Below are 57,671 nucleotides of genomic sequence, written 5' to 3'. Positions count from 1 at the left end.
CCTTTTATGAAAATAAAACTTCAAATATTATTGATATAGAAAACGAGTCATTAAAAGCAAAAGCAATTGAATTAAATGCAATCTTAAAGCAGATTAATAAAAATTATCAAAAAGAAATCATAATTAATAAATTTGAAACAAATGTTTTAACTAAAAGCATGTCTGATTATTTGAAAGCTAATAAAACAAGAGATTTCACTTCTAATTATATAGAAATTAATGACATAGAAATGCTTTCAAATTTAAAAATGAATGTGATTACTTTTAATAATCGTAAAAGTGTGACTAATAAATCATCTGAGGGTATTTTGAATACTACTATAATTGACATTGAAGATGACAACGAATTTAAAATTATGGTTGAAATAATCACAGAAAAGGATGTAAATTCTGACGCTTGGACTATAATAGAAACAAATGTTATAGAAAATGATTATAATAGAGGTAATAATTGTCATGGATCATACACTGTTGCTTGTGCAGACGCAAATGGAGATGGAGAAGTAAGTTATGGTGAGTGTTTTGGCGCTTGTGTTGGCTATGCATTAGATACTAATGAATTTAGTGGAAAAGTAATAGTTTATGCAGGAGTTGCTGGTGGAGTAGGCTGTGTTGGTTGTGGGATTGCAGCAGGAGCTCTTTTAGGCATAATTTCTATTGGTTGTGCTGGAGGTTGCGCATAAAATTTATTCGTATTTTTAGTATTTATGAAATTTTCAAACTATATTATTACTATTGTATTGTTGACTTTAGTATATTTTAATACACAAGGCAAAGTTTTTTTTGTAGTCTGTTTAATTACCGCCTTAATCGGTATAGGGTATGATATTTATTTTAAAAAAAGACTATGAAACCCTTTAAATTTAAGAGGTTGTGATTTTCGAACTAGATATTTGATATATTCTATTAAGTTTTATTTCATATTTTAAAGAAAAACCCAATTTTGCATATTTTTATATGTTAAGCTTTTTAATAAACGAAAACTCAACAAAAACAATACCTTTGCAAAAAAAATCTTTAACCTTAAAACATTAGTATAGCATGCAACTGTACAATAAACTAAGCGCCAAAGAAAGAGCAGAACTCATTGAAAACGCAGGAAAAGAGCGTTTAACTCTTTCATTTTACCAATATGCGAAAATTGGCAATCCGCAAATTCTTAGAGATCATTTATTTTTAAATTGGGACGCTATGGACGTTTTAGGACGTATCTATGTAGCTACCGAAGGGATAAATGCACAACTCTCCTTACCAGCAGATCGTTTTGAAGAATTTAAAACACATTTAGATACTATTGATTTTCTTAAAGACATAAGATTAAATATTGCTGTTGAGCAAGACAACATGTCGTTTTTAAAACTTAAAGTTAAAGTGCGTAACAAAATTGTTGCGGATGGCTTAGAGGATAATACTTTTGATGTCACCAATAAAGGCATACACGTAGCAGCTAAAAAATTTAATGAGCTTATTGAAGACGACAATACTGTTTTGGTGGATATGCGTAACCATTACGAAAGCGAAATAGGCCATTTTAAAAATGCTGTAACTCCAGATGTTGATACATTTAGAGAATCTTTAGATATTATTGAAGACGATTTAAAAGAACATAAAGAAGACAAAAACCTAGTAATGTACTGTACTGGTGGAATACGTTGCGAAAAAGCAAGTGCTTATTTTAAACATAAAGGGTTTAAAAATGTTTATCAATTAGAAGGCGGAATCATTGAATACACAAGACAAGTAAACGAAAACAACCTCGAAAATAAGTTTTTAGGTAAAAACTTTGTTTTTGACGATCGAAGAGCCGAAAAAATTAGTGAAGATATTATAGCGCAATGCCACCAATGCGGCAATCCTTTTGATGTCCATACAAATTGTGCAAATGAGGCTTGCCATTTATTATTTATTCAATGTGAAAGCTGTAAAACAGAAATGGATAATTGTTGCTCTACAAACTGTAAAGACATTATTGCTTTGCCATACGAAGAGCAAAAGGCTTTAAGGAAAGGACAAGGCAATAGTAACGATATATTTAAAAAGGGGAGAGCAGACCACTTGCCATACAAAAAAGACTTGCGAAATATATTTGAAACCTTTAAAAAATAAAAGACAATAAAACCGAAGCTCAAAACTTCGGTTTTTTTAATTATTCTTTTAAAATTTTAATAGTTTTCTTTTTGTTTTTAGCATCTGATAACGTTAAAAAATACAAGCCATTAGAAAGGCTTTCAGTATTTATAGTTTCAATATTTGGTGATTTAATGTTTATAATAGTTTTTCCTAAAACATCTGTAATTGTAATATGAGTAATAGTTGTTTCAGAAATAATAAAAAGCGCATTGTTAACAGGATTAGGATACACACTTGTGTGTTCAATACTAAATTCTTCAGTACTTAATGCGCCAACAGTAAAATCTTGTGTAACTGTTTCGCCTTCGTAAGTGGCTTGCCATTTCCAAGTTCCAGATTCTGTAACAGGAAAATTCCAATACCACCAAGACGCTTGGTAATTAGCAGTTAAATTAAAATTCCAATTGTATAAATCTGTGTTATCTGGTTTTATTACTCTTAAATTAACCGATGAGCCAGCATATTGATCCCTTAAGTAAATACTAAAATAGATAACTTCATTGTCTGCAAAAGCTGTGCTTTCGTTTGTAATTTCAGTGGTTGGACACGAACCAAAATCAGGAGTTGCTGTTCCTGTTAATACAGCATTTATTCCAGGATTAGTGTATGGTTTTTGTGTTTGCCACCACGATTGCGTATTCCAATTATTACATGGTCCAGCATAAGGATCTATTAAATTAGTATAAGAGTCATTTTCCCATATTTCGAAGTGTAAATGTGGTCCTGTAGAATTTCCAGAACTTCCTACAACGCCTAAATATTCGCCTTGAGTTACAAAATCACCAACATTTTTAGTGGTAACCGAACCATTTTTTAAATGTCCATACCAAGCCACACTACCATCATTATGCCTAACATAAACAGCATTCCATTGGTTGTTATTAAAATTACAACTTCTATCAAATTCTCCATCGCCTTTTGCAATAATTTGGCCACCAGATGCAGCGATAACCTCAACCGCATCATCGTCTAACATTTTCCAACTAAAAGGCCATGTAAAAATATCGAGACCTTGGTGGTTGTAACTTGGTGTATCGTAAGTTCTAGTACCACAATTGTAATCTTGCAGCTGTCCGTTAAATCCAATATTGTGATCTACGTATCCTGAAATTGACCAAACATCGTTGTAAGGGTTTCCAGCAGATTTTTGTATTGGCCAAATAAATAGCGGATTAGGAATATTTTTATTTACACTAGCTAGTTTGTTTTGTGCCATTAACAGGTCTTTATTGGCTTTAAGTTCACTAATTATGGCATGCCTTTGCAAATCTGTTAAACAAGGAGAATTTGTTGGGTTAAATTCAAATTCTCCACCATTTGGAATTAAATTTGGGTGTTGACCATGTACTAAAATTAAACCAAAGAGGAAAAATGAAGCTGAAATGAATTTTTTAATAGAAGATGTCATGAGAGTATAGCTTTATTATTTATACAATATATAAATAAATGATTAAAATTAAATGCGCTACTAATTCTTTAAAGGGAAATTAAAGATACAAAAAAAGATCATCTGTTTTACTTAATAAATAATATTATCTTTACGTTTTATTAATCCTCTTTTTGGAGTTTACACCTTCAAAAATCAATATATATCATAAATATGGCTTGTGCAAGCTGCTCAACAAAAGATGGCCAACCAAAAGGCTGCAAAAATAACGGAACCTGCGGAACAGATAGTTGTAACAAACTAACCGTTTTTGATTGGTTATCCAATATGTCTATACCAAATGGACAAGAACCTTTTAATTTTGTTGAAGTTCGTTTTAAAAACGGAAGAAAAGACTATTATAAAAACACCGAAAAACTATCCCTAAGTATTGGAGATGTGGTTGCAACACAAGCACAATCTGGTCATGATATAGGTATGGTTACACTTACAGGAGAACTTGTTCGTGTTCAAATGAAGCGCAAAAAGGTAAACCCAAAACCAGATGAGGTTTTAAAAATATATAGAAAAGCCAGTCAAAAAGATATTGATATTTGGTCTGAAGCTCGCGATAGAGAGGAGCCTATGAAGGTTAAAGCAAGACAATTTGCTATAGATCTTAAGCTTCAAATGAAGATTTCTGATATCGAATTTCAAGGAGATGCTAGTAAAGCAACGTTTTATTACACAGCAGAAGAGCGCGTGGATTTTAGAGAGCTAATTAAAGTTTTTGCTAGAGAATTTAGAACTAGAATCGAAATGAAACAAGTTGGTTTTAGGCAAGAAGCAGCCAGACTTGGTGGTATTGGATCTTGCGGTAGAGAACTCTGTTGCTCTACTTGGTTAACAGATTTTAGATCTGTAAGCACCTCTGCGGCACGATACCAACAACTATCTTTAAACCCACAAAAATTAGCAGGACAATGTGGTAAACTTAAATGCTGTTTAAATTACGAATTAGACACGTATTTAGATGCACTTAAGGCATTCCCAAAAAACGATACTAAACTCTACACAGAAAAAGGGACTGCAGTTTGCCAAAAAACAGATATTTTTAGAGGTCATTTATGGTATGCTTATGAAGGCGAATGGATGAATTGGCACAAAATAACTACAGACCAAGTACAAGAAATTATTGCAATAAACAAAGACCGAAAAAAAATAGCTAGTCTAGAAGAATACGCTTCTGAGTTAATAGAAGATACTAAAGTGGCTTTCGAAAACGTTGTTGGTCAAGATAGTTTAACGCGTTTTGATAGTCCAAAAGGCAATAAAAAACGTAGAAATAATAGAAACCGAAACAAAAACAAGAAAAAACCTCAAAATCAAAACAAGAATGCGAAGTAATGTAGTATTTCTTTTTATTCTCTTTTTAGGTGTAGTGTCTTGCGACTCAAAACGTGTTTTTGATGAGTATAAATCGGTTTCCAATGCTTGGAATAAAAACGATAAAGTAAGCTTTACTATACCACAACCAGATTCTACAAACACTTATAATTTGTTTGTAAATTTAAGAACCACAAATGCCTACAAATACAGTAATTTATTCTTAATTGTATCTATGGAATTTCCTCACGGAAAAACCATAACAGATACCTTAGAGTATAAAATGGCAGAGCCTAATGGACAGATGCTTGGAGAAGGAATTTCCGATGTAAAAGAACACAAATTGTGGTACAAAGAAGGGGTTGATTTTAATGAAGATGGAGCGTATAAAGTACATATACAACAAGCCATGCGAGAAAACGGAAGCGTAAATGGTATTACAAATTTAGAAGGCGTTACAGACGTAGGCTTTAGAATAGAAAAAACAAATTAAACTGTCAGTCTTTACATAGATAAAGGCACTAAATACAATAGATATTAAATGGCAAAAACAAAACAAAAAGCAGAGCAACAAGACTTCTCAAAATACGTACGTTGGTTTTGGAAGCTTTTTTTAGGAGCAATAGCAGCAGTTATACTCTTATTTTTATTAGCATCTTGGGGCGCTTTAGGTAAGTTACCCGATTATACACAATTAGAAAACCCAGAAACTAATTTAGCAACAGAAATAATATCTAACGATGGTAAAACGCTAGGTAAATTTTACTTTAACGATAACAGAACACCTGTAAAATACGACGATCTATCGCAGCATTTAATAGATGCCTTAATAGCAACCGAAGATGCTCGTTACCACGAACATTCTGGTATAGATGCTAGAGGAACACTAAGAGCCTTTGCTTTTTTAGGATCTAAAGGAGGAGCAAGTACAATTTCTCAACAATTATCCAGACAATTATTTGTTGGAGTAGCTTCAAATAATATTGTAGAGCGTGTTTTACAAAAAGTAAAAGAGTGGGTAATTGCTACTAAATTAGAACGTCAATACACAAAAGAAGAAATTATAGCGCAATACTTTAATATTTACGATTTTGGTAATAATGGAGATGGAATTCGTTCAGCCTCTAACATCTATTTTGATAAAGAGCCTAAAGATTTATCTATAAAAGAATCTGCAATGTTAGTTGGTATGTTTAAAAACTCTTCGTTTTATAATCCAATACCTTCAAGAAATCCAGTAGGAGTTAAAAACAGACGCAATGTGGTTTTGGCTCAAATGTATAAATATGGTTATATAGATGAAACTTTAAAAGATTCACTTCAAAAAACAGAACTAGATTTAAAATTTACTCCTCAATCACACAGAGAAGGTTCTGCCACTTATTTTAGAGAATACTTACGTGCTTTTATGAAAGATTGGACTAAGGACGAAAAAAACCGTAAACCAGACGGTTCAAAATATAATATTAACAGTGATGGGTTAAAGGTGTTTGTTACTATTGATTCGCGAATGCAAAAACATGCAGAGGATGCCGTAGCAAAACACATGCCTAGATTACAAGCAGAGTTTTTTAATCAAAACACACCAAAGCGTAATAAAACAGCTCCTTTTTTAGATTTAACCGAAGAAGAAATAGACGATTTAATGCGTAAGTCCATTTACAGATCAGAGCGATGGAGACACATGAAATATGATTTAAAGAAAAAGGATAAAGATATTATTGCCTCTTTTGATAAGCCAACAAAAATGAGAATTTTTGCATGGAAAGATGGACAACCTTCAGAAATAGATACCATTATGAAACCAATGGATTCTATGCGTTATTATAAGCACTTCTTACAACCAGGTATGATGAGTATGGACCCTCAAACAGGTCATATTAAAGCTTGGGTTGGAGGTATGAATTATAGACACTTCCAATACGATCATGTTAAAGGAGCACGACAAGTAGGTTCTACATTTAAACCACTAGTTTATGCTTCTGCAATAAACCAATTGCACATGTCGCCTTGCGATAAACTACCACGCTCGCAAATTACCATAGAAGCTAATAAATTTGGAAACCCAGAACCTTGGTCTCCTAGAAATGCCGATGGAGAATATGGTGGAGATTTAACATTAAAAGCGGCACTTGCTGGTTCTGTAAATACAATTACTGCGCGTTTAATGGATAAAATTGGACCACAACCAGTTGTAGATTTAGCAAGAGATTTAGGAATTAAATCCGATATTCCTCCAGTACCATCAATTGGCTTAGGGACACCAACATTAAGTGTTTACGAAATGGTTGGTGCCTATTCTGCATTCGCAAATAAAGGCGTATATACAGAACCTGTAATGATTGAGCGTATTGAAGATAAAAACGGAACGGTTTTATATCAATTTACACCAAAAACTAAAGACGTATTAAGTGAAGAAACTGCATACGTAACTATAAAATTAATGGAAGGTGTTACGCAAAGTGGCTCTGGAGCACGATTACGCAGATCTTGGATGCCTAAAAAAGGCGTGTATCCAGAAATAATAACAGGTTATCCTTACGAATTTAAAAATCCTATTGCAGGTAAAACAGGAACAACACAAAACCAAAGTGATGGTTGGTTTATGGGTATGGTCCCAAATTTAGTAACAGGGGTTTGGGTTGGAGCAGACGATAGAGCAGCTCACTTTTCGACGACCACTTATGGACAAGGAGCTTCAATGGCACTACCAATTTGGGCATTATATATGAAGAGTTGTTATGCAGATGAAAATTTAGACGTTTCAACAAGCAATTTTCCTAAGCCAAGTAACCTCACAATTGAGGTCGATTGTGATAAATATGAAGAAGACCAACAAAACAATCCAGACAATCCTGATAATCCAGATCAGGACATTCCAGATGAATTAGATTTTTAAATTTAAAATCCTATAAAACTTAAGCCATTCTTTTTTAGAATGGCTTTTTTATTTTGTATTTTTAAGTTCAGAAAAAACAGTAAAATGATTAATAAAAAAGTAGATTCCGTTAATGATGCTGTAAAAGGTATTAAAGATAATATGACCTTTATGTTAGGAGGTTTTGGCTTAAGTGGTATTCCAGAAAATGCAATAGCAGCACTTGTAAAAAGCAATGTAAAGGGATTAACCTGTATCTCTAATAATGCAGGTGTAGATGACTTTGGATTAGGATTATTGCTTCACAAAAAGCAAATAAAAAAAATGGTGTCATCTTACGTTGGAGAAAATGCCGAGTTTGAACGCCAAATGCTATCTGGAGAACTAGATGTAGAGTTAATTCCGCAAGGGACTTTAGCAGAGCGCTGCAGAGCAGCACAAGCTGGTTTTCCTGCCATATATACACCAGCAGGTTATGGAACTGAAGTTGCAGAAGGAAAAGAAACTAGAGAGTTTAATGGCAAAATGTATGTATTAGAGCATGCTTTTAAAGCCGATTTTGCTTTTGTTAAAGCGTGGAAAGGTGATGCAGCTGGTAACTTAATATTTAAAGGCACAGCAAGAAACTTTAATCCTAATATGTGTGGAGCAGCAAAAATAACCGTTGCTGAGGTTGAAGAATTGGTGCCTGTAGGCGAATTAGACCCTAATCAAATTCATATTCCAGGAATTTTTGTGCAACGTATTTTTCAAGGTGAGACATATGAAAAACGAATTGAACAACGTACAGTAAGAACACGAGAATAAAATTAATTAATCAATTTGAGGATTCAATAATTTGAAAATGAGGCATGAGAATGATAATTTAATAGTTAGATTAACATTTTAGCTTGTTGTTGAAGTTGTAAAATTTTAGAAGAAATAAGAAGTATTAATTATCAAATTAAAACAGTATCAAATTAAATTATGTTAGATAAAACAGGAATAGCAAAGCGCATTGCAAAAGAAGTACAAGATGGTTACTATGTGAACCTTGGAATAGGAATTCCAACACTGGTAGCAAACTATGTGCGAGACGATATAGAAGTAGAATTTCAGAGTGAAAATGGTGTTTTAGGAATGGGACCATTTCCTTTTGAAGGTGAAGAAGATGCCGACATTATTAATGCAGGTAAGCAAACCATTACCACATTACCAGGAGCAAGTTTTTTTGATTCTGCTACAAGTTTTTCTATGATTAGAGGTCAGCATGTAGATTTAACCATTTTAGGCGCTATGGAAGTTGCAGAGAATGGAGATATTGCCAATTGGAAAATACCAGGAAAAATGGTTAAAGGCATGGGAGGAGCAATGGATTTAGTTGCTAGTGCAGAAAATATTATTGTTGCCATGATGCATACCAATAGAGCAGGAGCCTCTAAATTGTTAAAAAAATGCTCTTTACCATTAACAGGAGTTGGCTGTGTAAAAAAAATAGTTACCAATTTGGCTGTACTTGAGGTTACAGATAAAGGGTTTAAATTATTAGAACGCGCTCCAGGAGTATCAGTAGAGGAAATCCAAAACGCTACTGAAGGCACTTTAATTATTGAAGGTGACGTTCCTGAAATGAGCTTGTGAAAATCCTGCTATTATTCTCAATTATAACTAGCGAATTCAATTTTTCAGATTTAATATAATGGATTCTATAAAATTCAAATGAGCTTGTGAAAATCCTGCTATTATTCTCAATTATAACTAGCGAATTCAATTTTTCAGAATTAAAAAATAGAGTTTAAAAGCTTAAAATGAATTTGTAATATTCTTGTTACACTAAGCGAAGTCGAAGTGTTATTTTATTAAAACTATGCGAATAAAAACACTAAAAAACACCTTTGTTAATTATCAATATCTAGAAAACAGGAATTACAATACAATAGAAGATAGGTTTTTAAGAAATACAACCATTGCATTAGATTTTTTGGTTAAAAGTAGCGTTTTAACTATTAGTTATAAAGACAATGATATCCCTAAACGCATTGATATTATAGATGTTTTAGTTGCAGATACTCAAAACAATATTACTATTATTCCTGCTCAAAAAAACGCTTACAGTCCTTCTCATAATACAGTTTTGTTTTACGATACGCATGGTGTAGTTTTTAGAAAAAACCATAAAAAACGTTGGTTTAGGCGAAATAAAGGGTACAATTCTCCTGTTGCTCTCCTTTCTCATGAATTAATACATTGTTATAACGAGATTTATGATCCAGAAGATTACCATGCTCGTAAGCAAAATGTTTCATCTAAAGGAAAAAAAATAGACCATGATGGTTACGATTTATCGTTTCCAAATGCTGAAGAAGTTTTTGTTATTAAAATGACAAACCAAGTTGCAAAGCGCTTGGGAGAAGATAAGCGTTCTAATTATGGCAGAAGTTACTATCCTGTAACTCATGTATTATCCACAAAAAGAAAAAGAAAATAATATAAAAGAGTCTTAAAAAGCTCTTAAATGTTAAAAAAATAGGTATTTCGTCGAAAAAATATGTTTTTTAACTGATTTATTTCAAATTAAGTTCATCTTTGTAGTCCCAAATCTACCTATTATAATAAACCCAGTCTACCATGACTTAACCTAAAATGTTATGAATACAGATCTCTTTTTTTTGAAAATCTTTAGAAAAATAAAACACACATTTAAGTTTATTGGTAGTGTAATGTATCTAACCAAAAAAGTATTTATGCTATAATCCTTTTGGTATTGCGTGTATTAGTTTTTTCGTGTATTCTTTTTTAGGATTGCTGTAAATAATATCAGCATCGTCTAATTCTTCAATTTTACCTTTATTCATCACTAGTAATTGATCAGACATATACTTAACAACTGCCAAATCGTGAGAAATAAATATATAGGTAAACCCAAAATTTTCTTTTAACTCATTTAGCAAGTTTAATACTTGTGCCTGAACCGAAATATCTAATGCCGAAACAGACTCGTCACAAACTATTAATTTAGGTTCCAATGCAATCGTTCTCGCAATTCCAATACGCTGTCTTTGTCCACCAGAAAATTCGTGAGGATAACGATTAAAGTAAATTTCGGGTAAGCCAACACTATTTAAAATTTCTATAGCTTTTTCTTTTCTAGCTTCAGTTGTTTTATAAAATTTATGAGCTTCCATGGGTTCCATAATGGCTTGGCCAACAGTTAGTCTAGGGTTTAACGAAGCAAATGGATCTTGAAATATAATTTGGATATCCTTTCGTAGTGCTTTAATGTCATTATTAGAGAGTGTTGTAATATCTACTCCATTATATAATATTTGTCCAGCAGTTGCTTTATCTAATTGTAAAATAGCGTTACCAAGTGTAGATTTACCACAACCAGACTCACCAACTAAACCTAAGGTTTCGCCTTCGTAAATCTTAAAACTTACATTGTCTACAGCCTTAAAATGTTCGGTTTTAGAAAACCAACCAGATTTAGAAATGTATTCTTTTTCAAGATTAATAACCTCTAAAATAGGCGGTTTTGAATATAGTTTTTTATGTTTTTCTTTTCTATTCTCAGAGGTAATTACTTCGTTATTAACAGTATCATTTAAAACATCTGCAATAGTTGGTAATACTTTAAGCCGTTTGTGTAAGGATGGTCTGGACTTTAATAATGCTTTGGTGTACTTATGTTTTGGATTAGTAAATAGTTCTTTTACCAAGTTTTGTTCTACAATTTCACCTTTATACATTACTAAAACGCGATTTGCAATTTCAGAAATTAAAGACAAATCATGAGTAATAAACAGAATACTCATATTGTTTTTGGTTTGTATGTCTTTTAAAAGTGCAATAATTTCTTTTTGTACTGTAACATCAAGCGCAGTTGTAGGTTCATCTGCAATTAAAATATCAGGAGTACCAGATAATGCTATGGCAATCATAACGCGTTGTTTTTGTCCTCCAGAAATTTCATGAGGATACGCATTATATATTCGTTCTGGATTAGGAAGTTTAACCTGCTCAAAAAGAGAAATAACTTGAGCTTTTAACTCGTTTTTTGAGAGTTGAGTGTTAGCGACTAATGACTCTAAAACCTGTTTGCCACATCGCATTGATGGATTTAAAGAACTCATAGGCTCTTGGAAAATCATAGCGATTTTTGAACCTCGTAGTGCTTTTAAGCTTTTAGAATTTAATTTTAATAAGTCTATATCGTTATAAATAATAGAACCAGAATTAATTACAGCTTTTCTTTTAGGCAATAATCCAGTAATAGCTAAAGATGATACAGACTTCCCAGAACCAGATTCGCCAACAACACCTAAAATTTCATTCGAATTTAAGTGGTACGAAATGTTATGAATTACTTTTTTTTCCTGTCCATCAGACAAAAAAGAAATCGATAAATTTTTTACTTCTAAAAGGTGCGACATATAGTAAATGTAAGAATTATGGAATAATTTGTTGTGGATTTCCCACAACAAAACCCGAATAATTTGTTTTCTTAAGTTTTTTAACGAAATGATTGCAATAAATACAAATTATTTAACAAAATATTAATATTTTAGTCAACATTCTATATCAATTTTAATTAATTCATTACTAATCACTCATGAAAAAAACAATTACCCTATCAGTCTTATGCTTTTTATTTGCTTTTAGCTTATTCGCACAAGATTACGAAAGATGTGCTACAATGGAAAATTTGGAGTACAGAAAACAATTAGATCCAACTTTGGAATCTAGAATGGCTCAAATTGAAGCTTTTACCAAAAAGAAAGTTGAGCAAATGGAGAATTCCCAAAATAAAATTGTTGGGAATGTAATTACAATTCCTGTAGTAGTTCATGTTTTATACCGAAATGCTACAGAGAATATTAGTGTAGCTCAAATACAATCTCAATTAGATGTCTTAAACGAAGACTTTAGACGAACTAATGCTAATGCAGATAATACGTGGTCTCAAGCAGCAGATACAGAAATCGAATTTTGTTTGTCTACTATAGATCCTAACGGAAATGCTACAACAGGTATTACAAGAAAACAAACGACACGCCAGGATTGGAATGCTGATGATGATGCAAAACGTTCTTCTTCTGGAGGAATTGATCCTTGGAACACAGCAGAATACCTTAATATGTGGGTTGTGCCAAAAATGACAACTGTTTCGCAAGGAAGAGTGATAAATCTTTTAGGTTATGCTCAATTTCCTGGAGGAAATGCAGCAACCGATGGAATTATAATGATTTACAATGCCTTTGGTCGTACAGGAGCTGTAACAGCTCCTTTTGATGGTGGTCGTACAACCACTCATGAAATAGGTCATTATCTTAATTTACGCCATATTTGGGGAGACTCTAATTGTGGGAACGATTTTGTAAGTGATACACCAACTCACCAAACTTCTAATAGTGGTTGCCCTGTTGGACAAGTATCTTGTTCTTCTACAGATATGCCACAAAACTATATGGATTACACCAATGATTCTTGTATGAACTTGTTTACACAAGGTCAAAAAAACAGAATGAGAGCAGTTTTAGCAGCTGGTGGAGCAAGACGATCTTTAGCTTTATCAGATAAATGTGGTAGCGCTCCAACGCCAACTTGTACAGATGGAATACAAAACGGAAATGAAACAGGAGTAGATTGTGGAGGGTCTTGTGCGCCATGTGAAACTGCTTGTAATGATAATGAAGTAAATGTTTCTATCACTTTTGATAATTATCCAGAAGAAACAGCTTGGACTCTTAAAAATGCAAACGGAACAACAGTAGCTTCAGGTTCCTATTCTACAGCAAATGCAGATGGCTCTACAATAAATGAAACCTATTGTTTACCAGATGGATGTTATGATTTTGAAATAACAGATGTTTATGGTGATGGTATATGTTGTGCCTATGGAAATGGATCTTACAGTGTAACTAGTGGCTCTAATACATTAGCATCGGGAGGTTCATTTACAGCTTCAGATACTACTAACTTTTGTTTTGGAGGAGGACCAGCACCAACATGTAGTGATGGTGTTCAAAACGGAAATGAAACAGGAGTTGATTGTGGAGGACCTGATTGTGCTCCATGTGTAGTACCACCAACTTGCGATGATGGTATTCAAAATGGAGACGAAACAGGAATAGATTGTGGTGGCTCTTCATGTGCACCATGTCCAACAGGAGGTAGTGATGTGTTACACGAGGGATATTTCGAGTCTGGTTGGGATGGCTGGTCTGATGGAGGTAGCGATTGCTATCGTTATGGAGGAACTCGTTCTTACGAAGGAAACTATTCTATTAGAATTAGAGATAACTCTGGGACGGCTTCATCAATGACTTCAGAACCTTTTAATCTTACAGGATATAGCCAAGTAGAAGTACAATTTTATTTTTATGCGTATAGTATGGAAAATAATGAAGACTTCTTTGTACGTTTCAACAATGGATCTGGATGGACAACAGTTGCATCTTATGCAAGAGGAACAAATTTTAATAATAATACATTCTATACTGCAACAGTGACCTTAGATGCTTCGCAATATAACTTTGGAAGCAACTCGCGTTTTAGATTTCAGTGTGATGCTAGTGCAAATGCAGACCATATTTATATAGACCAAGTTACTATCACTGGATTAAATGGAGCAAGAACATTAAATAATGTTAGATCTAACGATTTACAAGCTGTTGGTACATTAGATACTAATGATGGTTTAGGTGAAGAAGACTTTACAATTTATCCAAACCCTGTTAAAGGCAGCACGTTACATATTAAATCCTCTAATTTAGGAGAAGCTACTTATAGAGTAGTAAATATGATTGGTCAAACAATACTTAATGGAACTTTAACTAGCGAAATAAACGTTTCTAACCTTAAATCTGGGATGTACTTTATAGAAGTAAATGATGGAGAAGAGGTAATGACTAAAAAGTTTATCAAGCAATAATTATTAATTAACTAACCATTATTTAAAACCCAGAGTGCGAGCTCTGGGTTTTTTATTTTTGCAGAAATAAAATTTAAAATATAATTAATTATTAACTATCTTTAATTATGTCAAAAATTATATCAGTTAATTTAGAGTCCATTCCAGAAGTTATTATGGTAAATGATAACCATAACGACTTCAATGTGAGTGTAGAGATAGAATTTCATTCTTTAGATATTAAATTTGAAATGGAGTACTGCTTACATTTATTTGTTTATGATATTCATGGAGAAGTAGATTCGCCATTGGTTTTACCTAATTGGGATGAGAGTGAAGTACTTTCAATTTCCTTAGACAGAAAAGACGAGTATCTTGGGTTTTCTACAAAAAAAATAATTGCAGAACAAAAACAAATGTTTTTAAAAGTACCAATGCGATTGAAACTTGGGAAATTAAGTCACAGTAGTTCTCGTTTTTCAAAAAGGCTAAAGGTTTTTGCAACTATTGCTCCTGCAATTGGAAGAGCCTCTAAATGGTCTGACCCCTTTGAGTCCAAAATTGAGTTTTAAATATGAAGTATTTCATCATCACTCAAAATACGATCTCCACGTAACCTTAAAAATATCTGAGCAACAGCAATTGTATCTTTTTCGCAATAAATTATAATGCGATCTATTTCTTTTTCTTTGTAGTAAACACGATAGACTTCACTACCATCAATATCATCTTTAGGCGAAGGAATGTCTAAAACGTTAGTTAATAATTTAAGAGAAGTGTAAGTTTTATAGTCGCCAAATTTCCATAATTCTAAAGTGTCTAAATGTGGTACTTCCCAAGGTTTTTTGCCAAATAAATTTAATTTATAAGGCAATTCTATATCATGAATAATCATGCGTCTGGCTATGTAAGGAAAATCGAATTCCTTACCATTATGAGCACAAAGTAAATGTTTAGCTTGGCTAAAATGAGAAATAAGAAGATTCTTAAAGTCTTTTAAAATTTTCACTTCATCACCATAAAAAGAGGTTACCCTAAACGTTCTTACATCGCCTTGAAATGTAAAATATCCAACCGAAATACAGACTATTTTACCAAATTCGGCCCAAATTCCTGCACGTTCGTAAAACTCCTCGGCAGAGAATTCTTCCTTTCTTTGATAACGCGATTTGGCTTCCCAAAGTTCTTGTTTAGTTTTATCAAGTTCATTAAAATGTTCCGTTTCAGGAACCGTTTCAATGTCTAAGAATAATATGTTTTCTAAGTTGAGTTTACTAATCATGTTTACTTTCCGCGAAAGCGGCAACCTTTTTATTTATTCATCATACTATAAGCTTCGTCTATATAAATCGAAATATCTTCGGTATAAGCTCCAATTCCTGCATCTGGTGATTTCTGGTGGCCTAATCGTACAATAATTACATTGTCTTCTGGTTGCACAATAACGTACTGTCCAAGGTGTCCACGCATCATAAAAAAGTGTTTTCCTTTGTGTGTTTTTAACCACCAACCATAACCATATTCTGGACTAGCAGAAAAACGTGGTGTTATTGATTTTGCAACAAAAGCAGAATCCAAAAGTTGCTTTCCGTTCCATTTGCCATGGTCTTTATATAATTTACCCATTCGTGCAAAATCTTTTGCATTACTGGCAATACAGCAATAGGCTTTAACAAGGTCATGCGACTCGCTATCGACTTGCCAAAGCGTTGGATTTTCACTACCAAGTGGTTTCCAAAAACTCTCTGTTAAATAATCGTATAATTTTTTGCCTGTTGCTTCTTCTATAACCATACCAAGCATTTGTGTATCTCCACTTGCATATTTAAAGCCTTGTCCTGGTTGATTAACTACTTTTAATCCGTTCATTACTTTAGCCAAATCATCATCAAAATACGCACGTGTTGTAATAGATAGTGGCGAATAATACGCTTCGTCCCAATTCGTACCAGAAGCCATTGAGGATAAGTCTCCAACAGTCATTTCTGCCGCTTTACCTTCGCAAAAAGCAGGTAAAAAGTCGCAAACAGGTTGGTCTAAACTTTTTATATGACCTTCCATTATTGCTTTTCCTAGTAGTGCAGAGACGTAGCTTTTTGCCATAGAAAAACTATTAGATTTAGAGTTTTCGTTGTAGCTATCGTAATAGTTTTCGAACCAAATACTGTCATTTTTTATAATAACATACGCAATAGTTCCCCAATCTTTATTTGCTTTTTTTAGTACTTCTGTTTCTGCAACAGAATTGTAGTTTTTATGATTTGGCCAAGGTTGAGGTGTTGCGTTATCAATAATTTGATTGTCAAACCTCTTATAATCGTCTAAAAAAGCTGTTGTATAGCCTCGCATATATATGGTACGTACTGCTTTTATAAGATAATCTGTGTCTGTAATATATAGTACTGCAATTAGTAAACCGAAAATAATTACAAGAAATTTTAATAGCTTTTTTAGGAATTTCATTTTTAGATTTTAATTAGAATATTAAAGATATAAAAATAAAAGTGATAAGTGTAAGAGATTCCTTTTTTCAAACAATAATTAAAACAAGGATTGCTGCTTATATGGACTTTCGTGCTCTAAAAGCCATTTTTTTCTATGTAATCCACCAGCATAACCTGTTAAACTGCCATCGCTTCCAATAACTCTGTGGCAAGGAATAATAATCCAAAGCGGATTTTTGCCATTGGCATTCGCAACCGCTCTAATGGCCTTAACATCGCCTAATTGTTTTGAAAGCTCTAAATAAGAAAGGGTTTTTCCGTAAGGAATTTGCTCTAATAAATTCCATACTTTTTTTTGAAACTCAGTGCCTTGAAGATTTAGTTTTAAAGTGAATTGTTTACGTTTACCTTCAAAAAACTCGTTGAGCTGAAGCACACAATCCTCTAAAGTTTCAGGAATAATATCTGTGGTTTTTTCTTCAGTATTTAAAACAGTAATACTTAAAATGCCATCAATATCACCAACAATTTTAGTAAAACCTAAAGGTGATGAAATAATGCATTGTTCCATAATTATTCCGAGCTGTTTTCGTCTATAATACCTAGTTTTTTAGCTCTTGCTTCCCAGCTTTTTCTGGCTAAATGTTGCAAATCACTTACGTTATCGCTTTCATCCATAATTTCCATACCTAAAAGCGTTTCGATCACATCTTCCATTGTCACCAAACCACTTACAGAACCGTATTCATCAACAACTAATGCCATGTGATTTCTACTTTCAACTAATTGTTCAAAAAGCTTTGGAATTGGTAAGTTTCTTTCTACAATTATAATATTTCGCTTAAGTTCAGATAATTTTTTGGTTTTATTTCCAAGAGCCATTTCTTTAAAGATTTCATCTTTTAAAACCAATCCTTTTATATTGTCTTCAGTATCAGCATAAACCGGAATTCTAGAAAAACGAAGATTCATATTTTTATTAAAGAAGTCTTCAACAGTAGTCTTTTCATTTTCAGCTTTCATAACTGTTCTTGGTGTCATTACATTTTTTGCAAAAACATCTTTAAAAGTCAATAAGTTTTTAATGATTTTACTTTCATTTTCCTGAAAAACACCTTCTTCATGCGCCATATCTGCCATAACCAAAAAACCTTCTCTGCTTAATACACTACCATGACCTTTGCCGCCAATTAGCTTTGTAGTGAGTTGTAAAATCCATAGTATGCCAGTCCATTTTAAAGGAAAAATCAACACTTTTAAAGCTTTGGTTGTAAAGTTAGCCAGACCTTTCCAGTATGTGGCACCAATGGTTTTAGGTATTATTTCTGAAGCAACTAGTATTAAAACCGTCATTAATGAGGATACCACACCAACCATTAAATCCTCAGTAAATTCTATACCAAATATAGATTTAGTTTGGCTACCATATAGCTCTGTATAGGCTACTTTTGCTTGCACACCAACTAATATGGCACCAACTGTGTGTGCAATTGTATTTAGTGTTAAAATAGCGATTAACGGTCTATCGACATCCTTTTTTAAGGTTTCTAAGGCGGTTGCAAACGCTTTACCTTCTTTCTTTTTAACATTTATAAATGTTGGTGTTACACTTAAAAGCACAGCTTCTAAAATGGAACATAAAAAAGAGAAAAATATTGAAATAAAGGCGTAAAACAGGAGTAATCCCATAGTTGATTATATATTTTGTTTTTGCGAATTTACGATAATAATTTAACAACATCTTTAGCAAAGTAACTTGCAATTAGATCTGCTCCAGCACGTTTAATGGCTGTAACTTGCTCCATCATCACAGCATCATGATCTAACCAGCCTTTTTCTGCAGCTGCTTTTAGCATGGCATATTCTCCAGAAACTTGATACACTGCAACAGGAACATCGACTTCGTTTTTAATTTCTCTAACAATATCTAAATAGCATAAGCCTGGTTTTACCATTACGATATCTGCACCTTCATCAATATCCATTTCGGTTTCTTTTAAGGCTTCAAAACGATTTGCATAATCCATTTGATAGGTTTTTTTATCTTTTGGAATGTTTTTTATATCTGCAGGAGCAGAGTCTAAAGCATCGCGAAAAGGTCCATAAAACGCAGAGGCATATTTTGCAGAGTAACTCATTATACCTGTATCTATAAATCCTTCGTCTTCTAAAGCTTCGCGAATGGATAAAATACGACCATCCATCATATCGCTTGGTGCAACAAAATTAGCTCCAGCTTGTGCGTGAGAAACGCTCATTTCGGCTAAAATATTTACTGTTGCATCGTTAATTATTTGTCCGTTTTCAATAATACCATCGTGTCCATAAATAGAATAAGGATCTAGCGCAACATCTGTCATTACTAGCATTTCTGGACAAGCGTTTTTTACTGTTTTAATGGCACGTTGCATTAAGCCATTTGGATTTAAAGCTTCAACGCCTTTATTGTCTTTTAAATGGTCTGGGACTTTTACAAATAATAAAACCGATTTTAATCCCATTTTCCACAATGTTTTTACTTCGTTTTCTAGTAAATCTAAACTAAAACGATAGTAATTTGGCATCGAAGTAATTTCTTCTTTAACACCTTTTCCTTCTACTACAAAAAGTGGTACTAAAAAATCGTTTGGTGAGATAATGGTTTCTCTCACTAGACTTCTAATTGCTTCGTTTGTTCTTAATCTTCTATTTCTTCTTAATGGATACATAAATCTTTTTTTTTGTCATTCAGAAGGAGAGCATCGACTGAAGAATCTCTAATTTAAAAAAAAGATTCTTCGCTTCGCTCTGAATGACATTTATTAAACCCAATTTACAGGTTTTTTTAATACTTTAATTAATTTTTCTTCTTCACTTCCGGTTTTTGGTTGATGATCGTAAACCCATTGTACATGAGGAGGTAAACTCATTAAAATACTTTCAATTCTACCGTTTGTTTTTAAACCGAAAAGTGTGCCTTTATCATGTACTAAGTTGAATTCAACATAACGACCACGACGTATTTCTTGCCAATCGCGCTGTGCTTTGGTGTACTCTAAATCTTTTCTTTTTTTAACAATAGGAGTATAGGCTTCTAGGAAACTATCTCCAACTTCAGTAACAAAATTGTACCAGTTTTGCATGCTCATGTCTTCTGAAGCTTTGCAATAATCAAAAAATAACCCTCCTAAACCACGACCTTCGTTTCTGTGACTGTTATAAAAATACTCGTCGCAACGCGCTTTGTATTTTTGGTAAAATTCAGGATTGTGTTTGTCGCAAGCAGTTTTACAAGTTTGATGAAAGTGTTTTGCGTCTTCGTCAAACAAATAATAAGGCGTTAGATCTTGTCCTCCACCAAACCATTGATCTACAATGTTGCCTTGTTGATCATACATTTCGAAATAACGCCAATTTGCATGAACTGTAGGAACCATTGGATTTTTTGGGTGTAATACTAAACTTAATCCACAAGCAAAAAAATCGGCATCTTCTACTCCAAAATAGGTTTGCATAGAGTCTGGTAATTTACCATGAACACCAGAAATATTTACACCTCCTTTTTCAAAAACGTTTCCGTTTTCTATAACGCGTGTTCGTCCACCTCCACCTTCTGGCCGTTTCCAGAGATCTTCTTGAAAGATTGCTTTGCCATCAATAGTTTCTAAAGCAGAAGTAATTGTGTCTTGTAAATCTTGTATGTACTGGTAAAACTCATCTTTAACTTTATAATCAAAATTATTAGTTGTGGATGAATCGTCTTTTGTTTGTTGTGGACCTGCGAGGTTTTCAAAACCTTGTAGGTCTTTTTTATGTGAAAGAATAAAATTTTCTTTATTTTCAAATAAGCTCAATATGTAATCTTTTTTTAATGTAATTATTTCCTTATTTAATTGGGTGTAACCTTGGTATGAAGAGAATTTATAAGTTGTAAAATCAGTTACAAGATTATGACTTTCAGGGTTTTTATGAATATATAATACAAGGTTTTTTAAATAATCTTCATTTTCAATTTTTTTTCTCTTAAAATGTTTTTCAAAAAGACTACCTGTTCTTGAGTTTTCTTTATTGAAGGCTTTTGCATAAGCATTGAAAAGGTTAGAAATCGCTTGAGTCGCAGTTTTTTCAACAGATACAACCTTAACAATAAAATGAAAATGGTTGTCTAACAAACAATAAGCAACTAACTCTAATTTTGAATCAAAATGTTTTTTAACTAGCTTTAAAAAATAGGCTTTGTTTTCTTTATTATTAAAAATAGCAGTTCCATTAACTCCTCTGTTGTATATGTGATAATAATGATTTGTCTCTAGTTTTTCAAGTTTCATGTTTTTGTTTTTGTAAGATTAGAGACCTACAAGGTTTTTAAAACCTCGCAGGTCTAAATCATCTTATTTAAAGTTTGGTAGTGTTTGTATTTTTTAAATTTTTTAGTTCCTTATTTTTTTTATCTTCATACCTACAAGGTTTTTAAAACCTTGCAGGACTTACTTAAATTTAACCTTTTATGGTTTTTAAAACCTTGCAGGATTTACTTAAATTATACTTGCAAAGTTTTGAAAACCTCTCAGGCTATATTAATAGTTATATAATTCATAAAGTTCCATATCTAAAGGGTTTTCTCCAATAGGAGTATATTCGTTTAAAAGTGTTTTTTGCCAAGTAAACTTACTATTTAACGCTACTGCAACACTTGGCAGATTGTCTTTATGTACAATAATTTGTAAACTGTGTAATCCTAATGTTTTAAAGGCATGTTTCGATAGAGCGTCTATGGCCTTAGACATTATTCCTTTCCCTTTAAAATTGTAGTCCATACAATAGGCAAATTCTCCTTGTTTTTTCTTCCAATCGAGCTCTTTAATGTAAATGATGCCTGCTAGTTTACGAGTTTCGGAATGTTTTAAAGTGAATAAGAATTCTTGCTTATTTTTAAAGTCTTTAGTCTTTTGCTCTACAAATAGCTGAGATAATGTTGGGTTTAAGTTTTTTTCTAAAGTTTTAGGAAAATACCGTTTAAAACGGTCGGTATTTGCAATCATAAAATCGCACATTTTCCAAGCATCGTGCTCGTGTATTGGGTTGATTTCAAAACCGTTAAACTGAGCTATCATCATTAATTACATTGTTTGCGAGTAGGTTGTCTTCTTTTAAAAGTTCTACTGTTTTTATAGAAGCTGCTGTAACACTCATTGGTAATACTAAAATTACACCAATTACAGGAATTAATAAAAATAGCATAAAGACAATACCATTTCCTATGGCAACGCCTCTTTGCTTTCTTACAAAAGCAAGACTTTCTTTATATTTAAAATGACGCTCTAAAGTGTAATCCATATTACCAAAGCCTGCATAATAGGCTTGCGTTAAAAAGAGGAGAACAGTTGAAATAATATTTACTCCTGGAATAATTTTAAGTACTAAAAGAGGAATAGTGATTAGAAGCTCTTTCCCTAAGTTTCTAACATTAATTCTAATTCCTCTCCACAGTTGTTGTTTAAATGAAGTGTTTCTGTGATTATGCCTCTCAATACCTGTTAAATGCGCTTCGATTTTCTCGGAAACAGGACTCATAAAAGGTGCAGAAAGCGCCATAATAATGTGTTTGTAGAGAATTAACCCAATAGCGAGTACTGCAATAGCTCCAATAACTGTAGAAACAGATGCAAAGGTGTCTTTCCCAAACTCCCAAGGCCAAATACGTGCTATAAAACTCCCAATATTATCGGATAATCCATAAGCAGCTAATCCAATAATACTTGCTGTTACAATGCTAATTATTACAGGTACAAAAAAATATTTCCAGAGCTTTAATTTAGAGATTAAAGCAAAAGTACCTGTGTATGCTTTTATGCCTTTTAAAATGTTTTTTATCATCTATTAGTTCTCACAAAAGTGATTTTTTTAAATTAAGGGTCTAGTTTAAATACCTACAAGGTTTTTAAACCTCGCAGAATAAAAATTAACAGGTACTTCCCTTTGCGAAATTATAGTGCTTAGAAAAGCCGAAAACCTCATTTTTAATTAATAATCAAATTATAGTATAAAACTGTAAAATAATAATTAATTCTCAATTTGCGTTAACGATGGAGCAATTGTTGGAGCTCATCTCTGATAGCGACTTGCGAGAGCGTGACCCTTGTGGTAACGCCAAAATTTTATTACGCTTTATACTCTTTTACAGCATCTATAAATGCTTTGGCATTTTCTAACGGAATGTTTGGTAAAATACCATGACCTAAATTAACGATGTATTTGTCTTTACCAAACTCATTAATCATTTGGTGAACCATTTTTTTAATTTCTGAAGGTGGTGAAAAGAGACGTGTTGGATCGAAGTTACCTTGTAAGGTGATATTTCCTCCTGTTAAGTAACGTGCGTTTCTTGCAGAGCAGGTCCAATCTACACCTAAAGCTGCAGCTCCAGATTTTGCCATTGTATCTAGTGCAAACCAGCAACCTTTACCAAAGGCTATAACTGGCGCTTCGTCTTTTAAAGCATTAATTATTTGCTGAATATATTGCCATGAAAACTCTTGATAATCTACAGGAGATAGCATTCCTCCCCAAGAATCGAACACTTGTACAGCATCGACTCCTGCTTTTACTTTTTCTTTTAAATAAGCAATAGTGGTGTCTGTTATTTTTTGTAATAGTTGATGTGCTGCAATTGGGTTTGTAAAACAAAACTCTTTGGCTTTATCAAAGTTTTTTGAGCCTTGACCTTGTACGCAATAACATAAAATTGTCCAAGGCGAACCAGCGAAACCAATAAGTGGAATCTCATTGTTTAGTTTTTCTTTAGTCATTTTAATGGCATCGTAAACGTAGCTTAAGGCTTCTTTTACGTCTGGTACAATTACATTATCTACATCTTTTTGTGTGCGTACTGGATGAGGTAAATAAGGACCAAAATTTGGTTTCATTTGTACCTCTATATTCATTGCTTGCGGAATGACTAAAATATCGCAAAATAAAATAGCAGCATCCATTCCGTATCTTCGAATAGGTTGTACTGTAATTTCACTTGCTAATTCTGGTGTTTGGCAACGTGTAAAGAAATCATACTTTGCTTTTATTTCCATAAATTCTGGAAGATAACGTCCTGCTTGACGCATCATCCAAACTGGTGGACGCTCTACTGTTTCTCCTTTTAATGCTCTTAAAAATAAATCGTTGCGAATACCTGCGAAGGCAGGTATCTCTTTTTTTGTTTCACTCATGTTGTTAATCATTACTGATTTTTAATCAGTTTTAATACTTATTTAATTTATAAGATTCCTGCCTACGCAGGAATATAATACGCATTCACCAACTCAATAACACTCTCTACTGTTGGTACTTTTGCAACTCTTACGTCTTTAAAATGTTTGCTTGCTTCTTTTGCTGTGGTTTCGCCAATACAAAAGGCAATCATGGTATCGTTTACAATGTTTTCCTTTTTAAAACTTTGTACAGTAGATGGACTATAAAACATTACTGCCTCTACAGTATCGTCTATTTTATAACTATCAAACTTTGTTTGGTAAGCTTCTACTTCGTTAACTTTTATGTTATTTTCTTCAAGTATGGTTGGTAAGGCATCTAAACGTAAATCACTACAAAAATAGGTAACTTCTGTACCTTCAATAAATTCAACTAAATAATTGGCTAATTTTTCTGCGTTTTTTTCGCTGTGTTTTACTTTGCCTATTCTGTTTTCTATCATCTTTTTTGTACGACGACCAACACAGTAAATATTTTTAAATTGAAGCTCTGCTGCAGAGTAGTTTGTAACTAAGGATTCTACTGCATTTTTACTAGTAATAATTACGTTTTCGATTTCGTTTTTAAGTACACTAGGATGGATTCTATTAGTGCTAATTTTTATAAAATCGCTACTGTCCGACACTACTTTTTGGTGAAAAAGTTGCTTTTGATCTTCGGTTAGCGTTTTTGTAGAATATACATTTGTGTTTTGAGTGCCTAATTTAATTTTATCCATTAAGCGCTTTCCGCCTTTTTCGATAACGTAATTAGCCGAAAAATTAGCAATGTCATGGTGTTCACCAAGTTTTTCAACACGTTTAACTTCAATTTTTTTACTTCCATCTGGACTCAGTAAAACGCCTTCAAAAGTAATTTCTTCGTCTTTTATAAATGCTAACGCTCCAATTGGAGCACTACAACCACCTTCTAATTTATTTAAAAATTTACGTTCAATGGTTGTACAAATTTCAGTTTCTTCGTGGTTAATTTCGGCTAAAATTGCACGTGTTTCTTCATCTTCTTCTAAAGCGGTAATCATTATTGCGCCTTGTCCTGGAGCAGGAATCATCCAATTTAGGTTTATTGCATCTTCTGGTCTAACATTTATTCTACCTAATCCTGCAGCAGCAAAAATAGCAGCATTCCAATGTGCGTTATCCTCTAGTTTTTGTAAACGCGAAATGACATTACCTCGTATGTCTTCTACAGTATGTGTTGGATACCTGTTTAGCCATTGTGCTCTTCTGCGTAAACTTCCTGTAGCAATTACAGCATCTTTGCTTCCTAAAAATTCTTCATTTTTTTTAAAAACTAAAGTGTCTCTAACGTTGCCACGCTTTAAAACTGCAGCTTGTATAATGCCTTTAGGCAACTCTGTTGGAACATCTTTTAAGCTATGTACTGCAATGTCAATATCGTTATTTAGCATTGCAATATCTAGTGTTTTGGTAAAAACACCTGTAATGCCAAGCTCGTAAATGGGTTTGTTTAATTGTAAATCTCCTATAGATTTTATAGGAACTAAAGCCGTTTTATGACCTAAATGTTCTAATTGATTTTGTACTGCTTTGGCTTGGTATAATGCCAACTCGCTATCTCGAGTTCCAATTCTAATTATTTTAGACATGTTTTGTGGTCTCTTCTAAGTGAAACACTTTTTTTATAAACTCTAAACTTTCGTCTGTAGAGCTGTTATCATCTTTTAAGTGATGTGCAAAGTGATTAGTTATTTTCTGAATAATATTATTACTTATAAGCTCTGCTTGTTCCTCGTTAAAATCGGTTATTTTTTTGCGTTGCGTATCAAGCTCTGCTATTTTAAAATCGTGAAGTTTGTTTTTAAGCGCTTTAATTGTAGGTGCAAATTTTCTGGTTTCTAACCAAGAGTTAAATTCTGCTTTAACCTCTTCTATTATAGTTTCTGCAACAGGAATATGATGTTTTCTACGCTCTAAAGTATCGTCGGTAATTTGCGCTAAATCGTCTAAATGTATAAGTTTTATGTTAGGTAATTCTCTAACATTATTGTTTACATTTTTAGGAATCGATAAATCTAAAATCAATAATTCTTTTTTAGATTGAATAATATGCTTGTCTATTGTTGGATTTTGTGCTCCAGTAGCAACTATTAAAACGTCTGAATCTGTAATTTCTTCTTGTAAATTGTTATAATCTTTAACGACAAGGTTAAATTTGCCAGCAATAGCTTCGGCTTTAGTTTTTGTTCTATTAATTAGTGTTATTTGCTCATTTTTAGTGTGTTTTACCAAATTTTCACACGTGTTTCTACCAATTTTACCTGTTCCGAAAAGCAATATGTTTTTTTCTGAAATGTTCTGAACATGTTTCATAATATACTGCACAGAGGCAAAAGACACAGAGGTTGCGCCTGAAGAAATTTCAGTTTCATTTTTAATACGCTTACTTGCTTGTATTACATGATTTACTAAACGCTCTATAAAATGATTTAGTAATCCTGCTTTTTTTGAACGTCGAGCACTAGTTTTTAACTGACTAATAATCTCAAAATCACCTAAAATTTGGCTATCTAAACCAGAACCAACACGAAAAAGATGCGAAATAGCGTCTTTGTTTTTATAAACATAAGCCACTTTTTGAAACTCCTCAACAGTGCCTTTTGTATTGTCGCAAAGCAGTTTTATAAGTTGAAAAGGGTGTTGTGCAAATCCAAAAATTTCGGTTCTATTACACGTTGAGGTTACTATTAAACTTTCTATATTCTCTTCTTTTGCTTGAGTAAGCAAGGCTTGTTTGGCGTTTTCGTCTAAACTAAAATGACCACGAATTTCGGCATCGGCTTTTTTATAACTTAAGCCTATGGCATAAAAATATGTACCTCTCGAAATATTATATTGTTCCATTTGTTCTATTGGGACTTAACGACAGCAAATTTATAGCGAACTACTGTTAAAAAGTAACGCTAAAAGAACTTTTAGTATCGCTTGTGGTTTTTTAACGTTCTTTTTATTATTTAGATGATAAATGTCATATTTTTGCAGTAATAACAAGAGTTTTGAAAACATTAGTTTAGAATGAATCTAAATAAAGAATTAAATACGATTAAAAAAATAGATGCTAAAAGTATCGCTAAAGGGTTTTTTGATGAAACTTTAATTGACGATGATTTTTTTGTGCTCACTTTTAAAAATGAAACTGATACAATACAAATCATTGAGCGTGATATAGATAGCAGTTTTATACAGTTTCATTTTTGTATAAAAGGATTGAGTAAATTTAATTTTAATAATGGAAATTATGTATTAAATACTGCTGAAGATACCTCGTTATTATTATACAATCCGCAACGTAATTTACCTATTCATTTACAAGTCAATCCAAATACTTGGTTGGTGACTGTTATTATTTCAATTAAAAAATTTCATGGTTTATTTTCGCAAGAAGCAGGCTACATCACGTTTTTAAGTGAAGATAATAAAGATAAAAAGTACTATAAAGATGGAAAAATTACACCATCAATGTCTATAGTGCTTAACCAACTCTTACATTATAATTTAAACACAAGTATTAAACCACTCTATTTTAAAGGAAAAGGTTACGAGCTTTTAAGCCTGTATTTTAACAGAAGTGAAGATGCAGATATTGAGCAATGTCCTTTTTTAGTAGATGAAACCAACGTTATAAAAATACGAAAAGCCAAAGATATTATTATAGCTCGAATGGCAGAACCTCCAAGTTTACAAGAACTGGCAGATGAGATTGGCTTATCCTTAAAAAAATTAAAGGAAGGGTTTAAACAAATCTATGGCGACTCGGTGTTTAGCTTTTTACTAGATTATAAACTAGAAGTATCGCGTAAGTTATTAGAATCTGGAGCACATAATGTTAATGAAGTAGGTTTAAAAGTAGGTTACAGTACCTCTAGCCATTTTATAACAGCTTTTAAAAAGAAATATGGCACAACGCCAAAAAAATATTTACAATCAATTAGTTAAAAAACAGGGATTACAATTTATGAAAAAAGGAGTTTTATTAGTAAATCTTGGGTCTCCAGATAGTCCAGAGCCAAAAGATGTAAAAAAGTATTTAGGTGAGTTCTTAATGGATGAGCGCGTAATTGATGTTCCGCTTTGGGCAAGAACATTAATTGTAAAAGGAATTGTTTTAAACACAAGACCAAAAGCCTCTGCCAAAGCCTATAAAAAAATATGGTGGGAAGAGGGTTCGCCATTAATTGTTTTGTCAGAGCAATTACAAGACAAAGTGCAAGAACAGGTTAGTTATCCTGTGGCTCTCGCTATGCGTTATGGAAGTATGACTATTAAAAAAGGATTACAAGAATTAGTAGATAAAGGTGTGGAAGAGGTGTTTTTAATCCCTTTATATCCTCAATTTGCAATGGCAACAACCGAAACTATTTTGGTTTTAGCAGAAGAGATTAGACAAGAATTTTTCCCAAATTTAACTATAGAATCGTTACCTGCTTTTTATAATAATCCAGATTATATCTCTGTACTTTCACAGTCTATTAAAAAGGATTTAGAGTCTAAAGATTACGAGCATTTATTGTTTTCTTATCATGGAGTACCAGAACGTCACATTAGAAAAAGCGACATCACTAATTCGCATTGTAAGCCAAGTGATATAGAAAATTGTGTGTGTTGCAAAACACCAAGTAAAGCTCACGAATTTTGCTACAAACATCAATGTAAAGAAGTCACACGTTTGGTCGCTGAAAATTTAAAACTAGAAGAAGGCACGTATTCCACATCTTTCCAATCCAGATTAGGTTTCGACCCTTGGTTACAACCTTATACAGATCGTACAATTGAGCGTTTAGGAACACAAGGAGTTAAAAAGTTAGCAATTGTAACTCCTGCTTTTGTAAGCGATTGTTTAGAAACTTTAGAAGAAATTGCAATGGAAGGCGAAGAAATTTTTCATGAAGCTGGCGGAAAAGAATTTACAACCATTCCATGTTTAAATACAGATGAGAATTGGGTGGCTCTATTAGCACAATGGATTAACGAATGGAGCAAAGCACCAGTTTCTGTGTAAATGAAAAACAACCAATCCACTCATTTAGGTACACAACCCATAGGAAAACTATTAATTAAACAAGCTGTTCCTGCTTCAATTGGCATATTAGTGATGTCTCTAAATATTTTAGTAGATACTATATTTGTTGGTCGTTGGATAGGATCTACAGCAATTGCAGCTATTAATGTCGTGTTGCCTGTTTCCTTTTTTATTGCAGCTTTAGGAATGAGTATTGGTGTTGGAGGTTCTTCAATTATATCTAGAGCTTTAGGCGCAAATAATAAACTAAAAGCATTAAAAGTTTTTGGAAATCAACTTACGTTAACTTTATTGCTAACTATTAGTTTTGTAATCGTTGGATTAGCGTTTGTAGATTCTATTGTACCTGCTTTTGGTGGTAAAGGCGCCATTTATGAACCTGCTAAAATATACTATACTATTGTACTTTATGGTGTACCCTTTTTAGCACTTTGCATGATGGGAAATACTGTAATTAGAGCAGAAGGTAAACCAAAATTTGCAATGTATGCCATGTTAATCCCATCGGTTGGGAATTTAATATTAGACTATATTTTTATTAATCTGTTAGATTTTGGTATGGAAGGAGCTGCTTGGGCAACTACAGTATCTTATCTGCTATGTTTTGGGTTTATATTCTGGTTTTTTCTTTCTAAAAATTCCGAATTAAAAATTGATTTCAATCACTTTGGTCTCAATACTTCAATAGTTTCAGAAATTGGTTCTTTAGGATTTGTAACCTTAGCAAGACAAGCAGTAGTAAGTATTACCTATTTATTAATGAATAATATTTTATACGATTTAGGAGGCGAATCTTCAGTAACAGCTTATGCAATTGTTGGACGAATGCTTATGTTTGCCTTGTTTCCGGTTTATGGCATAACACAAGGGTTTCTACCTATTGCTGGTTTTAATTATGGCGCTCATAAATATGATCGTGTTAAAGAAACTATTTCAATTGCCATAAAGTATGCTGTAGGATTGGGTGTTGTTGTATTTATAGTATTAATGGTGTTTCCGGAGGCTATAACCAGATTATTTACTACAGATGCAGAAGTAATTAAAGAAACACCAAGTGCTATGCGATGGGTTTTTGCTGTCACTCCAATTGTTGCTATCCAACTTATTGGAGCTGCTTATTTTCAGGCCATCGGTAAAGCCACTCCAGCATTATTATTAACCTTAACCAGACAAGGATTTATATTTATTCCGTTAATATTTATCCTTCCACAGTTTTTTGGAGAATTAGGTGTGTGGATGTCTTTTCCTATTGCAGATGTTTTAGCAACAATTATAACCGCTTATTTTTTAAATAGAGAGGTAAAAACTAATTTAGTGCCAGAAAAAGAAACGACATAATGGAATATTATAACTACATAAAAGCGCTACATTTAATATTTGTAATCACTTGGTTTGCTGGTCTTTTTTACATTCCAAGATTATTTGTGTATCAAATCGAAGCACATCACAAACCATCGCCAGAAAAGGAAATTTTAGGTAAACAATTACAATTAATGGCAAAACGTTTATGGACTATCATCACTTGGCCTTCGGCAATATTAGCAACCATTTTTGCAATCTGGTTACTTGTTTTAATGCCTAGTTGGTTAGAGCAATCATGGATGCACGTAAAATTAGGGTTTGTAGTTTTGCTCATAATTTACCAGTTAAAAACGCATCAATTTTATAAACAATTACAAAGAGGAGTAGTCAATAAAACTTCTAATTTTATGCGATTATGGAATGAAGGCGCAACATTTATACTTTTTGCAGTTGTATTTTTAGTGATATTAAAAAGTGCAATTAATTGGGTGTTTGGCGTTATTGGCATTTTTGTTTTAGGTATTTTACTAATGCTTGGTTTTAAAATCTACAAAAACATTAGAAGCAAGAATCCAGAAGCCTAAATTTTGGTTTGATTATTGCTATATTTATGCGAGATACAGATTTATGAAATTCAAAAAATTCTCTTTAAGAATACGCATATTTATAGCTATGATTTTATTAATCATATTAGCTTCAATTTTAATTGCAAGCGTTGCTATTTATCAATATACCGAAGAAACTCAAGACTATCACAAACAGCGTTTAGAGCGAAAAGAAACCGCAATAAAACGCGATATAAATTATGTGATAAAAGAAACCACTTTTGAGGTAAAACCTGAAAAAATCCCATTTATTTTTAAAGATGAAATCTATCGATTGGCAGATGTGCACCAACTACAATTGAGTTTTTACGATATTGATGGAACACTATTAAAATCCTCAAAAGCTGCATTCCCATTAGACTCTGTAGGAAACTGTATAGAGGCAGAAATATTAAATAAATTAGCGAATACTGCAGCACATAGACATGTAATAAAAAGAAAAGAAAATGGAGAAACATTTAGGTCTTCATATTCTTATATAACAGATCAAAAGTCTAAGCCCCTAGCAATTTTAAATTTACCTTACCTTGAAAACGACGATTTTTTAGCTAAAGAGCTAAGAGAGTTTTTGTATCGTTTGGCATACACCTACATTTTAATGCTTTTAATAGCCATAGCTTTAGCATATTTTTTGTCTAAATACATTACAAGAACTCTTAAAACTATAAGTGAAAAAATAAATGCTACACGACTAGAAAAACGAAACGAACGTATAGATATTGATGATACAAGCGAGGAAATTGCAACACTTGTTAACTCGTATAATAGTATGATTGATGAGTTAGAGGAAAGTGCCGTTAAGCTTGCTAAAAGTGAGCGCGAGCAAGCATGGAGAGAAATGGCAAAGCAAGTTGCACATGAGATTAAAAACCCGTTAACTCCAATGCGATTGACAGTTCAAAGTTTTGAGCGTAAATTTAATCCGGAAGACCCTAATATTCATCAAAAAGTAGAAGAATATAGTAAAACATTAATTCAGCAAATAGATACTATGAGTTCTATTGCATCGGCATTTTCTAATTTTGCTAAAATGCCTGCTCAAAAAAATGAAACCCTTAATGTGGTTGAGGTTGTAAACCTTTCGTTAGATATTTTTAATGAAGATTATATAGAGTTTTCTTCAAATAAAGAAGAAATTATTGCCACTTTTGATCGTACTCAGCTTATACGCGTAATTACAAACCTTATTAAAAATGGCATACAAGCAATACCTGAAGGACAAACACCTAAAATTAGTGTTTCAGTTTTAGAAAAAGAAGACACCATTGAAATTACCGTTTCAGATAATGGGATTGGTATTACTGAAGATAATAAGTTAAAAATCTTTGAACCTAAATTTACAACTAAAAATAGTGGAATGGGATTAGGTTTAGGAATGGTGAAAAATATTATGGAAACTTATAAAGGAACAATTACCTTTGTATCGCAACTAGGAATAGGAACAACTTTTACTGTTACTTTTCCAAAATAAATAGAGAATATTACTAAGTTCTCTCAATGACTAATAAATTACAATTAAAAACCAAAATTTATGTCTTACAACTCAATTCTTTCAGCTTTCGAAAACGGAATAACTACAATTACTATAAACAGACCTAACAAATTAAACGCGCTTAATAGTGAAACTATACAGGAGTTACACTCTGCTTTTGATGTGGCAAATAATGATAGTGCCACCAAAGTAATTATTATTACTGGTAGTGGAGAAAAAGCATTTGTTGCAGGAGCAGATATTAGTGAGTTTGCAAATTTTAATGTTGAAAATGGAGGAAAATTAGCAGCAAAAGGACAAGAATTATTATTCGATTTTGTGGAAAATTTAGAAACACCAGTTATAGCTGCAGTTAATGGATTTGCACTTGGAGGAGGATTAGAATTGGCTATGGCTTGCCATTTTAGAGTAGCAAGTGATAATGCAAAAATGGGTTTACCAGAAGTGAGTTTGGGTGTTATACCTGGTTATGGAGGCACACAACGTTTACCTCAATTGGTTGGTAAAGGTCGTGCTATGGAACTAGTTATGACTGCAGGAATGATTGATGCTGCAACTGCACACAATTATGGGTTGGTAAACCATGTGACAACTCCAGAAGAATTAATGCCATTAGCTACAAAAATAGCAAGTAAAATTATGCGAAACTCCTCTGTAGCCATAAGTAAGGCCATTAAATCTATAAACGCTAATTATAAAGTTGGTGTTGATGGTTTTAAAGTTGAAATAGAACAGTTTGGAAACTGCTTTGGAACCGAAGATTTTAAAGAAGGAACCACTGCATTTTTAGAAAAACGAAAAGCAGATTTTCCTGGAAAATAATTAGAGAAAAATCTTATATTAATATTGCTCATTTTATTTAAAAGTATATTTTTGATGAAATTTTAAATTAAAAAATAACATGAAAGTAAAATTAATTACATTATCATTACTAATGGTAGCAGTATTTACAAGTTGTGATGATAGCACATCTGAGGAGTTTAATAATAATAATCCTAATGCAGTTGAAAAGCTAATTACAAGTATTGCAATGGTTTCTGCTCAAGATATGACAGAAAACACTACGATTACAATAAACTACAACGAAAACAATAGAGTGACAAGTGCAACAGATGGTCAGGAAACAAGTTTATTTGTATATGACAATGGAGATTTAACAAATATTACTGGACAAGGTGATACTTTTAATATAGAAGAATTATACGAGTCTCCTTATGATGCTTTTGAAACTGGTGAGGTAGAAGAATATGATGCTAATGGAAATCCAAAAACGATTCGTTTTTTTGAGGAAGAGTATGATTTTAATACCAACACTTATACTACATTGGAATATACTGCAGAGGTAAGTTATGACAGTCAACCTAATCCCTATTTTTATACATTAGAAGCAGCAGGACTTATTGATGTTATGGATGATGTTGATTTAAACTTTAGCATGAATCCTTCTGCTCCAGAAATTGTACAAGCCAGAGCTTTATTTCCTTCAAAAAACATCAAAGAAATAATTTATAAGGATTCTGAAGGTAATATAGAATATGAAATAAAAGCGGACTATAATTATAACTCTGCTAATTATCCAACATCAGCTACAATTACAGGAGAGTCTGTACAAGATGAGGAAATTAATGTCTATTCTCTAACTTATTCTTACATGGAATAACTAGTAAAATAAGAGCATAAAAAAAACTCCAACAATTCGTTGGAGTTTTTTTTATGCTCTTATTTTTTCTTAGTCTGTAATAATAGTTAACTCATCTACAATATGCTTTGCATTAGAGTATTTATCTATTAGCCAAAGCACGTATCTAATATCTACATTTATAGTACGTTGTAGTTCTGTATCAAAAATAACATCTCCTGCCATAGCTTCAATATTACCATCAAAAGCCAAACCAATTAATTCACCTTTTCCGTTTATTACAGGCGATCCAGAGTTTCCTCCAGTAATATCATTATCGGTTAAAAAGTTTACTGGTAACTCGCCTTTGTCGTTTGCGTAACGACCAAAATCTTTCTTTGGATTAACATCTAGCATGTTTTGAGATAAATCAAACTCATGATCACCAGGTTTGTATTTATTCATCATACCTTTAAAAGTCGTATAGTTGTTAATACTAGCGTCGTTTCTACTGTCTGCAGGCAAAGCTCTAACTTTACCATAAGATAAACGAAGTGTAGAATTTGCATCTGGATATTCAATTTTGCTTAACCCAGACTCACGTAAACCAGCAACTAACAGTCTGTAAGCTGCTTGGAAATCATTTTCTGGTTTCACTAAATGTTCTGGGCTTTCTCTATATTTATCTAATAATTGGTTAGATAATTTATATAAAGGATCACTCTCTAAGATAGCTGCATCAGGATACTGTAAAAATGCTAATGCACCTTCTTTAGTAGAAAATAAACTCAAATCAAAAATAGCATTTACATAATTTGAAAAGTCGTTGTTGTTTTTTGCCCCAATCTCTCTTACAAGTTCTGGTAAAGCATAATTAGATTTTTTAGCATATAAACCAAGTTGAGCCGCAAAAACATCTTTTTCTAGTGGCAAATAATAATCTTTATATTGGCCTTCTATAAGTGCTTGTATTCTAGGAAGCATTTCTTTACGTTTTGCTTCGTTTTCGCTTGCATATTGTTTGAGTGCAGATCCAATTCTATAAGGTAAAACCGAAAACTTACTAGAACGCAACATCCCAATTAAATAATTATCGTGCTTTGCTTTTTCATTAGTTAGATTATAATAGTTATTAATGTTTTCAATAACATTTCCGTAGGTTGCTCTGTTTTCTTTTTTATTAGCCCACTTTTTAAATTCGGCTTCTGTTTTGCTCTTTTTTTCTACAGTTTTATGTTTGGTTAAAGCCTCTATCATTCCGCCTCTATTTTTCCAGTAGTTAGCAATACCAGCATATTTTGAAGCATACATTAGGTTTACCTCTTCGCTTTCGTCCATGTATTTTTTAAGTACATCCATACTTAATTTAGACCCTTCAACCCAAGCAGGATATGCGTATTTTACATTTTGCTCAACACCTTGTGCTGGCATCCAACGGTTTGTTCTTCCAGGATACCCTAAAATCATGGCAAAATCATTTTCTTTTACACCATTTATATTAACAGGCAAATGGTATTTTGCTTTTAATGGAACGTTATTAGTAGAATAATCTGCTGGATTTCCATTAGCATCTGCATAGACTCTAAATAAAGCGAAATCTCCTGTGTGCCTTGGCCATTCCCAGTTGTCTGTGTCTCCACCATATTTCCCAACATTTTCTGAAGGAGTACCTACTAAACGAACATCTTTATAATCTTCATAAACAAAGTAGTAAAACTCATTTCCTTGGAAGAAAGAACGCACAGAAACGGTATATTTTCCTCCTTCATTATTTTCTTGTTCAATTTTTGCTATTTCTTTATTAATAGCTGCTTCGCGTTCCTTCTCAGTCATAGAATCATTGACTTGAGATAAAATACGCTTAGATACATCATCCATTCTAACAAAAAAGCGAACGTATAGGCTTTCTGGTTTTAATTCTTCAGCTATAGAACCTGCCCAATATCCGTTTTTTAAGTGGTTTTTTTCAGCAGTAGATAATTCTGCAATGGCATCGTAACCACAATGATGATTTGTTAAAACCAACCCACTATCTGAAACAATACTTGCAGTACAACCTCCATTAAATTGTACAATAGCGTCTTTTAAACTTTGGTTGTTTACACTGTAGATTTCTTCTGCTGTTAATTGTAATCCCATTTTTTGCATATCACGATCTATTAATCGTTTTATATGCATTAAAAACCACATTCCTTCATTTGCCATCATTACAGATGGTGTTAAAAGCATAAAGGCAATTAGAGTAAGCGATAATTTTTTCATGTTTTTAAATTTATTTTTTAAACCCTAAAAATACTTATTTTTTTAAGGCTCTCAGCCACTAAATTTGTTAAATTCATGTTACTTTTTTCCTTCCCATTCTGCATAAAACTGCTCTAAAAAGCCAAGCATGTATTGGTGACGTTGCTCTGCAATTTTAAGACCAGTTTTTGTATTCATGGTGTCTTTTAAAAGCAAAAGTTTTTCGTAAAAATGATTAATAGTTGGAGCAGTGGAGGCTTTATATTCTGCTTTGGTCATCTTTAAATTAGGTGTAATCTCTGGATTATAAAGTGCTCTATTTTTAAAACCACCATAGTTAAACGCTCTAGCAATACCAATGGCACCAATAGCTTCTAGTCTGTCTGCATCTTGTACAACCTCTAACTCAATAGATCTAAAAGGCGAATTGTTATTTATGTTAGCGCTGTAGGAGGTGTTTTCTATAATTTTAATAACATGGTCTATAGTGTTAGAATTTACCTTGTGTTGAGTTAAAAATTCAGTTGCCATTTTTGGACCAATACTACTATCTCCATTATAAAACTTACTGTCTGCAATATCATGCAATAGAGCTCCAAGCGCAACAACAAGGCTATCTACGTCTTCATTTTTAGAAATAAGCTTAGCAGTGTTATATACTCTTAATGTGTGAAACCAATCGTGTCCACCTTCAGCATTTTTTAAAGTGTTTTTTACAAATACTATTGTAGCTTCTATTAGCTCACTATTGCTTAACGATGATGTCATTTTTTATAGTAGTTTCTATATGTTCAATCAATGTTTTTGTGTCAAAATCCTTCACAAATAATGGTTTATGAATAGTAAATTTTAAACGATTCCCAATTCCCATCGGAAATTTGCCATAAATTAATGTTTTCCAAGAATTATTTATAGTTACAGGTAATACATAAGCGTTTGGAGCATGTTCAAATAATGTAGTTAATCCTCTGGTTTGAAAAGGTTTTGGCACTCCATTTCTACTTCTTGTCCCTTCAGGAAAAATAACTACACCTCTATTATGGGTTTCAATATAATTAGCCATCTCTTTTATTTTAGCAACCGCTTGTTTGGGATCTTTTCTGTCTATTAAAACAGAACCTCCATGGCGCAAATTAAAAGACACACTTGGAATCCCTTTACCTAACTCTTTTTTACTAATAAATTTTAAATGAAACCTACGCATAAACCATATAATTGGAGGAATATCATTCATGCTTTGGTGATTAGCAACAACAATTACTGGAGCATTTTTAGGTAAATTTTTAGGGATTTTAAAATCGAAAGTGATGCCTAAAATATGCAAACAACGCGTAAGGCCACCATTTAAATAGTCCACACTTTTTTTATGAGCCTGATAGCCAAAAACTCTTAGACAAAACCATTGTATAGGATGGAAAATAACTAAACATAAACCAAAAAACAGATAGTAAATAATAGTTAGAGGATACGCAATTAGCTTTCTCATTATTTGCAAATAATTAAATAGTCAAAATTAAAAAAACCACGACATAATCGTGGCTTTTATGTGCTTTTTGTTAGCAATATACTTTAAAAGTAAAATAGGTTTTACTTTTAAAAACATGTTTTAGCAATGTTCATTGTAAGCATCAACAAGGTTTTCTGCAATTAACTCTGCAGGACGACCTTCAATATGATGACGCTCTAACATGTGTACTAATTCTCCGTTTTTAAACAAAGCCATACTTGGCGAGCTTGGAGGAAAAGGGACCATGTGTGCTCTTGCTTGGTCAGTAGCTTCTTTATCTACACCTGCAAAAACCGTTACAATATTTGTTGGTTTTTTTGCATTTTGTAAACTCATTCTAGCTCCTGGTCTTGCATTAGCTGCTGCACAACCACAAACCGAATTTACAACCACTAAAGTTGTGCCTTCTTTTGCAATGGCTTCGTTTACTGCTTCTGCTGTATGTAATTCTTCAAAACCTACGTTAGTTAAGTCTTCACGCATTGGTTTTACTAATTCTGCTGGATACATATTCTTTTAATTTTATGTTATAAATCTATCTTGTGCAAAGATAATCAAAAACCATGCAATTTATATTATGGCGTTACCTTATGTCACTATGGTGCCATAAGGTCAGGCTATACACTATATCTTTTTTGCGTGTAAGCGCGCACAAAAAAGGATGCCGTTTCAATTACTAAGCAATCGCGATTTCTTTAAAATAGTGTGTATGAGTACTCCTTAACGCACTTACCAACTAACAGCAGTAACAAAATGCAATTTTAATCTACTAACAAAATAGTATATTTACAATTCTATAAAAAGAATACAATACATGAGTGGATTAAAATGGATAGGTGCAACTTTAGGTTGGTCGTTTGGAGGACCAATAGGAGCAATAATTGGTTTAGCATTAGGAAGTTTGGGAGATGCTTTTGCCTCTGGAAAAGGTGGCTTTACAATTGGTCAAGGTGATTATTCACGCAGAACACAACGCCCTCGATATGGACAGCGAGAACCTTACAGAACACAACCAAACTATAGAACCCAACAACAGCGTAGAGCACAAACCACCTCTGGAGATTTTGAGGTTAGTTTATTAATTTTAGCTTCTGTTGTAATTAAGGCAGATGGTAAACAGGACCAACGCGAGTTAGATTTTGTGCGCCAGCAGTTTGTAAGTATGTATGGAAAAGACAGAGCTAATAAGGCTTTTAAACTCTTTAAAAACATAAGTAAACAAACAGTACCTTTACGCCAAGTGTGTAGGCAGATTCAGCAAATGATGGATCATGCTTCTCGATTACAACTTATGCATTTTTTGTTTGGAATAGCCAAAGCAGATGGTATGGTTACCGAGGACGAAGAGCGTCAAATTTACACCATCGCAGGTTATTTAGGTATTAGTTCTAGAGACTACAATAGTATAAAAGCAATGTTTTATAATAGCAGAGATAATGCTTATAAAATTTTAGAAATAGATAAAAGTGCCACTAACGATGAAATTAAAAAAGCCTACAGAAAAATGGCTAAAAAATACCATCCAGATAAAGTAGAGCATTTAGGAGATGAGCACAAAAAAGGCGCAGAAGATAAATTTAAGCAAGTGCAAAAAGCGTACGAGCAGTTGCAGAAGGAGAGAGGGTTTTAAAGATGATAATACCCAATTCAATAACGCATTCTAAATCGTCTTTAATGTATGCTTTAGCGTATTGCTTTGAAAGAGCTTCTTATTATGGCATGCGTGCAATAATCGTTTTACTAATGGTTGATAGTGTTTTTAATTTTTCGCGAGAAAAAGCACTAACAATATACGGTTGGTTTGCAATGGGAGTTATTTTTAGTAAATTATTAGGAGCTGTTTTAGGAGATTTACTGATAAAAAATAAAAATGCAGCAATACTAGGAGGTATAATGCAAGCAACAGGATGTTTTATATTATGTATCCAAACACCTTGGTGTTTATATTTAGGAATTGGCTTAATTACTTTAAGCACAGGTTTGTTTTCATCAAATACATTAGCATTATTTGGTAATCAGTACCTTAAAAAACCTAAATTATTAGATGCAGGATTTACTTCACTATTTGTAGCCATTAATATTGGCTCTTTTTTTGGAATAGTAGTTTCTGGCTATTTAGGGAACATTAATTTTAATTATGGATTTATTGCAGCTGGAATTTTTGTTTTAATTGGAACACTATTTGTGTTTTTGGCGAATGAAAATCAAGAAGATTTAATTTATAACATTAAGAGCGTCAATCTTGGTAAAAATGTGATTTATATTTTAGCAGCATTAGTTATTTCAGGAGTTTTTTGGGTTATTTACCAAAATTCTTATTATAACATATTTAGTATTCAAGAGAAAATTTTTAATAATGTTGATTCATTTATTCCTGAAAGTGTTCTTAAATCAGGTTTGAATTCTTATATAGGAATGATTGTTTTAATAATTTTAGCCATACTTTGGACACGCATTTATACAAATTCCTTCTTCAAACTTTTTATTGGCTTAGCGAGTTCAGCACTCTCATTTGTCGTGTTATTATTTATTCCTGAGAATCCTGAGACAACAAGCATAGCACTCTTTTTATGTTCTATGTTTTTTCTTTCTTTAGGAGAAATGCTTATCTCTCCAATGCTTTTTTCAATAACTACTAGATTTAGCAATCCTAAATATTTAGCTATAATGTTAAGTTTTGTAACAATACCCTCATTACTTTTTAATAGAATTGCAGATAGTATTAGAGAGTATTCTGAAGATTTTGATAATGAAATATTTTTTAGTTTAAGCGCAATAATTTTATTTTTTATAGGAGTTTTAACTTTATTGTTTTGGAAACTTTTTAAAACTGAAGACAGAACGTATTTAACTGAAGAAGCGAAAGAGTTTTTGTCTTAAAACAAATGTTGCTTCATATATAAATTAAAATTTAATCTAATTAAAAAAATGAAAAAAGCAATTGTTTTGTTCCAATTAATCGTTTTAACAAGCATATTTTCATCAGCTCAAATAGCCTCTATTTCAGGAAGCTATTCTCTTATTTCTTCAAACAGTGAAAATTTAAAACGCACACTACTTTTAAATGCTGATGGTACGTTTGAGTTTCATAATTACGAATATCATGCTCAAGGTATTCCACCAGAAAAAAATTCTTATGGTAAAGGGGCTTGGGTTTCGAATAAAAACATAATTTCATTTTTTGCTGAAGAAAGCGACTTTAACGAAAAATTTACTCTAGATTTTAATAATACAAAAGCAAGGTTTCACACCAAATCTCCTAGAGACAAATCGAACAGAAATATTAAAACAACAATACGTTTTTATAACACCGAAATTTTTTGGATTAAAGGAATGACGCTTGTTAAAACCGATAATTAACCTCTAAACAGAAAGAAATCGTCTTTCATGTCTTCAATTTGAGAGTCTTCATTTGTAATAATATAATCAATAGCTTTAGAGGTAAATGTTTCGCCTTTATTTGTTAAGGAAACTACATTGTTTTCAATAGTAATCATATTGTTTTTTTGTGCTAATTCTAAAACCGTTTTTGCTCTTACTTTTTGCCAATTAATATGTTCTTGTAAATGATTGACATGGCGTTCTTCTTCTTCATTATGATTTTTTAAATGAAGAAGAAAGGTTAATAAAGAGACTTCTGTACGTTGTTGTTTTTCTCTATACATAACAGCAATAACTCCTTTACTTGGCGCAAATAAATACACTAATAAAAATATTAAACCTAACATGGTGGTTATTGATCCAGCAATAGAGGCATCTAACCAATGTGCAAGCCAATATCCACTAATAGCACTAAATACACCAAATAAAATGGCAAGGAGTAGCATTTTTTTTAGGTCTGTGGTTAACAAATAAGCTGTAGCTGCAGGAGCAATCATTAAAGCAACGACTAAAATAGCTCCAACGGCATCGAATGCACCAACAGTAGTTACAGATGATACAGACATTAAACCATAATGTAATATTGCAGGCGAAAACCCAAGAGAAGCTGCCAACCCTTTATCGAACGTGCTTATTTTTAATTCCTTAAAAAAGGCAATAAGCAAACCAATTGTTACTAGAAGTATTGAACCTACTATCCATAAAGATTTTGGACCAACATCTGTGCCTCCAATTTGTAACCTATCAAAAGGTGCTAAGGCTAATTCTCCAACCAAAACAGCATCGACATCCAAATGTATATCATTAGCGTTTTTAGCTATTAAAATAACACCAATACTAAACAAGGCAGGAAAGACCAATCCTATTGCTGTATCTTCTTTTACCAATCCTGTTTTTTGGATATACTCTACTAAAACCACAGTTATTATTCCCGAAAGTGCTGCTAAAAATATAAGTAATGGCGAATTTAAATCGTGAGTAATAAAAAAACCAATAACAATACCTGGAAGTATAGAGTGACTTATAGCGTCGCTTATCATTGCCATTTTACGAAGCACTAAAAATGTACCAGGAATAGCACATGCTATAGCCACTAAGCTTGCAATGAGTTGTATTTCGAATTGAGCACTATTCATTAGTATTTGCTTGTTGGTTATATAAATTTGCGGCAGTTTTAAAGCCTTCATCTGTTAAACTCCACATATTACCTTTAATTTTTACGTAATCTTTTTGTTCTAATTTATTTAGTGTTTTCCTAGTATAACCTTGAAAATTATTTAGGATTTTCACAGTATGAGGATGCGAAATATCGTCATGCGTTTCGGCAATATGGTACATAAAAGCTAAGGTTTTATGCAATTCTAAATCGCGTCTGTTTTTTATAAATCGGATTTGCTTAAAAAGCAAGCCTCTGCTTGGTGAAAAAATAAACGAGAAGACTACAAATACTGCAGCGACTAACACAATTACAGGACCTGTAGATAAATTACTTTGAGTAGCACTTATTGCTGTTCCAAAAACGCCTGAAAACGCACCAAATATTGCTGCTAAAAACACCATTTTAGATAAGCTGTTTGTCCACTGTCTTGCAGCAGCTGCAGGAGCCAACAACATAGCACTCATTAATACCACACCAACCGTTTGTAAGCCTAAAACGATGGCTAAAACAATAAAACTTGTTATTAAAATATCGATGAATTTGGTGTTAAAGCCAAGGGTTTTTGTATAATCGGCATCGAAAAGAAGCATTTTAAATTCTTTCCAAAATAGTAAAAGTACAATTAAACATAAGCCTGTAACTATTGCCATTAGCCATACATCGCTTTCTACAAGAGTTGCTGCTTGACCAAATAAATACTTATCTAAACCAGCTTGGTTGGCATTGGGTTGTTTTTGAATAAAGGTTAATAGCAACATCCCAAATCCAAAAAATAAGGAAAGAATTAAGCCTAAGGCTGTATCTGATTTTAAGTGAGTTTTTTTAACAATACCACGAATCCAGAATGTGCCAACTAGTCCACTTACTAAAGCGCCTAAAAGCAATGTATTACTATCCTTTGCTCCAGTAATTAAAAAGGCAATAGCAATACCTGGTAGTGCTGCATGCGAAATGGCATCTCCAAGCAAGCTCTGTTTTCTAAGTACAGCAAAACTACCTAACATACCTGTTACTGCTCCTAAAATGGCTGTTCCAAGTGTGATGGTTCTTAGTGTGTAGTCACTAAAGACGAGTTTAAAATATTCTGTTATATCCATAATTCCTGCGAAGGCAGGAATCTCTTCCATCTACGCAATTTATTTTTTTATTTTAACTTTTCTGTCAATTTGAGTGCTTCCGATTTTTTTTGAAATTGTATTGATAACTTTTTTAATTGCTTCTCGATACAATTTTTTCATGCTTCAAAAATCACTCGAAGTGACGCTCTCTTAGTATTCATTCGAGTAAGCACTGTAAACTGTGACTGCTAACTGTATACTTTTTACTCCTGAATGCTCACCTTATAGTTAATACCATAGGTTTTAGTCAAGTTATCATCATTAAAAATATCTTTAACAGGACCTGTTGCAATTTTTTTCACATTTAAAAACGTCACCCAATCAAAATATTCTGGAACAGTTTGTAAATCATGATGCACCACAATAACTGTTTTGCCTGCTTTTCGTAATTCTTTTAAAATATTAATAATTGCTATTTCTGTTGTGGCATCTACTCCTTGAAATGGCTCATCCATAAAATAAATAGATGCGTTTTGCACTAACGCTCTTGCTAAAAAAATACGTTGTTGTTGTCCACCAGAAAGCTGACTTATTTGTCGGCCTTTAAAAGCTAGCATACCTACTTTCTCTAAAGCTTCTAAAGCGGCTTTTTTTTCTTTTTGTCCAGGACGTTTTATCCACCCTAAACTGCCATAAGTTCCCATCATCACAACATCTAATGCTGTGGTTGGAAAATCCCAATCTACACTTCCTTTTTGTGGCACATAAGCTACTAGTTTGCGTTGTTCGCTATAAGGTTTTCCGTAAATACTTACACTACCAGCAATGGGTTTTAAAATGCCTAAAATGGCTTTTATTAATGTAGATTTTCCTGCGCCATTTGGTCCAACTATTGCCATGAGCACACCTTCTGGAATTTCTAAATCAATATCCCAAAGTACTGGTTTGTAGTTGTAGGCTACTGTAAGGTCATCTACTTTAACTGCTATTTTACTTTTCATATTTATTGTTATTGCGAGACTTTTTTAAGTCGTGGCAATCTGTTTGTTTTTAGTTTCAATTTATGAGATTACATCAGTCATGCTTCCTTCGTAATAACACTAACATTTATTTTTTTTATTTTCAATAAAGTAAGCACTGCAAACTGCTACTGAATACTGCAAACTAGCGAAGCGCATTCACAATAGTAGTCACATTATACTCAAACATACCAATGTATGTGCCTTCAATAGTTCCTGCGTTTCCTAGAGCATCTGAGTATAATGTGCCTCCAATAGTAACTTCGTGACCTTTAGATTTTACTGCTGCTTGTAAGGCTTCGATTGTACGTTTAGGCACAGAGCTTTCTACAAAAATAGATTTTACTTTTTTATCGATTATAAATTTAGATAGATTTTGAACGTCTTTTACACCTGCTTCTGTGGCAGTAGATAATCCTTGTAATCCAACGACTTCAAATCCATAGCTTTTTCCAAAATAATTAAAGGCATCGTGTGCTGTAACTAAAATACGTTTGTCTTTTGGTAAGGTTTCAATAGTAACTTTAATTTTGTTTTGTAAGCTTTCTAATGCTGCTAAATACCGTTTTTCGTTTTCTTTATAGTTTACAGCGTTTTTGGGATCTTTTTCAGATAAAACACGAGTCACTTTTTTAGCAAATAGCTTAAAATAATCGATATTAAACCAAACGTGAGGATCGTAATTAGAAGCAAAATAGTCTGATCCTATTAAGGTTGTTTTATCAATCTCTTCAGCTAATGCAATAGGTGTTTTTGTATTGCTTTCCATTTTTTCAAACACCTCTACAAGTTTACCTTCTAAATGTAAACCGTTGTAAAAAATAATGTCTGCATTTACTAGTTTACTAACATCGCCTTCGCTTGCTTTGTATAAATGTGGATCTACACCACTTCCCATTAATCCTTGTAGATTAATGTAATCTCCACCAATGTTTTTTACTAAATCTGTAATCATTGTTGTAGTGGTTACAACGTTAAGTTTTCCGTTTGTTTGCTTTTCTTTACAACTTAGAATGCTAATTATAGTAAATAGAATAAGTATGTTTTTTTTCATCTTTAGTTTTCGCGAAAGCGGTAATTTTTTCGTTAATAGTATTAATTTTTTTAAGCTTTAAAAATCACTGTAAATGACATGCTTAATTAGGTATTCTAAAGCTTAACCCTGTACTTATTAAAATATCTTGTCCATTAGTTATACTAGATCCAACAGTGGCATCTAACTGAAAATTGTTAGAAATTAAGTAAGTAACTCCTGCATCCCAAAGGTGGTTTGCTTTGCTGTTTTCTGGAAAATCACCATATAACTCTGCATAAATTCCCCATTTATTACTTAAACTGTAACCATAAGCAATAGTGTATAAATAGGCTGCTTCTGGCGAATCATTTTCCCAAGCTGCACCAATATTGTAAGATAAGCTTGATTTTTCGTTTAGCGTATGCGCAAATGAAAATCTAAAATCTACTCCAGTATTTTCTGGTCTAAATTCTTTTTTTACTGAAAATGGTAAATTTAAATGTCCTAAAAAGCCTATTTCTGGCATGGCTCCATTCTCTTCGACAATTCCAACTTTAAAACCTAATAATAATGGCGAAAAACTATTTGCTGAAGCTATTTCGTTCCCATTAAATGTTAATTTGCTATTCGTGTAATTCCAACCTAAACGAAGTTCTAAATTATCTAATAATCCATAACGAACAAGTGTTGTGTTATAAGTAAAATCTTCAGTTTTTGTATTATTTTCTTTATAACTTTCATAAAAGGCACCAGTTTCAACTTGTAAAAACCGTTTTGGCATTGCTGTTGGCGATTCTGTAGCGTCTGGTCTGTCTGTAATTAATGTTTCGAGATTAGTATTCTCTTGAGCTGAAACTATTGAGGTTACTAACAGTAATGCTAATACAATTATTTTATAAAGTTTAATTATTTTCATCGACATAAATATTAGCAGTAAAATCCTGATTTAATATAATTGTATTATTGTTTATTAAAATTTGAGTCATTTTATTGTTGCTGAATTGTTTAGTAATTACAACAGTGTTTCCGTATTTGAGACCATTTTGTGCACAAAAATCAAAGAACTCTTTATCGTCACTCATTAATCTAGATATGGTATATGTTTTGCCTTCTGAGGTGTTTGATAATGCTATGGATGTATTTATTGTTGTTATTTCTCCATTAGCATTAGGTATTGGATCTCCATGAGGATCGAACTTTGGATTCCCTAAATACTCACTAATTTTATTGGCTAGAAAATCTGAAGTTTGGTGTTCTAAAAATTCTGCTTCGCGATGAATATCGTGTAAAGACATATCGAAGGTTTTATATAAAAACGCTTCCCAAAGTCTATGTTTTCTAACCACATTCAAGGCCATTTTTTCGCCTTTTTCAGTAAGTTTTAACACTTTGTATTTTTCGTAGTGGAGCAAGTCTTTAGTGGCTAGCTTTTTTGCCATATCTGTGGCAGCTGCACTAGAAATGCCTAGTTTTTTTGCAATGTTACCTGGTTTGGTATCATTACTGTCGTGATTTTCATTTTTGTAAATTGCTTTTACAAAATTTTCTATAGCTACAGACATTTTTAATTACTTTAATTAATTTTTAAGCTTACTTAAATATTTTTCAAAGGTAACTAAAATAGGTATATTTTCAAACATTGTAAACTATGGTATGGATAATGTTATTAAATTAGTAATCTATACATTGCATTATGAGACCTTTATTATTACTATTTATACTATTAATTAGCTTGCCAATAGTTGCGCAAGACTCAACAAAACTTAAAGCCGAAACGCCTAAAATTATCTCTAAATTAGAGTTTGGTAAATCAATAACGGTTAATGCTGTGGAACTTAAATTTGTTAAAGTGGTTACGGATTCTCGTTGTCCTAAAAACGTACAATGTGTTTGGGCTGGCGAAGTTGAGGTGTTAGTAGATGTGTTTGAAGATGGAAAAAAAACAGAACAGAAAGTGTTAAAAATACCTAATGCAATGCCATCTACAAAAATGCTTGGTAATTTATTTTCTTCTGAAGGTTTAAAAATTACAGGACTTAATGTGTATCCTTATCCAATTCATGGTGTTGAAAAGAAGAATGAGGAGTATTATATACAATTAGATATTAGAAAGTAGTTTTTTTTGCATTTTATTGGCTTATTTGAGTAAGCGCGTTAAGGATGGAACGGCTTGTTTGAGCTCCTCGCAGAGAGCGAGTAGTGACAGCCTGACTTTAAAAATCCTGCAAGGTTTTGATAAAAACTTTGCAGGATTTTTAAAGTAACGCCAAAATAGTAATGTTTTAAATTTATTGAGTGTTCATTTTTAAAAGGATTTTTAATGACAGCCACAATCGTTTGTTCCACAAGATTTTTCGGCTTTCTTTTTCCAGAAAAATTTCTTCACTATAAACCCAACTGCTAGCAGTACTGCAGTAAATACAATTGTATTTTGAATGATTGTATTCATAATAAATTACTTTAAAAGTTGATAAGCGACCAAAGCTACAATATAAGCAATAGCAGTCATTATTACTAATTGTAATGTTGGCCATTTCCAACTGTTGGTTTCTTTTTTAACAATTGCCAATGTACTCATACATTGCATAGCAAAGGCATAAAACAACAGCAAAGAAATCCCAGAAGCGAAGTTAAAAAGTGGTCCTCCTAAAATAGGGTTGACTTCTCCAGCCATTCGGTTTTTAATGGTTTCCTCTTCGTCACTACCAACGCTATAAATAGTTGCTAAAGTACCAACAAACACCTCTCTTGCTGCAAAGCTGCTTACTATTGCAATACCAATTTTCCAGTCGTAACCTAATGGTCTAATTGCTGGCTCAATGGCATGTCCTGCAATACCTATAAAGGAATGTTCTAATTTGTGAGCGGCTATTTTTTGCTGTAATTCGTCTTGAGATAAATTTTGAGATGCATAGTGTTGTGTTACAATAGTTTCGGCATTATTAAAACGTTCTCCAGGACCATAAGACGCCAAGAACCAAAGTATTATAGATATGGCCAAGATTATTTTACCTGCTCCAAAGACAAAGGATTTTGTTTTTTCTAAAACCGTTAATGCTACATTTTTAAGTAATGGAGGCTTATAGTTTGGCATTTCCACTACAAAAAAGGTTTTGCTTTTTATTTTTAATATTTTATTTAAAATATAGGCTGAAACTATTGCAGCACCAAAACCAATTAAATACAGTAACATTAAGGTTAATGCTTGATAGCCTAAACCGAGGAAACTACCTTCTGGTATTACTAAAGCGATTATAATTAAATACACAGGAAGCCTTGCAGAACAGGTTGTAAAAGGGGTTACAAGAATAGTGATTAAGCGTTCTTTCCAGCTTTCTATATTTCGGGTTGCCATAATTGCAGGAATTGCACACGCAGTACCAGAGATTAGTGGTACAACACTTTTTCCGCTAAGTCCAAAACGCCTCATTATACGATCCATTAAAAAGACAACACGACTCATATAGCCACTTTCTTCTAAAACAGCAATAAACAGAAATAGGAAGGCAATTTGTGGTATAAAAATAACAATACCACCTAATCCAGGAATAATACCTTCGGCTAATAAATTGGTTGCTGCACCTGGAGGCAAACTGTTTTTTGTCCATTCGCTTAAAGAAGCAAACGTACTGTCTATAAAATCCATTGGGACAGTGGACCAATCGTAAATGGCTTGAAAGATGGTTAATAAGATGATAAAAAAGATAACATAACCCCAAACTTTATGCGTTAACACACTATCTAATTTAGCGCGCAAGCCTTTAGCTTTAGAGGCATCAATAGTTTGTCCTTTTTTTAAGGTGTTATTAATAAATTGATAGCGTTTTATAGTTTCTTTTTGCTGTAAACGTTTTAAATCGCTTTTAGATTTGGTTTTAAAACTAGCAATGGCATCCATTTCTTTTCGGTTGGTTTTACCAAAATTAACATCTTGTGTAATAACTAGCCACAATTTATAAAGTAATTGGTTTGGGAATGCTGTGCGTAAACGTTTAAAATAATCTGTATCAATTTTTGAAGCGTTTAAGCAAGGTGTCACCGAAAGCTCCTTATAGTTTGTAATTAGCTCCTTTAAATTATCAATACCTTGTTTTTTGCGAGTACTAATAAGCGCTATTTTAGTTTGAAGATGTTCTTCTAAATAAGGAATATTTAAACTAATGCCTTTATAACGCATTCTGTCTGCCATATTTATAACTAGCAAACATGGAATTTCTAAATCTTTAATTTGTGTAAAAAGAAGAAGGTTTCGTTTTAAATTTTCGACATCACTAACTACAACAGCTACATCTGGAAAATCTTTATCGTTTTTATTTAAAAGCAACTCAATAACCACGTTTTCGTCTAAAGAAGACGCATTTAAGCTGTAGGTTCCAGGTAAATCGATAATATGAGCTTTAACACCTCTTGGAAGTTTACAAATTCCTTCTTTTTTTTCTACAGTAATACCAGGATAATTACCTACTTTTTGATTTAAACCAGTAAGTGCATTAAAAACAGAGGTTTTTCCTGTATTTGGATTTCCAATAAGTGCAACGTTAATGTGTTTACTCATGGATTATTTTTTCTATGATGATGTGAATAGCAGTTTCTTTTCTAATCGCTAAATGGCTTCCGTTTATGTTTAAATATAAAGGATCTGCAAAAGGAGCGACTTGCACAAGCTCTACATTATTTCCTGGCAAACAACCCATTTCTAATAATTTCAAAGGAATTAATTCCGAAGAAACATCTAGTATAACGGCTTTTTCGCCACGTTTAAGTTGTGCTAAAGTTGTGTTCAAGCTTATTTAGATTGATTTTAAAGAAGTAAAAATAAGTGAAAATTTTTACGCTAAAAAATTATACTGTAGAAACTAATGCTAAGATTCCTTTTTTAATTTTTTAATATCCAATAGAAGCTGAGAAATAGCTTCAGGATCTGTACCATCGTAAAATCCTCTAATTTGTTGCTTTTTATCTATAAGCATAAAGTTTTCGGTGTGAATCATATCAAAAGGACCTCCATCTCCATCGTCTTTAACGGCTAAATAGCTTTTTCTAGCGAGGTCATAAATTTGCTTTTTATCTCCTGTAACTAAATTCCATTTAGAATCTAAAACGCCTTTTTTTAAAGCATATTTTTTTAATTGAGCAACAGTATCAATTTCGGGTGTTACACTATGCGATAATAACATCACATCATTGTCGTTTTTAATTTTATTTTGGATTTCAACCATGTGATCTGTCATAATCGGACAAATGGTTTGGCAAGTGGTAAAAAAGAAATCTGCCACATAAATTTTATCCTTATAGTCGTTTTGTGTTATAGTTTTTCCATTTTGATTTATAAGGCTGAAATTAGCTATTTTATGATATTTTTTTACATGTTGAATAGTACTGTCAACTAAAGTGGTTTCTACATTACTTGGTTGGTAAACAGGAAGTGGTTTTTCTACATTTAAAATAGAATAAAAAATGAGGATAATTATAAGTGATAGTACTGCGAACGCTATACCAAAATACTTGTAGTCTTTAAAAAAAGATAGCATAAATTATAGTTTAAATAAAGTAATGCAAAAATACAAATGAAATTAAAAATTGTACGCGTTTTTTGGCTTAAAATTTGTTAAGAGTGTAAAGCAAACTGTTAATCTCTTTTTAAAGTAAGCTTAAATACTTACTTTTGCGCGATTACAAAAAGAACAAAGACAATACATGGAATTTATTATAAAAATAAGTCAATTTTTACTGAGTTTATCTCTGTTAATTGTGCTTCACGAATTAGGTCATTTTATACCTGCAAAATTATTTAAAACAAGAGTAGAGAAATTTTATCTCTTTTTTGATGTAAAATTTTCCCTATTTAAAAAGAAAATTGGAGAAACCGTTTATGGTATAGGTTGGTTACCACTTGGAGGTTATGTTAAAATTGCAGGAATGATTGATGAGAGTATGGACACTGAAGCGATGGCTAAACCACCACAACCTTGGGAGTTTAGGTCTAAACCAGCTTGGCAACGTTTAATTATAATGCTTGGTGGTGTTTTTGTGAACTTTGTATTAGCACTAATCATTTACATTTTAGCCTCTTTTGCTTATGGTGATGCAGATATTGCAACCGCAAGTTTAAAAGATGGTTATTTGATTGAAAATCCAGTATTGAAATCTATTGGGTTTGAAACAGGTGATAATATTTTAGCCATTGATGATGTAGAGATTTATAATGACTCTGAAATAATAGACCATATTATAGGAGCAGAAAAAGTAACTGTTAATAGAGATGGACAGCCTAAAACAATAGAGCTACCTGTGGATTTTTTAGGACAATTATCGTCTTCTAAAAAGGAATATGGATTATTTAAATTAAGATTCCCTTTTATAGTAGAAAAAGTTTTAGATACCTCATTAAATAAATCTGTAGATTTAAAAAGTGGAGATATATTAAAAACAATTAATGGTTTACCTGCTGAATATGATGACCAATTAGAACCACTCATAAAATCTAATAAGGGACAAACAGTAAGCTCAACATTTCTAAGAGATAATCAAATTATTGAAAGACCACTAATTATAGACGAGTATGGAAAATTAGATATTTTAAGAGCCAATAGTATGCAGAAATTCGAAGAATTAGGTTACCTAACCATTACAAGAAAAGAATATACTTTTGCTGAAAGTTTTGGAGTTGGATTAAACAAGTTTACAGATAAAATAGGTTCTTATTTTGGACAGTTAAAAGCAATATTTAATCCAAGTACAGGAGCTTACAAAGGTGTTGGAGGCTTTAAAGCTATTTTCGATATTTTTCCATCTACTTGGAGCTGGCAAGCATTCTGGTATTTAACAGCATTTTTATCTATAATGTTAGGTGTGCTTAATTTATTACCAATACCAGCCTTAGATGGTGGGCACGTTATGTTTTTACTTTACGAAATGATATCTGGACGCAAACCAAGTGAGAAATTTTTAGAGCGCGCTCAAATGATAGGTTTCTTTATTTTAATTGCTTTAGTACTATTTGCAAACGGAAATGACATATTTAAAGCAATTTTTAATTAAAAAAATTAAAAAATTGTTTTGTAGGATATAAAAAACAAATTATATTTGCGCTCGCAACAGCGAAAAAACACTCCTCCTTAGCTCAGTTGGTTAGAGCATCTGACTGTTAATCAGAGGGTCCTTAGTTCGAGCCTAAGAGGAGGAGCAAGTTATAAATCCGATACATTATTTGTGTCGGATTTTTTTGTTTAAAATTATTAAGTTTTTGGCGAGAAGTTTATCCTGAGCGCAGTCGAAGGGAGCCTAAGAGGAGGAGCAAGTTTAAATTAGCCACTAGAGATAGTGGCTTTTTTTATGCACAAAAACAAAAAAAGCCTATTACAAATGTATTAGGCTTTAAATCTATAATTATTCAACAGGTATTTATTTTCCCAAATTCTCTAACATCGTTTTAGTGATATCTTCTAAATTGTAATCGTGTTTCCAGTTCCAATCTTTTCTTGCACTAGAATCATCAATACTTTTTGGCCAACTGTCTGCAATAGCTTGCCTAAAATCGGGTTTATAAGTCATGTTAAATTCAGGTATATGCTCTTGTATTGATCCTGCTATTTGTTTTGGAGTAAAACTAATAGCCGATAAATTGTACGACGAACGTATTTTAATAGCATCACTATCTGCTTCCATAATGTCTATTGTAGCTTTAATAGCATCTTCCATATACATCATTGGTAAAGCAGTATTTTCACTTAAAAAACACTCGTATGTTTTAGTCTTTATGGCTTCATGATAAATTTCTACAGCATAATCTGTAGTGCCACCTCCAGGTAATGTTTTCCAGCTAATAATACCAGGATAACGCAAACTCCTAACATCAACACCATAGTTTTTATGGTAATATTCACACCAACGCTCGCCAACTTGTTTGGTAATTCCGTACACAGTTGTTGGTTCCATAGTTGTGTGTTGTGGTGTGTTTTCGGTAGGTGTTGTAGGCCCAAAAACAGCAATACTACTTGGCCAGAAAATGTGATTTATAACTTTTTGCTTAGCTAAATTTAATACATGAAATAAAGAATTCATGTTTAAATCCCAAGCTTCCATTGGGTATTTTTCGCCTGTAGCACTTAATAATGCAGCCATTAAATACACTGTTTTTACATTGTTATTAATACAACAATCTTTAATAGCATTAACGTTTTTTGCATCAAGTATTACAAAAGGACCAGAATTTACTAAGTCCAATTTTCTAGTATTTATATCACTAGCAATAACATTTTCTACACCATGTATCGCTCTAAGTTTATGTGTAAGCTCAGATCCAATTTGGCCACAAGCACCTATAATTAAAATTTTTGAAGTCATGTATTTTATTAAATTGAAGTAAAAGTAATTAGATTTTTAAAATAATTGCAAAAAAGTAGAGCTATAACTTTTCATTTAACACAATCTTGGTAAAACTTAATTTCAATCTAATATATTTGTATAAAAAATATAAATAATTAAACCATTATAACACATGAAATTACAACTGCTAGTTCTTGTAATTCTATTAATATCTTGTAAGAAGGAGGTTAAGATAAATTTAGAAAACACTACAGTTCAAGATAGTCTTATTGTTAAAAAAGAAGACATCGCTAAGCTAAATGTCGTTGATTTTGCAATAGATAAAAAAGCAAAACCTGTGTTAGAAAATTGGGACAAATACCAAGAATTAAAACTAATAATAAACGATTTAAAATTAGCAGATTACACTTATTTTATTGGGAATAACGATAATTTTTCGGCATTAATTAAAGATTTAACTATTACATTACCCGAAGCTATAAAAACAGAACCCATTTTATCTAGAATTCTTGTTTTAAGCACAAAACTCAATAAATTAGAAAGCCACGTCAATCAAAATAATGCAAATAAATCTGAAACATTAAGTATTACTGAAGAAGTTTTAGTAGCCTTTTCTAACTTTAAGTATCAAATAAATAAAAAGTACGAAAAAGAGTCTTTAAATGTTGAAAAACCGTTTTTAAATGAAAATTAAATTACTGCTCATAATTATCTTGTTTGTATCTTGTAAATCTAGTTTGGTTGAAAATACATCGGAATCCATTCAGCAAATAAAAAAAGAGGTTACTACCAGTTTAGATAATTGGCATAAAGCTGCAGCCAATGCAGATTATGATGCTTATTTTAATTTAATGACTCAAAAAGGTGTTTTTATTGGTACAGATGCCTCAGAAAACTGGCAAAACAACGCGTTTAAAACCTTTTCTAAACCTTATTTCGATAAAGGAAAAGCTTGGAGTTTTACACCTTTAGAACGGCATATTTACGTTTCGGAAGACAAAAACACTGTTTGGTTTGATGAGTTACTAGACACGCAAATGAAGCTTTGTAGAGGCTCTGGAGTATTACTAAAAGAAAACAATACTTGGAAAGTTGCACACTATGTGTTATCCATAGCTATCCCAAACGCCAATGTTTCCGAAGTAGTAAAAATTAAAAAAGAAAGTGATAATTTATATACCCAAAAACTTAAAACAAGATAAACGTATTGTAATATTTTGATTACACAATGTATTAATTTTTTGTTAAGATGTAACAAAATAGAATCCCAAACTTCTAATTAATAAGTAACTTACAAGTATTAATTTAACCAAAATTAAAAATGAAACTAAATATTAAAAAAGCGTCCTTACTTTCAGCTATAGCATTTGTTGCTATAATTGGGTGTAAAGAAGACAAAAAAGAAGATGTCGCTCAAGTAGAAGTTGAGCAAGTTCCAGGCATCAATTTAGATTACATGGACACTAGTATTAAACCAAGCGAAGATTTTTTTAAATACGTAAACGGAAAATGGTTAGACACCAACGAAATTCCTGACGACAGATCAACTTGGGGAAGTTTTGCAGAGTTAAGAAAAATGACAGATGCAGATGCTCTTGCTATTTTAGAAGAAGCAATGACTAACGATAAAGACCTAAATAAAATACAAGTTTTACCAGGATCTGACCAAGAAAAAGCTGTGCATTATTATCAAACAATAATGGATACAGAAGGACGTAATAAACAAGGTTTAGAACCAATAAAACCGTATTTAGCTAAGATTGATGCCATTAAAAATCTTGAAGATTTACAAGCTTACATAATTGAAATGGAACCAAAAGGAGGAGGCTCTTTTTATGGTTTTGGTGTTGGTGCAGACCCAAAAGATAGTAATAGAAATGTTGCTTATCTTGGAGGAGGAAGCACAGGTTTACCAGATAGAGATTATTATGTAAAAGACGATGCAGACTCCAAAGAAAAAAGAGAAAAATATGTAGCGCATATTACTAGAATGCTTCAATATTTAGGAGATTCTGAAGCAGATGCACAAGCACAAGCCAATAAAATACTTGCTTTCGAAACGCGTATTGCAGAGTCTAAAATGGACAAAGTAGATCGTCGTGATGCTCGTAAACGTTACAATCCAAGATCAATAAGCGACTTACAAAAAATGGTTCCTGCAGTAAACTGGAGAAATTATTTAGATGGTATTGGAGCTAAAAGTGTAGATACAGTGATTGTAGGTGAATTAAAATACTTTAATAAACTACAAGAGATATTAGCTGAAGGTGATGTAGAGATGTGGAAAACCTATTTAAAATGGGATGCATTTAATAGTGCAGCTGGTTTTTTAAGCACAGATATAGAAAAAGCAAATTGGGAATTTTACGGAAAAGAATTAAATGGAGCTAAAAAGCAACGTGCTAGAGACGAGAGAGCTTTAGGTTCGCTTAATAGAACTATTGGTGAAGCTTTAGGTAAATTATATGTAGATAAAAAGTTTCCGCCAGAAGCTAAAGAGAAAGCTAAAAAAATGATTAAAAATGTCATTTTAGCATTCGAAGGCAGAATCAATAAACTAGATTGGATGAGTGAAGAAACTAAGAAGAAAGCTATTGAAAAGCTTAAAGCAACTAAAGTAAAAATTGCCTATCCAGACCAATGGAAAGATTACTCTGCTTTAACAATTAATAGCGTTGAAGAAGGAGGTTCTTACCTACAAAACTCTTTAAATGCACGTGAGTGGAACTTTAAAAAGGATATTGATAAATTAGGAAAACCAGTAGATAAAAGCGAATGGTATATGGCTCCACAAGTGGTGAATGCTTATTTTAATCCTGCATACAACGAGATTGTTTTTCCTGCAGCTATTTTACAACCACCTTTTTATAACTACACAGCAGACGATGCCGTTAATTATGGAGGTATTGGAGCAGTTATAGGTCATGAAATCTCTCATAGTTTTGACGATTCAGGATCACGTTACGATAAAGATGGAAACTTAAATAACTGGTGGACAGACGAAGATTTAAAGCAATTTGAAGGTTTAGGAAAAAGCTTAGCAGACCAATATAGTGCTATTGAAGTGTTACCAGATGTTAATATTAATGGTGCATTTACTTTAGGAGAAAATATTGGAGATTTAGGTGGTGTTTTAGCGGCTTACGATGCTCTGCAAATGAGTTTTGAAGAAAACGGAAGACCAGAAAATATTGATGGATTTACACCAGAGCAACGTTTCTTTATGAGTTGGGCAACAGTTTGGAGAACTAAAATGCGTGACGATGCTTTAAAAACAAAAATTAAAACCGATCCTCATTCGCCTGGAATGAATAGAGCTGTACAACCTCTTTTAAATGTAGATGCGTTTTACGAAGCGTTTAACATTAAAGAAGGTGATAAAATGTATATTGCTCCAGAAGATAGAGTACGTATCTGGTAAAGCTATGAGTCGTCCTAAAATAGGTTGACAGTTTTTAAAAAATAAATTAAACCAGAGAAGTTAACTTCTCTGGTTTTTTGTTATGTATAAAATTAGGTGTTTTCATGTTAAGATTCAAATGTGGTCTTTTGTTGTTATAAGTTT

Annotated in this window: 52 protein-coding genes, 1 tRNA gene and 1 pseudogene (1 of these 54 running past the window's edge); 26 read left to right on the top strand and 28 right to left on the bottom strand. The window is 32.5% G+C overall.

The features are described from left to right. Positions 1-683, top strand: the 3' portion of a protein-coding gene (locus ACVC5O_RS06085; protein ID WP_452220583.1) for a hypothetical protein. It extends 85 nt beyond the left edge of the window; only the last 683 of its 768 coding nucleotides appear in the window; its start codon lies beyond the left edge, outside the window; it ends in the stop codon at positions 681-683. A gap of 358 nt (positions 684-1,041) precedes the next feature. Beyond that, positions 1,042-2,106 carry an oxygen-dependent tRNA uridine(34) hydroxylase TrhO gene (gene trhO, locus ACVC5O_RS06080; RefSeq protein WP_452220582.1) on the top strand — a complete coding sequence of 355 codons (1,065 nt, stop codon included), beginning with the start codon at positions 1,042-1,044 and terminating at the stop codon, positions 2,104-2,106. 40 nt (positions 2,107-2,146) lie between these two features. On the opposite strand, the gene ACVC5O_RS06075 is transcribed toward trhO, so the two are convergent. Further along, on the bottom strand, positions 2,147-3,538 hold the full coding sequence (locus tag ACVC5O_RS06075; RefSeq protein ID WP_452220581.1) for a peptidoglycan DD-metalloendopeptidase family protein: 1,392 nt from the start codon (positions 3,536-3,538) through the stop codon (positions 2,147-2,149). A gap of 192 nt (positions 3,539-3,730) precedes the next feature. Between ACVC5O_RS06075 and ACVC5O_RS06070 the strand changes: the two genes are divergently transcribed. The 6 genes from ACVC5O_RS06070 to ACVC5O_RS06045 all read left to right on the top strand — a co-directional run bounded on the left by ACVC5O_RS06070 (position 3,731) and on the right by ACVC5O_RS06045 (position 10,227). Then, positions 3,731-4,903, top strand: a complete 1,173-nt coding sequence (locus ACVC5O_RS06070; RefSeq protein ID WP_452220580.1) for a PSP1 domain-containing protein — start codon at positions 3,731-3,733, stop codon at positions 4,901-4,903. Continuing rightward, positions 4,893-5,375, top strand: a complete 483-nt coding sequence (locus ACVC5O_RS06065) for a gliding motility lipoprotein GldH (RefSeq protein WP_452220579.1) — start codon at positions 4,893-4,895, stop codon at positions 5,373-5,375. Before ACVC5O_RS06070 ends, ACVC5O_RS06065 begins: the two co-directional genes overlap by 11 nt. Before the next feature lie 48 nt (positions 5,376-5,423). Next, a complete protein-coding gene (locus ACVC5O_RS06060) occupies positions 5,424-7,781 on the top strand; it encodes a penicillin-binding protein 1A (RefSeq protein ID WP_452220578.1) in 2,358 nt (785 codons plus the stop codon). 84 nt (positions 7,782-7,865) lie between these two features. Continuing rightward, entirely contained in the window at positions 7,866-8,567 is a 702-nt protein-coding gene (locus tag ACVC5O_RS06055; protein WP_452220577.1) for a CoA transferase subunit A, read from the top strand. Between the two features lie 159 nt (positions 8,568-8,726). Then, the gene (locus tag ACVC5O_RS06050) at positions 8,727-9,380 is read left to right on the top strand and encodes a CoA transferase subunit B (RefSeq protein WP_452220576.1); all 654 of its coding nucleotides are present in this window, start codon (positions 8,727-8,729) and stop codon (positions 9,378-9,380) included. Positions 9,381-9,606: 226 nt separating this feature from the next. Beyond that, on the top strand, positions 9,607-10,227 hold the full coding sequence (locus ACVC5O_RS06045; protein WP_452220575.1) for a hypothetical protein: 621 nt from the start codon (positions 9,607-9,609) through the stop codon (positions 10,225-10,227). Between the two features lie 259 nt (positions 10,228-10,486). Here the strand turns inward: ACVC5O_RS06045 and ACVC5O_RS06040 are convergent, their stop codons facing one another. Then, complete coding sequence (locus ACVC5O_RS06040; RefSeq protein WP_452220574.1) at positions 10,487-12,172, bottom strand: ABC transporter ATP-binding protein; 1,686 nt, start codon at positions 12,170-12,172, stop codon at positions 10,487-10,489. 179 nt (positions 12,173-12,351) lie between these two features. On the opposite strand from ACVC5O_RS06040, the gene ACVC5O_RS06035 reads away from it, so the two are divergent. Both ACVC5O_RS06035 and ACVC5O_RS06030 read left to right on the top strand, forming a co-directional pair. After that, a complete protein-coding gene (locus ACVC5O_RS06035; protein ID WP_452220573.1) occupies positions 12,352-14,673 on the top strand; it encodes a M43 family zinc metalloprotease in 2,322 nt (773 codons plus the stop codon). A gap of 107 nt (positions 14,674-14,780) precedes the next feature. Beyond that, entirely contained in the window at positions 14,781-15,224 is a 444-nt protein-coding gene (locus ACVC5O_RS06030; protein WP_452220572.1) for a hypothetical protein, read from the top strand. Here ACVC5O_RS06030 and ACVC5O_RS06025 read toward each other — a convergent pair. From ACVC5O_RS06025 to hemA, 11 genes and pseudogenes are all read right to left on the bottom strand, one after another. After that, positions 15,221-15,934: a 3'-5' exonuclease gene (locus ACVC5O_RS06025; RefSeq protein WP_452220571.1), complete on the bottom strand. Its 714-nt coding sequence runs from the start codon at positions 15,932-15,934 to the stop codon at positions 15,221-15,223. The two genes, ACVC5O_RS06030 and ACVC5O_RS06025, sit on opposite strands and share 4 nt — an antisense overlap. A 29-nt stretch (positions 15,935-15,963) precedes the next feature. Continuing rightward, positions 15,964-17,115: a serine hydrolase domain-containing protein gene (locus ACVC5O_RS06020; RefSeq protein WP_452220570.1), complete on the bottom strand. Its 1,152-nt coding sequence runs from the start codon at positions 17,113-17,115 to the stop codon at positions 15,964-15,966. Positions 17,116-17,193: 78 nt separating this feature from the next. Continuing rightward, positions 17,194-17,667, bottom strand: coding sequence for a methylated-DNA--[protein]-cysteine S-methyltransferase (locus ACVC5O_RS06015; protein WP_452220569.1), 474 nt, complete (start codon positions 17,665-17,667; stop codon positions 17,194-17,196). Positions 17,668-17,669: 2 nt separating this feature from the next. After that, positions 17,670-18,785, bottom strand: a complete 1,116-nt coding sequence (locus tag ACVC5O_RS06010) for a CNNM domain-containing protein (protein WP_452220568.1) — start codon at positions 18,783-18,785, stop codon at positions 17,670-17,672. Between the two features lie 29 nt (positions 18,786-18,814). Continuing rightward, positions 18,815-19,804 (bottom strand): porphobilinogen synthase, encoded by a 990-nt coding sequence (gene hemB / locus ACVC5O_RS06005; RefSeq protein ID WP_452220567.1) that lies wholly within the window; start codon positions 19,802-19,804, stop codon positions 18,815-18,817. 93 nt (positions 19,805-19,897) lie between these two features. Further along, positions 19,898-20,800, bottom strand: a pseudogene (gene hemF / locus ACVC5O_RS06000) (oxygen-dependent coproporphyrinogen oxidase); the annotation flags it as partial. 852 nt (positions 20,801-21,652) lie between these two features. Further along, a complete protein-coding gene (locus ACVC5O_RS05995; protein ID WP_452220566.1) occupies positions 21,653-22,192 on the bottom strand; it encodes a GNAT family N-acetyltransferase in 540 nt (179 codons plus the stop codon). Further along, positions 22,173-22,952, bottom strand: a complete 780-nt coding sequence (locus ACVC5O_RS05990; RefSeq protein WP_452220565.1) for an EI24 domain-containing protein — start codon at positions 22,950-22,952, stop codon at positions 22,173-22,175. The genes ACVC5O_RS05995 and ACVC5O_RS05990 overlap by 20 nt, the downstream gene beginning before the upstream one ends. Positions 22,953-23,236: 284 nt before the next feature. After that, positions 23,237-24,298 carry a uroporphyrinogen decarboxylase gene (gene hemE, locus ACVC5O_RS05985; RefSeq protein ID WP_452220564.1) on the bottom strand — a complete coding sequence of 354 codons (1,062 nt, stop codon included), beginning with the start codon at positions 24,296-24,298 and terminating at the stop codon, positions 23,237-23,239. A 62-nt stretch (positions 24,299-24,360) separates the two neighbouring features. Next, on the bottom strand, positions 24,361-25,950 hold the full coding sequence (hemC, locus tag ACVC5O_RS05980) for a hydroxymethylbilane synthase (protein WP_452220563.1): 1,590 nt from the start codon (positions 25,948-25,950) through the stop codon (positions 24,361-24,363). After that, positions 25,943-27,205, bottom strand: a complete 1,263-nt coding sequence (hemA, locus tag ACVC5O_RS05975; RefSeq protein ID WP_452220562.1) for a glutamyl-tRNA reductase — start codon at positions 27,203-27,205, stop codon at positions 25,943-25,945. The genes hemC and hemA overlap by 8 nt, the downstream gene beginning before the upstream one ends. A gap of 171 nt (positions 27,206-27,376) precedes the next feature. Here hemA and ACVC5O_RS05970 point away from each other — a divergent pair, with 171 nt between their 5' ends. The 7 genes from ACVC5O_RS05970 to ACVC5O_RS05940 all read left to right on the top strand — a co-directional run bounded on the left by ACVC5O_RS05970 (position 27,377) and on the right by ACVC5O_RS05940 (position 34,440). After that, the gene (locus ACVC5O_RS05970) at positions 27,377-28,297 is read left to right on the top strand and encodes a helix-turn-helix transcriptional regulator (protein ID WP_452220561.1); all 921 of its coding nucleotides are present in this window, start codon (positions 27,377-27,379) and stop codon (positions 28,295-28,297) included. Positions 28,298-28,316: 19 nt separating this feature from the next. After that, a complete protein-coding gene (hemH, locus tag ACVC5O_RS05965; RefSeq protein ID WP_452220560.1) occupies positions 28,317-29,360 on the top strand; it encodes a ferrochelatase in 1,044 nt (347 codons plus the stop codon). Next, positions 29,361-30,719: an MATE family efflux transporter gene (locus ACVC5O_RS05960; protein ID WP_452220559.1), complete on the top strand. Its 1,359-nt coding sequence runs from the start codon at positions 29,361-29,363 to the stop codon at positions 30,717-30,719. Further along, on the top strand, positions 30,719-31,267 hold the full coding sequence (locus ACVC5O_RS05955; RefSeq protein WP_452220558.1) for a CopD family protein: 549 nt from the start codon (positions 30,719-30,721) through the stop codon (positions 31,265-31,267). Before ACVC5O_RS05960 ends, ACVC5O_RS05955 begins: the two co-directional genes overlap by 1 nt. Before the next feature lie 88 nt (positions 31,268-31,355). Beyond that, positions 31,356-32,759, top strand: coding sequence for a sensor histidine kinase (locus tag ACVC5O_RS05950; protein WP_452220557.1), 1,404 nt, complete (start codon positions 31,356-31,358; stop codon positions 32,757-32,759). A gap of 60 nt (positions 32,760-32,819) precedes the next feature. Then, complete coding sequence (locus tag ACVC5O_RS05945) at positions 32,820-33,602, top strand: enoyl-CoA hydratase/isomerase family protein (protein WP_452220556.1); 783 nt, start codon at positions 32,820-32,822, stop codon at positions 33,600-33,602. A 79-nt stretch (positions 33,603-33,681) separates the two neighbouring features. Continuing rightward, positions 33,682-34,440: a hypothetical protein gene (locus ACVC5O_RS05940; protein WP_452220555.1), complete on the top strand. Its 759-nt coding sequence runs from the start codon at positions 33,682-33,684 to the stop codon at positions 34,438-34,440. Between the two features lie 69 nt (positions 34,441-34,509). Here ACVC5O_RS05940 and ACVC5O_RS05935 read toward each other — a convergent pair whose 3' ends face one another. The 4 genes from ACVC5O_RS05935 to ACVC5O_RS05920 all read right to left on the bottom strand — a co-directional run bounded on the left by ACVC5O_RS05935 (position 34,510) and on the right by ACVC5O_RS05920 (position 38,656). Further along, on the bottom strand, positions 34,510-36,660 hold the full coding sequence (locus ACVC5O_RS05935) for a S46 family peptidase (protein WP_452220554.1): 2,151 nt from the start codon (positions 36,658-36,660) through the stop codon (positions 34,510-34,512). A gap of 78 nt (positions 36,661-36,738) precedes the next feature. Beyond that, positions 36,739-37,407 (bottom strand): HD domain-containing protein, encoded by a 669-nt coding sequence (locus ACVC5O_RS05930; RefSeq protein WP_452220553.1) that lies wholly within the window; start codon positions 37,405-37,407, stop codon positions 36,739-36,741. Beyond that, the gene (locus ACVC5O_RS05925) at positions 37,385-38,125 is read right to left on the bottom strand and encodes a lysophospholipid acyltransferase family protein (RefSeq protein WP_452220552.1); all 741 of its coding nucleotides are present in this window, start codon (positions 38,123-38,125) and stop codon (positions 37,385-37,387) included. The genes ACVC5O_RS05930 and ACVC5O_RS05925 overlap by 23 nt, the downstream gene beginning before the upstream one ends. Positions 38,126-38,245: 120 nt before the next feature. Next, positions 38,246-38,656, bottom strand: a complete 411-nt coding sequence (locus ACVC5O_RS05920) for a BrxA/BrxB family bacilliredoxin (protein ID WP_452220551.1) — start codon at positions 38,654-38,656, stop codon at positions 38,246-38,248. Between the two features lie 304 nt (positions 38,657-38,960). On the opposite strand from ACVC5O_RS05920, the gene ACVC5O_RS05915 reads away from it, so the two are divergent. From ACVC5O_RS05915 to ACVC5O_RS05905, 3 genes are read left to right on the top strand one after another with little or no spacing between them, the layout of a single operon-like run. Continuing rightward, positions 38,961-39,776: a TerB family tellurite resistance protein gene (locus ACVC5O_RS05915; protein WP_452220550.1), complete on the top strand. Its 816-nt coding sequence runs from the start codon at positions 38,961-38,963 to the stop codon at positions 39,774-39,776. A gap of 2 nt (positions 39,777-39,778) precedes the next feature. Continuing rightward, the gene (locus ACVC5O_RS05910) at positions 39,779-41,026 is read left to right on the top strand and encodes an MFS transporter (RefSeq protein ID WP_452220549.1); all 1,248 of its coding nucleotides are present in this window, start codon (positions 39,779-39,781) and stop codon (positions 41,024-41,026) included. A gap of 48 nt (positions 41,027-41,074) precedes the next feature. Beyond that, a complete protein-coding gene (locus ACVC5O_RS05905; protein ID WP_452220548.1) occupies positions 41,075-41,506 on the top strand; it encodes a hypothetical protein in 432 nt (143 codons plus the stop codon). Here ACVC5O_RS05905 and ACVC5O_RS05900 read toward each other — a convergent pair. From ACVC5O_RS05900 to ACVC5O_RS05875, 6 genes are all read right to left on the bottom strand, one after another. Next, on the bottom strand, positions 41,503-42,663 hold the full coding sequence (locus ACVC5O_RS05900; protein WP_452220547.1) for a metal ABC transporter permease: 1,161 nt from the start codon (positions 42,661-42,663) through the stop codon (positions 41,503-41,505). The genes ACVC5O_RS05905 and ACVC5O_RS05900 overlap by 4 nt on opposite strands. Continuing rightward, a complete protein-coding gene (locus ACVC5O_RS05895; protein WP_452220592.1) occupies positions 42,656-43,783 on the bottom strand; it encodes a metal ABC transporter permease in 1,128 nt (375 codons plus the stop codon). The genes ACVC5O_RS05900 and ACVC5O_RS05895 overlap by 8 nt, the downstream gene beginning before the upstream one ends. Positions 43,784-44,007: 224 nt before the next feature. Beyond that, a complete protein-coding gene (locus ACVC5O_RS05890) occupies positions 44,008-44,745 on the bottom strand; it encodes a metal ABC transporter ATP-binding protein (RefSeq protein WP_452220546.1) in 738 nt (245 codons plus the stop codon). Between the two features lie 163 nt (positions 44,746-44,908). Further along, positions 44,909-45,817, bottom strand: a complete 909-nt coding sequence (locus ACVC5O_RS05885; RefSeq protein ID WP_452220545.1) for a metal ABC transporter solute-binding protein, Zn/Mn family — start codon at positions 45,815-45,817, stop codon at positions 44,909-44,911. Positions 45,818-45,899: 82 nt separating this feature from the next. Then, positions 45,900-46,694, bottom strand: a complete 795-nt coding sequence (locus ACVC5O_RS05880; protein ID WP_452220544.1) for a transporter — start codon at positions 46,692-46,694, stop codon at positions 45,900-45,902. Further along, on the bottom strand, positions 46,681-47,340 hold the full coding sequence (locus tag ACVC5O_RS05875; RefSeq protein WP_452220543.1) for a metal-dependent transcriptional regulator: 660 nt from the start codon (positions 47,338-47,340) through the stop codon (positions 46,681-46,683). Before ACVC5O_RS05875 ends, ACVC5O_RS05880 begins: the two co-directional genes overlap by 14 nt. Before the next feature lie 131 nt (positions 47,341-47,471). On the opposite strand from ACVC5O_RS05875, the gene ACVC5O_RS05870 reads away from it, so the two are divergent. Next, the gene (locus tag ACVC5O_RS05870; RefSeq protein WP_452220542.1) at positions 47,472-47,894 is read left to right on the top strand and encodes a hypothetical protein; all 423 of its coding nucleotides are present in this window, start codon (positions 47,472-47,474) and stop codon (positions 47,892-47,894) included. Between the two features lie 201 nt (positions 47,895-48,095). On the opposite strand, the gene ACVC5O_RS05865 is transcribed toward ACVC5O_RS05870, so the two are convergent. The 4 genes from ACVC5O_RS05865 to ACVC5O_RS05850 form a co-directional block, all read right to left on the bottom strand. Further along, positions 48,096-48,227 carry a FeoB-associated Cys-rich membrane protein gene (locus ACVC5O_RS05865; RefSeq protein ID WP_452220541.1) on the bottom strand — a complete coding sequence of 44 codons (132 nt, stop codon included), beginning with the start codon at positions 48,225-48,227 and terminating at the stop codon, positions 48,096-48,098. Between the two features lie 6 nt (positions 48,228-48,233). Continuing rightward, on the bottom strand, positions 48,234-50,333 hold the full coding sequence (gene feoB, locus ACVC5O_RS05860) for a ferrous iron transport protein B (protein ID WP_452220540.1): 2,100 nt from the start codon (positions 50,331-50,333) through the stop codon (positions 48,234-48,236). Next, a complete protein-coding gene (locus tag ACVC5O_RS05855; RefSeq protein WP_452220539.1) occupies positions 50,326-50,562 on the bottom strand; it encodes a FeoA family protein in 237 nt (78 codons plus the stop codon). Before ACVC5O_RS05855 ends, feoB begins: the two co-directional genes overlap by 8 nt. Positions 50,563-50,640: 78 nt before the next feature. Then, positions 50,641-51,309, bottom strand: coding sequence for an SCO family protein (locus ACVC5O_RS05850; protein ID WP_452220538.1), 669 nt, complete (start codon positions 51,307-51,309; stop codon positions 50,641-50,643). 166 nt (positions 51,310-51,475) lie between these two features. Here ACVC5O_RS05850 and rseP point away from each other — a divergent pair, with 166 nt between their 5' ends. Both rseP and ACVC5O_RS05840 read left to right on the top strand, forming a co-directional pair. After that, a complete protein-coding gene (gene rseP / locus ACVC5O_RS05845; protein WP_452220537.1) occupies positions 51,476-52,819 on the top strand; it encodes an RIP metalloprotease RseP in 1,344 nt (447 codons plus the stop codon). Between the two features lie 71 nt (positions 52,820-52,890). After that, a tRNA-Asn gene (locus ACVC5O_RS05840) sits at positions 52,891-52,964 on the top strand. A 218-nt stretch (positions 52,965-53,182) separates the two neighbouring features. On the opposite strand, the gene ACVC5O_RS05835 is transcribed toward ACVC5O_RS05840, so the two are convergent. Then, entirely contained in the window at positions 53,183-54,124 is a 942-nt protein-coding gene (locus ACVC5O_RS05835) for an NAD-dependent epimerase/dehydratase family protein (protein ID WP_452220536.1), read from the bottom strand. Between the two features lie 154 nt (positions 54,125-54,278). Between ACVC5O_RS05835 and ACVC5O_RS05830 the strand changes: the two genes are divergently transcribed. The 3 genes from ACVC5O_RS05830 to ACVC5O_RS05820 all read left to right on the top strand — a co-directional run bounded on the left by ACVC5O_RS05830 (position 54,279) and on the right by ACVC5O_RS05820 (position 57,527). Continuing rightward, a complete protein-coding gene (locus ACVC5O_RS05830) occupies positions 54,279-54,800 on the top strand; it encodes a hypothetical protein (RefSeq protein WP_452220535.1) in 522 nt (173 codons plus the stop codon). Beyond that, on the top strand, positions 54,790-55,308 hold the full coding sequence (locus tag ACVC5O_RS05825; RefSeq protein ID WP_452220534.1) for a nuclear transport factor 2 family protein: 519 nt from the start codon (positions 54,790-54,792) through the stop codon (positions 55,306-55,308). The genes ACVC5O_RS05830 and ACVC5O_RS05825 overlap by 11 nt, the downstream gene beginning before the upstream one ends. Positions 55,309-55,427: 119 nt before the next feature. Beyond that, the gene (locus tag ACVC5O_RS05820) at positions 55,428-57,527 is read left to right on the top strand and encodes a M13 family metallopeptidase (protein ID WP_452220533.1); all 2,100 of its coding nucleotides are present in this window, start codon (positions 55,428-55,430) and stop codon (positions 57,525-57,527) included. The last annotated feature ends 144 nt before the right edge of the window (positions 57,528-57,671 follow it).

The organism is Lacinutrix salivirga, assembly GCF_053604675.1.
This window is presented reverse-complemented; position numbering and strand designations above follow the sequence as displayed.

Excerpts from the sequence above, each read along its gene's own strand:
- trhO (WP_452220582.1), top strand. The coding sequence starts at position 1,042 with ATGCAACTGTACAATAAACTAAGCGCCAAAGAAAGAGCAGAACTCATT.
- ACVC5O_RS06075 (WP_452220581.1), bottom strand. The coding sequence starts at position 3,538 with ATGACATCTTCTATTAAAAAATTCATTTCAGCTTCATTTTTCCTCTTT.
- ACVC5O_RS06070 (WP_452220580.1), top strand. The coding sequence starts at position 3,731 with ATGGCTTGTGCAAGCTGCTCAACAAAAGATGGCCAACCAAAAGGCTGC.
- ACVC5O_RS06065 (WP_452220579.1), top strand. The coding sequence starts at position 4,893 with ATGCGAAGTAATGTAGTATTTCTTTTTATTCTCTTTTTAGGTGTAGTG.
- ACVC5O_RS06060 (WP_452220578.1), top strand. The coding sequence starts at position 5,424 with ATGGCAAAAACAAAACAAAAAGCAGAGCAACAAGACTTCTCAAAATAC.
- ACVC5O_RS06055 (WP_452220577.1), top strand. The coding sequence starts at position 7,866 with ATGATTAATAAAAAAGTAGATTCCGTTAATGATGCTGTAAAAGGTATT.
- ACVC5O_RS06050 (WP_452220576.1), top strand. The coding sequence starts at position 8,727 with ATGTTAGATAAAACAGGAATAGCAAAGCGCATTGCAAAAGAAGTACAA.
- ACVC5O_RS06045 (WP_452220575.1), top strand. The coding sequence starts at position 9,607 with ATGCGAATAAAAACACTAAAAAACACCTTTGTTAATTATCAATATCTA.
- ACVC5O_RS06040 (WP_452220574.1), bottom strand. The coding sequence starts at position 12,172 with ATGTCGCACCTTTTAGAAGTAAAAAATTTATCGATTTCTTTTTTGTCT.
- ACVC5O_RS06035 (WP_452220573.1), top strand. The coding sequence starts at position 12,352 with ATGAAAAAAACAATTACCCTATCAGTCTTATGCTTTTTATTTGCTTTT.
- ACVC5O_RS06030 (WP_452220572.1), top strand. The coding sequence starts at position 14,781 with ATGTCAAAAATTATATCAGTTAATTTAGAGTCCATTCCAGAAGTTATT.
- ACVC5O_RS06025 (WP_452220571.1), bottom strand. The coding sequence starts at position 15,934 with ATGATTAGTAAACTCAACTTAGAAAACATATTATTCTTAGACATTGAA.
- ACVC5O_RS06020 (WP_452220570.1), bottom strand. The coding sequence starts at position 17,115 with ATGAAATTCCTAAAAAAGCTATTAAAATTTCTTGTAATTATTTTCGGT.
- ACVC5O_RS06015 (WP_452220569.1), bottom strand. The coding sequence starts at position 17,667 with ATGGAACAATGCATTATTTCATCACCTTTAGGTTTTACTAAAATTGTT.
- ACVC5O_RS06010 (WP_452220568.1), bottom strand. The coding sequence starts at position 18,785 with ATGGGATTACTCCTGTTTTACGCCTTTATTTCAATATTTTTCTCTTTT.
- hemB (WP_452220567.1), bottom strand. The coding sequence starts at position 19,804 with ATGTATCCATTAAGAAGAAATAGAAGATTAAGAACAAACGAAGCAATT.
- ACVC5O_RS05995 (WP_452220566.1), bottom strand. The coding sequence starts at position 22,192 with ATGATGATAGCTCAGTTTAACGGTTTTGAAATCAACCCAATACACGAG.
- ACVC5O_RS05990 (WP_452220565.1), bottom strand. The coding sequence starts at position 22,952 with ATGATAAAAAACATTTTAAAAGGCATAAAAGCATACACAGGTACTTTT.
- hemE (WP_452220564.1), bottom strand. The coding sequence starts at position 24,298 with ATGAGTGAAACAAAAAAAGAGATACCTGCCTTCGCAGGTATTCGCAAC.
- hemC (WP_452220563.1), bottom strand. The coding sequence starts at position 25,950 with ATGTCTAAAATAATTAGAATTGGAACTCGAGATAGCGAGTTGGCATTA.
- hemA (WP_452220562.1), bottom strand. The coding sequence starts at position 27,205 with ATGGAACAATATAATATTTCGAGAGGTACATATTTTTATGCCATAGGC.
- ACVC5O_RS05970 (WP_452220561.1), top strand. The coding sequence starts at position 27,377 with ATGAATCTAAATAAAGAATTAAATACGATTAAAAAAATAGATGCTAAA.
- hemH (WP_452220560.1), top strand. The coding sequence starts at position 28,317 with ATGAAAAAAGGAGTTTTATTAGTAAATCTTGGGTCTCCAGATAGTCCA.
- ACVC5O_RS05960 (WP_452220559.1), top strand. The coding sequence starts at position 29,361 with ATGAAAAACAACCAATCCACTCATTTAGGTACACAACCCATAGGAAAA.
- ACVC5O_RS05955 (WP_452220558.1), top strand. The coding sequence starts at position 30,719 with ATGGAATATTATAACTACATAAAAGCGCTACATTTAATATTTGTAATC.
- ACVC5O_RS05950 (WP_452220557.1), top strand. The coding sequence starts at position 31,356 with ATGATTTTATTAATCATATTAGCTTCAATTTTAATTGCAAGCGTTGCT.
- ACVC5O_RS05945 (WP_452220556.1), top strand. The coding sequence starts at position 32,820 with ATGTCTTACAACTCAATTCTTTCAGCTTTCGAAAACGGAATAACTACA.
- ACVC5O_RS05940 (WP_452220555.1), top strand. The coding sequence starts at position 33,682 with ATGAAAGTAAAATTAATTACATTATCATTACTAATGGTAGCAGTATTT.
- ACVC5O_RS05935 (WP_452220554.1), bottom strand. The coding sequence starts at position 36,660 with ATGAAAAAATTATCGCTTACTCTAATTGCCTTTATGCTTTTAACACCA.
- ACVC5O_RS05930 (WP_452220553.1), bottom strand. The coding sequence starts at position 37,407 with ATGACATCATCGTTAAGCAATAGTGAGCTAATAGAAGCTACAATAGTA.
- ACVC5O_RS05925 (WP_452220552.1), bottom strand. The coding sequence starts at position 38,125 with ATGAGAAAGCTAATTGCGTATCCTCTAACTATTATTTACTATCTGTTT.
- ACVC5O_RS05920 (WP_452220551.1), bottom strand. The coding sequence starts at position 38,656 with ATGTATCCAGCAGAATTAGTAAAACCAATGCGTGAAGACTTAACTAAC.
- ACVC5O_RS05915 (WP_452220550.1), top strand. The coding sequence starts at position 38,961 with ATGAGTGGATTAAAATGGATAGGTGCAACTTTAGGTTGGTCGTTTGGA.
- ACVC5O_RS05910 (WP_452220549.1), top strand. The coding sequence starts at position 39,779 with ATGATAATACCCAATTCAATAACGCATTCTAAATCGTCTTTAATGTAT.
- ACVC5O_RS05905 (WP_452220548.1), top strand. The coding sequence starts at position 41,075 with ATGAAAAAAGCAATTGTTTTGTTCCAATTAATCGTTTTAACAAGCATA.
- ACVC5O_RS05900 (WP_452220547.1), bottom strand. The coding sequence starts at position 42,663 with ATGAATAGTGCTCAATTCGAAATACAACTCATTGCAAGCTTAGTGGCT.
- ACVC5O_RS05895 (WP_452220592.1), bottom strand. The coding sequence starts at position 43,783 with ATGGATATAACAGAATATTTTAAACTCGTCTTTAGTGACTACACACTA.
- ACVC5O_RS05890 (WP_452220546.1), bottom strand. The coding sequence starts at position 44,745 with ATGAAAAGTAAAATAGCAGTTAAAGTAGATGACCTTACAGTAGCCTAC.
- ACVC5O_RS05885 (WP_452220545.1), bottom strand. The coding sequence starts at position 45,817 with ATGAAAAAAAACATACTTATTCTATTTACTATAATTAGCATTCTAAGT.
- ACVC5O_RS05880 (WP_452220544.1), bottom strand. The coding sequence starts at position 46,694 with ATGAAAATAATTAAACTTTATAAAATAATTGTATTAGCATTACTGTTA.
- ACVC5O_RS05875 (WP_452220543.1), bottom strand. The coding sequence starts at position 47,340 with ATGTCTGTAGCTATAGAAAATTTTGTAAAAGCAATTTACAAAAATGAA.
- ACVC5O_RS05870 (WP_452220542.1), top strand. The coding sequence starts at position 47,472 with ATGAGACCTTTATTATTACTATTTATACTATTAATTAGCTTGCCAATA.
- ACVC5O_RS05865 (WP_452220541.1), bottom strand. The coding sequence starts at position 48,227 with ATGAATACAATCATTCAAAATACAATTGTATTTACTGCAGTACTGCTA.
- feoB (WP_452220540.1), bottom strand. The coding sequence starts at position 50,333 with ATGAGTAAACACATTAACGTTGCACTTATTGGAAATCCAAATACAGGA.
- ACVC5O_RS05850 (WP_452220538.1), bottom strand. The coding sequence starts at position 51,309 with ATGCTATCTTTTTTTAAAGACTACAAGTATTTTGGTATAGCGTTCGCA.
- rseP (WP_452220537.1), top strand. The coding sequence starts at position 51,476 with ATGGAATTTATTATAAAAATAAGTCAATTTTTACTGAGTTTATCTCTG.
- ACVC5O_RS05835 (WP_452220536.1), bottom strand. The coding sequence starts at position 54,124 with ATGACTTCAAAAATTTTAATTATAGGTGCTTGTGGCCAAATTGGATCT.
- ACVC5O_RS05830 (WP_452220535.1), top strand. The coding sequence starts at position 54,279 with ATGAAATTACAACTGCTAGTTCTTGTAATTCTATTAATATCTTGTAAG.
- ACVC5O_RS05825 (WP_452220534.1), top strand. The coding sequence starts at position 54,790 with ATGAAAATTAAATTACTGCTCATAATTATCTTGTTTGTATCTTGTAAA.
- ACVC5O_RS05820 (WP_452220533.1), top strand. The coding sequence starts at position 55,428 with ATGAAACTAAATATTAAAAAAGCGTCCTTACTTTCAGCTATAGCATTT.